59 protein-coding genes, 1 tRNA gene and 1 pseudogene (1 of these 61 only partly in view) are annotated in these 54492 nt (G+C 71.4%); 17 read left to right on the forward strand and 44 right to left on the reverse strand.

All coding sequences use genetic code 11. The annotated features are described in order from the left end of the window. Positions 1–153 precede the first annotated feature (153 nt). Positions 154–489, forward strand: a complete 336-nt coding sequence (locus tag ACLJQF_RS24365; protein WP_410611863.1) for a hypothetical protein — start codon at positions 154–156, stop codon at positions 487–489. Positions 490–501: 12 nt separating this feature from the next. Here the strand turns inward: ACLJQF_RS24365 and ACLJQF_RS24370 are convergent, their stop codons facing one another. From ACLJQF_RS24370 to ACLJQF_RS24385, 4 genes are all read right to left on the reverse strand, one after another. After that, the gene (locus ACLJQF_RS24370; protein ID WP_410611865.1) at positions 502–1731 is read right to left on the reverse strand and encodes an RNA polymerase sigma factor; all 1230 of its coding nucleotides are present in this window, start codon (positions 1729–1731) and stop codon (positions 502–504) included. Between the two features lie 4 nt (positions 1732–1735). Then, positions 1736–2098 (reverse strand): YciI family protein, encoded by a 363-nt coding sequence (locus ACLJQF_RS24375; RefSeq protein ID WP_410611867.1) that lies wholly within the window; start codon positions 2096–2098, stop codon positions 1736–1738. Positions 2099–2219: 121 nt separating this feature from the next. Beyond that, positions 2220–3533, reverse strand: a complete 1314-nt coding sequence (locus ACLJQF_RS24380; protein WP_410611868.1) for an aldehyde dehydrogenase family protein — start codon at positions 3531–3533, stop codon at positions 2220–2222. A 114-nt stretch (positions 3534–3647) separates the two neighbouring features. Beyond that, positions 3648–4520: a helix-turn-helix transcriptional regulator gene (locus ACLJQF_RS24385; protein ID WP_410611870.1), complete on the reverse strand. Its 873-nt coding sequence runs from the start codon at positions 4518–4520 to the stop codon at positions 3648–3650. 130 nt (positions 4521–4650) lie between these two features. Here ACLJQF_RS24385 and ACLJQF_RS24390 point away from each other — a divergent pair, with 130 nt between their 5' ends. Then, complete coding sequence (locus ACLJQF_RS24390; RefSeq protein WP_410611872.1) at positions 4651–5601, forward strand: NADP-dependent oxidoreductase; 951 nt, start codon at positions 4651–4653, stop codon at positions 5599–5601. Between the two features lie 68 nt (positions 5602–5669). On the opposite strand, the gene ACLJQF_RS24395 is transcribed toward ACLJQF_RS24390, so the two are convergent. Next, the gene (locus tag ACLJQF_RS24395; RefSeq protein WP_410611874.1) at positions 5670–6167 is read right to left on the reverse strand and encodes an SRPBCC family protein; all 498 of its coding nucleotides are present in this window, start codon (positions 6165–6167) and stop codon (positions 5670–5672) included. Between the two features lie 101 nt (positions 6168–6268). On the opposite strand from ACLJQF_RS24395, the gene ACLJQF_RS24400 reads away from it, so the two are divergent. Further along, complete coding sequence (locus ACLJQF_RS24400; RefSeq protein ID WP_410611876.1) at positions 6269–7147, forward strand: helix-turn-helix domain-containing protein; 879 nt, start codon at positions 6269–6271, stop codon at positions 7145–7147. On the opposite strand, the gene ACLJQF_RS24405 is transcribed toward ACLJQF_RS24400, so the two are convergent. Then, positions 7141–8658, reverse strand: a complete 1518-nt coding sequence (locus ACLJQF_RS24405; protein WP_410611878.1) for a right-handed parallel beta-helix repeat-containing protein — start codon at positions 8656–8658, stop codon at positions 7141–7143. The genes ACLJQF_RS24400 and ACLJQF_RS24405 overlap by 7 nt on opposite strands. Positions 8659–8737: 79 nt before the next feature. Further along, a complete protein-coding gene (locus tag ACLJQF_RS24410; RefSeq protein ID WP_410611880.1) occupies positions 8738–9880 on the reverse strand; it encodes an FAD-dependent oxidoreductase in 1143 nt (380 codons plus the stop codon). An 85-nt stretch (positions 9881–9965) separates the two neighbouring features. Between ACLJQF_RS24410 and ACLJQF_RS24415 the strand changes: the two genes are divergently transcribed. Next, positions 9966–10715 (forward strand): TetR/AcrR family transcriptional regulator, encoded by a 750-nt coding sequence (locus ACLJQF_RS24415; protein WP_410611882.1) that lies wholly within the window; start codon positions 9966–9968, stop codon positions 10713–10715. A gap of 32 nt (positions 10716–10747) precedes the next feature. On the opposite strand, the gene ACLJQF_RS24420 is transcribed toward ACLJQF_RS24415, so the two are convergent. After that, positions 10748–11035, reverse strand: coding sequence for a hypothetical protein (locus ACLJQF_RS24420; protein WP_410611883.1), 288 nt, complete (start codon positions 11033–11035; stop codon positions 10748–10750). Positions 11036–11090: 55 nt separating this feature from the next. Beyond that, complete coding sequence (locus tag ACLJQF_RS24425) at positions 11091–11891, reverse strand: hypothetical protein (RefSeq protein ID WP_410611885.1); 801 nt, start codon at positions 11889–11891, stop codon at positions 11091–11093. Between the two features lie 271 nt (positions 11892–12162). Here ACLJQF_RS24425 and ACLJQF_RS24430 point away from each other — a divergent pair, with 271 nt between their 5' ends. Next, positions 12163–12669, forward strand: a complete 507-nt coding sequence (locus ACLJQF_RS24430; protein ID WP_410611887.1) for a hypothetical protein — start codon at positions 12163–12165, stop codon at positions 12667–12669. 100 nt (positions 12670–12769) lie between these two features. Here ACLJQF_RS24430 and ACLJQF_RS24435 read toward each other — a convergent pair whose 3' ends face one another. From ACLJQF_RS24435 to ACLJQF_RS24465, 7 genes are all read right to left on the reverse strand, one after another. Beyond that, positions 12770–13045, reverse strand: coding sequence for an Imm7 family immunity protein (locus ACLJQF_RS24435; RefSeq protein WP_410611889.1), 276 nt, complete (start codon positions 13043–13045; stop codon positions 12770–12772). A gap of 647 nt (positions 13046–13692) precedes the next feature. Next, entirely contained in the window at positions 13693–14703 is a 1011-nt protein-coding gene (locus tag ACLJQF_RS24440; protein ID WP_410611891.1) for a hypothetical protein, read from the reverse strand. A gap of 28 nt (positions 14704–14731) precedes the next feature. Next, positions 14732–15286, reverse strand: a complete 555-nt coding sequence (locus tag ACLJQF_RS24445; protein WP_410611893.1) for an RNA polymerase sigma factor — start codon at positions 15284–15286, stop codon at positions 14732–14734. A 463-nt stretch (positions 15287–15749) separates the two neighbouring features. Next, positions 15750–16496: a GAF domain-containing protein gene (locus ACLJQF_RS24450; RefSeq protein WP_410611895.1), complete on the reverse strand. Its 747-nt coding sequence runs from the start codon at positions 16494–16496 to the stop codon at positions 15750–15752. Positions 16497–16516: 20 nt separating this feature from the next. Continuing rightward, a complete protein-coding gene (locus ACLJQF_RS24455) occupies positions 16517–17260 on the reverse strand; it encodes a GAF domain-containing protein (protein ID WP_410611897.1) in 744 nt (247 codons plus the stop codon). A gap of 162 nt (positions 17261–17422) precedes the next feature. Beyond that, on the reverse strand, positions 17423–17989 hold the full coding sequence (locus ACLJQF_RS24460) for a sigma-70 family RNA polymerase sigma factor (protein WP_410611899.1): 567 nt from the start codon (positions 17987–17989) through the stop codon (positions 17423–17425). A gap of 19 nt (positions 17990–18008) precedes the next feature. Next, positions 18009–18728, reverse strand: coding sequence for a hypothetical protein (locus ACLJQF_RS24465; protein ID WP_410611901.1), 720 nt, complete (start codon positions 18726–18728; stop codon positions 18009–18011). A 236-nt stretch (positions 18729–18964) separates the two neighbouring features. On the opposite strand from ACLJQF_RS24465, the gene ACLJQF_RS24470 reads away from it, so the two are divergent. Then, positions 18965–19303, forward strand: coding sequence for a hypothetical protein (locus ACLJQF_RS24470; protein ID WP_410611903.1), 339 nt, complete (start codon positions 18965–18967; stop codon positions 19301–19303). Positions 19304–19379: 76 nt separating this feature from the next. On the opposite strand, the gene ACLJQF_RS24475 is transcribed toward ACLJQF_RS24470, so the two are convergent. The 3 genes from ACLJQF_RS24475 to ACLJQF_RS24485 form a co-directional block, all read right to left on the reverse strand. After that, a complete protein-coding gene (locus ACLJQF_RS24475) occupies positions 19380–20348 on the reverse strand; it encodes a hypothetical protein (RefSeq protein WP_410611905.1) in 969 nt (322 codons plus the stop codon). A 268-nt stretch (positions 20349–20616) separates the two neighbouring features. Then, on the reverse strand, positions 20617–21396 hold the full coding sequence (locus ACLJQF_RS24480; protein WP_410611907.1) for a GAF domain-containing protein: 780 nt from the start codon (positions 21394–21396) through the stop codon (positions 20617–20619). After that, positions 21393–22142 (reverse strand): GAF and ANTAR domain-containing protein, encoded by a 750-nt coding sequence (locus ACLJQF_RS24485; RefSeq protein ID WP_410611909.1) that lies wholly within the window; start codon positions 22140–22142, stop codon positions 21393–21395. Before ACLJQF_RS24485 ends, ACLJQF_RS24480 begins: the two co-directional genes overlap by 4 nt. A 1087-nt stretch (positions 22143–23229) precedes the next feature. Here ACLJQF_RS24485 and ACLJQF_RS24490 point away from each other — a divergent pair. The 5 genes from ACLJQF_RS24490 (at position 23230) to ACLJQF_RS24510 (ending at position 28274) form a co-directional block, all read left to right on the forward strand. Then, the gene (locus tag ACLJQF_RS24490; RefSeq protein WP_410611911.1) at positions 23230–23901 is read left to right on the forward strand and encodes a BON domain-containing protein; all 672 of its coding nucleotides are present in this window, start codon (positions 23230–23232) and stop codon (positions 23899–23901) included. A gap of 311 nt (positions 23902–24212) precedes the next feature. Further along, entirely contained in the window at positions 24213–25328 is a 1116-nt protein-coding gene (locus tag ACLJQF_RS24495; RefSeq protein WP_410611912.1) for a glycosyltransferase, read from the forward strand. Next, positions 25328–26344 carry a hypothetical protein gene (locus ACLJQF_RS24500; RefSeq protein WP_410611913.1) on the forward strand — a complete coding sequence of 339 codons (1017 nt, stop codon included), beginning with the start codon at positions 25328–25330 and terminating at the stop codon, positions 26342–26344. The genes ACLJQF_RS24495 and ACLJQF_RS24500 overlap by 1 nt, the downstream gene beginning before the upstream one ends. Further along, complete coding sequence (locus tag ACLJQF_RS24505; RefSeq protein WP_410611914.1) at positions 26341–27825, forward strand: glycoside hydrolase family 130 protein; 1485 nt, start codon at positions 26341–26343, stop codon at positions 27823–27825. Before ACLJQF_RS24500 ends, ACLJQF_RS24505 begins: the two co-directional genes overlap by 4 nt. After that, positions 27822–28274, forward strand: coding sequence for an NUDIX domain-containing protein (locus ACLJQF_RS24510; protein WP_410612243.1), 453 nt, complete (start codon positions 27822–27824; stop codon positions 28272–28274). The genes ACLJQF_RS24505 and ACLJQF_RS24510 overlap by 4 nt, the downstream gene beginning before the upstream one ends. A gap of 456 nt (positions 28275–28730) precedes the next feature. Here ACLJQF_RS24510 and ACLJQF_RS24515 read toward each other — a convergent pair. The 3 genes and pseudogenes from ACLJQF_RS24515 to ACLJQF_RS24525 form a co-directional block, all read right to left on the reverse strand. After that, positions 28731–28921: pseudogene (locus ACLJQF_RS24515) on the reverse strand (DUF397 domain-containing protein). A 21-nt stretch (positions 28922–28942) separates the two neighbouring features. Then, positions 28943–29068 carry a hypothetical protein gene (locus tag ACLJQF_RS24520; RefSeq protein ID WP_410611915.1) on the reverse strand — a complete coding sequence of 42 codons (126 nt, stop codon included), beginning with the start codon at positions 29066–29068 and terminating at the stop codon, positions 28943–28945. A 108-nt stretch (positions 29069–29176) separates the two neighbouring features. After that, positions 29177–29249: transfer RNA gene (locus ACLJQF_RS24525), tRNA-Asn, on the reverse strand. A gap of 175 nt (positions 29250–29424) precedes the next feature. Between ACLJQF_RS24525 and ACLJQF_RS24530 the strand changes: the two genes are divergently transcribed. Next, positions 29425–29595, forward strand: a complete 171-nt coding sequence (locus ACLJQF_RS24530; protein ID WP_410611916.1) for a hypothetical protein — start codon at positions 29425–29427, stop codon at positions 29593–29595. On the opposite strand, the gene ACLJQF_RS24535 is transcribed toward ACLJQF_RS24530, so the two are convergent. From ACLJQF_RS24535 to dnaG, 3 genes are read right to left on the reverse strand one after another with little or no spacing between them, the layout of a single operon-like run. Beyond that, positions 29585–30352 carry a trans-aconitate 2-methyltransferase gene (locus ACLJQF_RS24535; protein ID WP_410612244.1) on the reverse strand — a complete coding sequence of 256 codons (768 nt, stop codon included), beginning with the start codon at positions 30350–30352 and terminating at the stop codon, positions 29585–29587. The two genes, ACLJQF_RS24530 and ACLJQF_RS24535, sit on opposite strands and share 11 nt — an antisense overlap. 48 nt (positions 30353–30400) lie before the next feature. Further along, positions 30401–30922 carry a hypothetical protein gene (locus ACLJQF_RS24540; RefSeq protein WP_410611917.1) on the reverse strand — a complete coding sequence of 174 codons (522 nt, stop codon included), beginning with the start codon at positions 30920–30922 and terminating at the stop codon, positions 30401–30403. A 1-nt stretch (position 30923) separates the two neighbouring features. Continuing rightward, the gene (gene dnaG, locus ACLJQF_RS24545; protein ID WP_410611918.1) at positions 30924–32831 is read right to left on the reverse strand and encodes a DNA primase; all 1908 of its coding nucleotides are present in this window, start codon (positions 32829–32831) and stop codon (positions 30924–30926) included. A 41-nt stretch (positions 32832–32872) separates the two neighbouring features. Here dnaG and ACLJQF_RS24550 point away from each other — a divergent pair, with 41 nt between their 5' ends. Continuing rightward, a complete protein-coding gene (locus tag ACLJQF_RS24550) occupies positions 32873–33826 on the forward strand; it encodes a sigma-70 family RNA polymerase sigma factor (protein ID WP_410611919.1) in 954 nt (317 codons plus the stop codon). On the opposite strand, the gene ACLJQF_RS24555 is transcribed toward ACLJQF_RS24550, so the two are convergent. The 3 genes from ACLJQF_RS24555 to ACLJQF_RS24565 all read right to left on the reverse strand — a co-directional run bounded on the left by ACLJQF_RS24555 (position 33798) and on the right by ACLJQF_RS24565 (position 36643). Beyond that, positions 33798–34568 carry a hypothetical protein gene (locus ACLJQF_RS24555; protein ID WP_410611920.1) on the reverse strand — a complete coding sequence of 257 codons (771 nt, stop codon included), beginning with the start codon at positions 34566–34568 and terminating at the stop codon, positions 33798–33800. The genes ACLJQF_RS24550 and ACLJQF_RS24555 overlap by 29 nt on opposite strands. Before the next feature lie 127 nt (positions 34569–34695). Beyond that, complete coding sequence (locus tag ACLJQF_RS24560; RefSeq protein WP_410611921.1) at positions 34696–35262, reverse strand: carboxymuconolactone decarboxylase family protein; 567 nt, start codon at positions 35260–35262, stop codon at positions 34696–34698. A gap of 22 nt (positions 35263–35284) precedes the next feature. Next, positions 35285–36643, reverse strand: a complete 1359-nt coding sequence (locus ACLJQF_RS24565) for an MFS transporter (RefSeq protein WP_410611922.1) — start codon at positions 36641–36643, stop codon at positions 35285–35287. Between the two features lie 24 nt (positions 36644–36667). On the opposite strand from ACLJQF_RS24565, the gene ACLJQF_RS24570 reads away from it, so the two are divergent. After that, complete coding sequence (locus tag ACLJQF_RS24570; RefSeq protein WP_410611923.1) at positions 36668–37117, forward strand: MarR family winged helix-turn-helix transcriptional regulator; 450 nt, start codon at positions 36668–36670, stop codon at positions 37115–37117. On the opposite strand, the gene ACLJQF_RS24575 is transcribed toward ACLJQF_RS24570, so the two are convergent. Further along, positions 37114–37818 carry a carboxymuconolactone decarboxylase family protein gene (locus ACLJQF_RS24575; RefSeq protein WP_410611924.1) on the reverse strand — a complete coding sequence of 235 codons (705 nt, stop codon included), beginning with the start codon at positions 37816–37818 and terminating at the stop codon, positions 37114–37116. The genes ACLJQF_RS24570 and ACLJQF_RS24575 overlap by 4 nt on opposite strands. A gap of 100 nt (positions 37819–37918) precedes the next feature. On the opposite strand from ACLJQF_RS24575, the gene ACLJQF_RS24580 reads away from it, so the two are divergent. After that, a complete protein-coding gene (locus ACLJQF_RS24580; protein WP_410611926.1) occupies positions 37919–38518 on the forward strand; it encodes a TetR/AcrR family transcriptional regulator in 600 nt (199 codons plus the stop codon). A gap of 7 nt (positions 38519–38525) precedes the next feature. Here ACLJQF_RS24580 and ACLJQF_RS24585 read toward each other — a convergent pair whose 3' ends face one another. From ACLJQF_RS24585 to ACLJQF_RS24645, 13 genes are all read right to left on the reverse strand, one after another. Next, on the reverse strand, positions 38526–39056 hold the full coding sequence (locus ACLJQF_RS24585; protein WP_410611927.1) for a DinB family protein: 531 nt from the start codon (positions 39054–39056) through the stop codon (positions 38526–38528). Positions 39057–39061: 5 nt separating this feature from the next. Next, on the reverse strand, positions 39062–40876 hold the full coding sequence (locus tag ACLJQF_RS24590) for a glycosyl transferase (protein ID WP_410611929.1): 1815 nt from the start codon (positions 40874–40876) through the stop codon (positions 39062–39064). After that, positions 40873–41955, reverse strand: a complete 1083-nt coding sequence (locus ACLJQF_RS24595) for a serpin family protein (RefSeq protein WP_410611931.1) — start codon at positions 41953–41955, stop codon at positions 40873–40875. The genes ACLJQF_RS24590 and ACLJQF_RS24595 overlap by 4 nt, the downstream gene beginning before the upstream one ends. 268 nt (positions 41956–42223) lie before the next feature. Next, positions 42224–43498 (reverse strand): deoxyguanosinetriphosphate triphosphohydrolase, encoded by a 1275-nt coding sequence (locus tag ACLJQF_RS24600; RefSeq protein WP_410611933.1) that lies wholly within the window; start codon positions 43496–43498, stop codon positions 42224–42226. A 34-nt stretch (positions 43499–43532) separates the two neighbouring features. Then, on the reverse strand, positions 43533–44186 hold the full coding sequence (locus tag ACLJQF_RS24605; RefSeq protein ID WP_410611935.1) for a YdcF family protein: 654 nt from the start codon (positions 44184–44186) through the stop codon (positions 43533–43535). A gap of 24 nt (positions 44187–44210) precedes the next feature. Beyond that, the gene (locus ACLJQF_RS24610) at positions 44211–44816 is read right to left on the reverse strand and encodes a DNA-binding response regulator (RefSeq protein WP_410611937.1); all 606 of its coding nucleotides are present in this window, start codon (positions 44814–44816) and stop codon (positions 44211–44213) included. Further along, positions 44813–46018, reverse strand: coding sequence for a sensor histidine kinase (locus ACLJQF_RS24615; RefSeq protein WP_410611938.1), 1206 nt, complete (start codon positions 46016–46018; stop codon positions 44813–44815). The genes ACLJQF_RS24610 and ACLJQF_RS24615 overlap by 4 nt, the downstream gene beginning before the upstream one ends. Before the next feature lie 16 nt (positions 46019–46034). Beyond that, complete coding sequence (locus tag ACLJQF_RS24620) at positions 46035–46775, reverse strand: ABC transporter permease (protein WP_410611940.1); 741 nt, start codon at positions 46773–46775, stop codon at positions 46035–46037. Next, a complete protein-coding gene (locus ACLJQF_RS24625) occupies positions 46772–47704 on the reverse strand; it encodes an ABC transporter ATP-binding protein (RefSeq protein WP_410611942.1) in 933 nt (310 codons plus the stop codon). The genes ACLJQF_RS24620 and ACLJQF_RS24625 overlap by 4 nt, the downstream gene beginning before the upstream one ends. Before the next feature lie 150 nt (positions 47705–47854). After that, a complete protein-coding gene (locus ACLJQF_RS24630) occupies positions 47855–49243 on the reverse strand; it encodes a glycine--tRNA ligase (protein ID WP_410611943.1) in 1389 nt (462 codons plus the stop codon). A 90-nt stretch (positions 49244–49333) separates the two neighbouring features. Continuing rightward, entirely contained in the window at positions 49334–49987 is a 654-nt protein-coding gene (locus ACLJQF_RS24635) for a class F sortase (RefSeq protein ID WP_410612245.1), read from the reverse strand. Between the two features lie 80 nt (positions 49988–50067). Further along, positions 50068–50709, reverse strand: a complete 642-nt coding sequence (locus tag ACLJQF_RS24640) for a class F sortase (protein WP_410611944.1) — start codon at positions 50707–50709, stop codon at positions 50068–50070. After that, entirely contained in the window at positions 50710–51798 is a 1089-nt protein-coding gene (locus ACLJQF_RS24645) for a hypothetical protein (RefSeq protein ID WP_410611946.1), read from the reverse strand. Positions 51799–52074: 276 nt separating this feature from the next. Between ACLJQF_RS24645 and ACLJQF_RS24650 the strand changes: the two genes are divergently transcribed. Then, complete coding sequence (locus ACLJQF_RS24650) at positions 52075–52440, forward strand: ArsR/SmtB family transcription factor (protein WP_410612247.1); 366 nt, start codon at positions 52075–52077, stop codon at positions 52438–52440. Next, positions 52440–52865 (forward strand): Fur family transcriptional regulator, encoded by a 426-nt coding sequence (locus tag ACLJQF_RS24655; RefSeq protein ID WP_410611948.1) that lies wholly within the window; start codon positions 52440–52442, stop codon positions 52863–52865. The genes ACLJQF_RS24650 and ACLJQF_RS24655 overlap by 1 nt, the downstream gene beginning before the upstream one ends. Before the next feature lie 254 nt (positions 52866–53119). Here the strand turns inward: ACLJQF_RS24655 and ACLJQF_RS24660 are convergent, their stop codons facing one another. Both ACLJQF_RS24660 and ACLJQF_RS24665 read right to left on the reverse strand, forming a co-directional pair. Then, the gene (locus tag ACLJQF_RS24660; protein ID WP_410611949.1) at positions 53120–53851 is read right to left on the reverse strand and encodes a TIGR03943 family putative permease subunit; all 732 of its coding nucleotides are present in this window, start codon (positions 53849–53851) and stop codon (positions 53120–53122) included. Next, on the reverse strand, positions 53848–54492 hold the 3' portion of the coding sequence (locus ACLJQF_RS24665; RefSeq protein WP_410611951.1) for a permease. It continues 369 nt past the right edge of the window; only the last 645 of its 1014 coding nucleotides appear in the window; the start codon falls outside the window, past its right edge; the stop codon is at positions 53848–53850. Before ACLJQF_RS24665 ends, ACLJQF_RS24660 begins: the two co-directional genes overlap by 4 nt.

The raw sequence follows: 54492 nt of genomic DNA on the forward strand, positions 1-54492 counted from the left end.
CCGGGGCGGGGGGTCGTGAGGGTTTATTCGGGTTCTAACCCGAATTACCACTCACGACCAGCTGCGGCAGACCGGCAGACCGGCGTCCAGGATTGTCCTGGCAGGCCATCTTCGGCCGCACCGAACAAAGATCTCGCCCTGCACTACTTCACGGTGGACGGCATCCGGTTCCGGCCGGCGCCGGCGCGCCGGATCCCGGTCTGGGCGGCGGGCTTCCCCGGCAAGCCCCGCCCGATGCGCCGGGCCGCCCGGCTCGACGGCTACTTCCCGGTGAACCTCGGCTCCGCCGACCGGTTCGCCGAAGCCGTGGCCCAGGTCGAGGCGCTGCGCGACGGAACCGGGCCGTTCGACTACGTCGCCGAGGTCGAGCCCGGCGAAGACAGCTCTGCGTACGCGCGGGCGGGCGCGACCTGGATCTTGACCGGCTTCGAGCCCGAATCGCTGTCCGTCGACCACGTGCGCGGCGTGCTGCGCGACGGCCCCAGCTGAGCGCCCGCGCGGTCAGTCCAGCTCGGCCGCCTTGCGCAGCAGGACCGACCGTTCACGCTCGTTGGCGCACAGCCGGGCCGCCAGCTCCAGTTCGGCGCGCGCCTCCGGCCGCCGGCCCAGCCGGGCCAGCAGCTCGCCGCGCACGGTCGGGACGAGGTGCGAACCGGAGAGCCGATCGGAGACGACCAGGTCGTCCACGATCGCCAGGGCCGGCTCCGGCCCCGAAGCCATGGCCACCGCGACCGCCCGGTTGAGCTCGACCACCGGCGAGGGCGCGACCCGGCCCAGTGCCTCGTAGAGCAGCACGATCCGGTCCCAGTCGGTCGCCTCGACCGAGGGCGCCGCCGCGTGCGTGGCCGCGATCGCGGCCTGCAGGCCGTACGGGCCGAGGCCGCCCGCGGAGGCCTTGGCCAGCGCGGCCAGCCCGCGGTGGATCGCCGAGACGTCCCACCGGCGCCGGTCCTGGTCCTCGAGCAGGACCGGCGAGCCGTCCGGGGCGGTCCGGGCCGGGAAGCGCGCGGCCGTCAGCTCGCACAACGCGAGCAGGCCGTGCACCTCCGGCTCGCCGGGCAGCAGCGCGGCCAGCGTGCGGGCCAGCCGGATCGCCTCGTACGCCACGTCGGGCCGCACCAGCCGGTCCCCCGACGTGGCCGTCGACCCCTCGGTGAAGATCACGTAGAGCACGCTGAGCACGCCGCCCAGCCGCTCCCGGCGTTCGGCGGGCGGCGGCAGCTCGAACGGCACCCCGGCCGCCGCGATCGTCTTCTTGCCGCGGGTGATGCGGGCCTGCACGGTCGGCACGGAGACCAGGAACGCCCGGGCGATCTCCTGGCTGGACAGGCCGGCGACGACCCGCAGGGTCAGCGCCACCCGGGCCTCGGGCGAGAGCACCGGGTGGCAGCTGACGAACATCAGCGCGAGCACGTCGTCGTCGATCCGGTCGGGGTCGATCCGGTCTGGGTCGGGTTCTTGGGTCACCACCTCGCCGGCCGCCAGCACGGCGTACTTGCCCCGGAGAGCGACCCGGCGGCGGATCACGTCGATCGCCCGCCGCCGGGCGGTGGCCATCAGCCAGCCGGCCGGATCGGCCGGCGGGGTGCGCGGCCACGACACCAGAGCCTCCGCCACCGCCTCCTGGGCGGCGTCTTCGGCCAGCCCGAAGTCCCCGGTGAACCGGGTCAGCGCGGCCACGATCCGCGCCGACTCGATCCGCCAGACCGCTTCCACATCGGGGGCGCCCATCGGCTCAGTTCGGGGTCTCGTCGCTACCGGGCACCCGCCGCACCTCGACCTTGGCTCCGGGCGCGGCGGGGACCCGCTTGGCCCACTCGACGGCCTCTTCCTGCGAGGCGACGTCGATCAGGAAGAAGCCCCCGAAGAGTTCCTTGGTTTCCCCGTACGGCCCGTCCGTGACCACCGGCGTCTCCCCGCCGAAGTCGACGACTACGCCCTTGGCGGGATCGTCCAGCCCTTCGGCCGCGACGTAGACGCCGGCCCTGAACAGGTCGTCGATGAACTGGCGGCTGGTGGCCATCATCTCGTCGATGTTCGCCATCATGGCCGCGTTCGACTCGTCGGTGCCCCGCATGATCAGCAGGTACTTCGCCACTTCGGTCTCCTCGTCCGGCGGGCCGCTTCCCGGCCCGTGCGCCCTCAGGTCGAACGGCCGCCGCACGGATCGACACGGCCCCGCGGAAATTTTCCCGGAGCTCACCGGCTCGCCGCGTGGCTCAGGCCGTGAGCGGCTTGTCCAGCACCGCCTTCACGTGGCTGAAGTTGTCGATCGAATAGCGGCCGTGATAGCGCCCCATGCCGCTCTCGCCGACGCCTCCGAAGGGCAGGGCCGGCGCGCCCAGCTGGACGATCGCGGTGCCGAAGACCAGGCCGCCCGACGACGTTTCCGCCTCCAGCCGCGCCTTCGTCTCGGCCGAATCGGTGAACGCGTAGAGCGCGAGCGGCTTGTCGCGTCCGGTGATGAACGCGATCGCGGCGTCGAGGTCCGGCACGTCGATGATCGGCAGGATCGGGCCGAAGATCTCCTGCTGCATCACCGGCGCGTCGGGCTCGACGCCGGTCAGCACGGTCGGCGCGATGAACTTGCCGGCCCGGTCGTGCTGACCGCCGACCGCGGCGTGCCCGGACTCCAGCAGGCCGGCGAGCCGGTCGAAGTGGCGTTCGTTGATGATCCGGCCGTACGCCGGGCTCGTGGCCGGGTCGTCGCCGTACATCGCGCGGATCGTGGTGTCGAGGTGCTTCGCCAGCTCCGCTCCGGTGCCGCCGACGGCGAGCACGTAGTCCGGCGCGACGCAGGTCTGCCCGGCGTTGGCGAACTTCCCGTAGGCGAGCCGCTGCGCGGTGACCGCCAGGTCGGCGCCCGGCTCGACCACCGCCGGGCTCTTGCCGCCCAGCTCCAGCGTCACCGGGGTGAGGTGCTTGGCGGCCGCGGCCATCACGATCCGGCCGACCACCCCGTTGCCGGTGTAGAAGATGTGGTCGAACTTCTGCTCCAGCAGCGCCGTCGTCTCCGGGATGGCACCCTCGACGACCTTGACGCCGTCGAGGTAGTCCGGCACGTGCGCGGCGATCGCCGCGGAAACGCTCGGGGACAGCTCGCTGGGCTTCAGCACGGCGACGTTGCCCGCCGCCAGCGCGCCGACCAGCGGCGCGAGCACGAGCTGCAGCGGGTAGTTCCACGGCCCGACGATCAACACCACGCCCAGCGGGTCGCGCACCACCCGGCCCTCGCCCGGCAGCAGCCGTGACGGCAGTTCGGCGCCCTCCGGCGACAGCCAGGCGCCGAGGTTGTCCAGCGTGTGGTCGATCTCGCCGATCACCAGGTCGAGCTCCGCGCGCTGCGCCTCGACGGCGTTCTTGCGCAGATCCGCGTACAGCGCGCCGAGAAAGGACTCGGCCTGCTCGGTGAGCATCGCCCGGAGGGCGGTCAGCTGGGCGCGGCGCCAGGCCACGGGCCGGGTGACGCCACCGGTGAACAGGGTGCGGAGGTCGCCGACGACGGCGGAAGCGGCGAACGCGCTGGTAGTCATGCCATCGAGCCTAGCCGGGAGGACCGAATGGCCGATGGTGATCTCCTCCGTCCGGGTTAGCTGTCCCGAAAGGACGGTGGACTCCGCGCGGCCGGAAGCGAGCAGGCCGGTGCGTCACGTCGGCCGGACGGGCGGCGCTGTTCTGCTGGGTGCGTCGAGCAGGCCGGTCAGCAGCTGCAGCCGTTCGTGGTCCGGGCCGCCCGGCTCCGCGGTGTAGACGATGAGCACGGGCCCGGGAGCGCCCGGCATCGGGTAGGCGTCCCAGTCCAGGTTCAGCTCGCCGACCAACGGGTGATCGACGCGCATCCGGCCGCGCGTCGTGTCCTCGACGTCGTGGCGGGCCCACAGCGTCGCGAACTCGTCACTGCGCACCGCCAGCTCACCGACCAGTTCGACCGCCCGGGGGTGCCCGGGCTCGGCAGCGACCTGGGCCCGGAGCATTCCGGTCAGCTCGGCGACGGTCGCCGCCCGCTCCGGGCACCCCTGGTCGGCCTCCGGGTGCAGCAGCATCGCCAGCAGGTTCCGCTCGGCCCGGGGCAGCTCGGTGAACGCGCCGAGCAGCGCGCCGGCCAGCGGGTTCCAGGCCAGCAAGTCGAGAAAGCGCCCGACGACCAGGGCGGGCGAGGTCGTCGCGTGCAGCAGCCGCACCGTGGTCGCCGGCACCTCCTCCGGGGGGTATCCGCGGACGGGCGGGGGTGGGGTGCGCGCGGCGGCGGCGAGGCTGTGCAGGTGCCGGGTCTCCTCGGCGGAGAAGGTCAGCGCCCGGGCGATGGCGTCGAGGACCTGATCCGAGGGCCGCACGTCACGGCCCTGCTCCATGCGCTGGTAGTAGTCCGAACTCACCCCGGCCAGCAGGGCCAGTTCTTCGCGGCGCAGCCCGGCGACGCGCCGCCGCGGGCCCGGCTCCAGGCCGACGTCCTGCGGCCGCAGCCGGGTTCGCCGGGTCCGCAGGAAATCGGCGAGCGCACGGCGGGGGTCTTCGGTCATCGCCCCAGTATGCCGGTGCGGTGACCGGCGAGGGTGGGTCTGGTTGTCCCAGGAAAACCCGAACGACCGTGCTGTCGCGAACAGGGCCCAGGATCGGTGTCGTACCAGCCGATCACGAAAGGAACGCGACATGAAGGCCGCGCAGATCATGAGCTTCGGGACGCCGGACGTCCTCCGGGTCACCGAGACCGAGCGCCCCTCCCCCGGCGCCGGCGAGGTCCTGGTGGCGGTCGAGGCGGCCAGCGTGAACGGGCACGACACGATCGTCCGCGCCGGTGGGCTGAAGATGGTGTCGGGCCGCTCCTTCCCGATCGGTGTCGGCCTGGACTTCGCCGGTGTCGTCGTCACGACCGGCGCCGGCGTCGAGGGCTACCGCGCCGGGGACCGGGTGTGGGGCATGGTGCACCCGCGACAGCGGCACGCCACCGCGGCGGCGGCCGAGTACGTCGTGGTTCCCGCCGACCGCATCGGGCTCGCTCCCGAGGGTGTCCCTTCGGTCGAAGCGGCGTCCTTGGTCGTCGCGGGCAGCACCGCGCTGATCGCGTTGCGCGACAGCGTGGGGCTGGGCGACGGTGAGCGCGTCCTGATCCGCGGCGCGGCGGGCGGGGTCGGGACCGCGGCGGTGCAGCTGGCGCACGCGATGGGCGGTCACGTCACCGCGCTGGCCCGCGACAGCCACGCCACGGCCCTGCGTGACCTGGGTGCCGACGAAGTCCTCGATTACCGCACCACCACCTCGGCCGAGCTCGGGCCGTTCGACGTCATCCTCGACACGGTCGGCACCGAGTTGCACTGCTACCGCGGCAAGCTCGCCAAGGGCGGCCGGATGGTCACCATCGGACTGTCGGGTCCCGCGCTGGCCGCGATCGCGGCATCGACCATCCACGGCGCCCGGCGGATCCGCACGTTCAGCGCCAACCCCGGCTCCTCCGTGCTGGACGGCCTGGCCGGCTATGTCGCTTCCGGCGCGCTGCGCCCGGCCGTGCACAGTGTGTACCCCTTGACCGACATCGCCGCCGCGCACCGGGCATTCGAGAGCGGCGGTGTGCTGGGAAAACACCTGCTCGCCATCTCCCACTGACGCAGCTCGGCATCCCGGCCGCCCAACCCCGTCGACCGTCCATTGCGGACAGACGGTTCGAGTCGACGTCAGTCGATCCGGCTGCCTGCCGGGTGTTGTTCGGCGATCCACTGGGCGAGCGCGGTGAGCGTGGTTTCGACGCTGCCTTCCATGTAGCGGCGCAGCGCGTCCAGGTCGGCGCGGGTCCGGCCCAGCACCGGATCGAGGCGCAGGAGCCGCCAGGACTGCTCGACGAGGGTGCCTCGGCCCTGGGGACGGAAAGTCCAGTCCCAGCCGACGATGCCGTCGTCGGCGCCACCGACGACGAAGCCGAACGCCGCCGCGGGGTCGGCGCGCACCACCTGGGAACGCGTGGTCCACTGCTTGCCGTCCCTGCGGTTGGCGCCGCTGAACCAGGCGCCGGCCCACGGGCCTGCGCCTTCGTCGTAGGAGACGCCGTCCGCGGTGGGGCTCCAGCGGCTGATTGCGGAGACGTCGCTGATCAGCTCGTAGACCCGGGTGGGCGTGGCGTCGACCCACGCGCTCCTGGTGAAGGCGAAATCGGTCGCGTCGAAGGTGATGTTCACGGTGTCACTGCACCGCCGGGAGACGGCCGGAGCCAGCCCCGGCGTTGCCTATCCCCGGCTGGGGCAGGCTGAGCGCGCCCGGCCTGGTCGATACTGGGTCCATGACCGGAAAGATGCAGCTCGGAACCTTCCTGCACGCGCGGCGGTCCCAGCTGCATCCCGAGGCCGCCGGGATGCCGACCTACGGCGAACGGCGGCGCGTGCCGGGGCTTCGGCGCGAGGAGCTGGCCCTGCTCGCGGGGGTGAGCGCCTCCTATTACACGCGGCTCGAGCAGGGCCAGTCGCTGAGCGCCTCCGCCGAGGTGCTCGACGCGATCGCCGGGGCGCTGCGGCTGGACGAGTCCGAGCGGCGGCACCTGCACGACCTGGCGCGTGCGGACCGCCGCCGTCCCCGGGACCGGCGGCCGGCCCCGGAGCGGGTGACCGAGGCAGCGAGCCAGCTGCTCGACGTCCTGGCGGACGTGCCCGCGATCGTGCTCGGCCGGCGCACCGACGTGCTGGCCTGGAACCGGCTGGGGCACGCGCTGTTCGCCGGTCACCTGGACTTCGACGCGCCGAAGACGCCGTCGGGGCGCCCGAACATGGCCCGGCTCGTGTTTCTCGACAGCCACACTCGCGAGCTCTACGCCGACTGGCCGAGCAAGGCCCGGGCGGTCGTCGGGAACCTGCGCCTGGTGGCGGGCCGGCATCCGGACGACGCGGCGCTGTACGCGCTGATCGGTGAGCTCAGTTCGAAAAGCACCGAGTTCGCCGCCGGGTGGGCCGATCACCGCGTCAAAGCGTGCGCCGTCGCCGCGTACGAGATGCGGCACCCGCTGGTCGGGACGCTGACGGTCATGCAGCAGACCTTGACCAGCGGACCGGGCCCCGCCGTCGTCGTCGCGACCACCGAGCCGGGTTCCCCGTCCCGGTCCGCGTTGACGCTGCTCGGTCAGGCCATCGACGACTCGGAGCGGAGCCCATTTCCTGCTCCTTACTGACCGGCCTGAAGCGCGGCAACCGGGCAGGTCGGCGCGGTGTTCCAGCGGTTGCCGGTCGAGACGATCGACGGCGGGAAGCCGCCCGGCGCCCGCTGTGAGCACTGCAGCGAGCGGGCGGCACCGCGCGACGCGTTGAGCGCGACCGTGACGCCGCCGAACGGCCCGGGCCGGGAGTCGAGCCGGATCGCCGCGAAGTAGGGACTCGCGCCGGTCACCGTGTTGCCCGTGATCATCGCGTCCTCGATCGGGCCGGTGATGCCCTGCAGCGTGATTCCGGAACCGTCGGGAGCGGCTTCGGTGAACGTGATGTCGTTGTCGCGAATGCCGATCTCGTGCACCGAATCGCCGTAGATCGCGTCCGCGTTGCCGTCCGCGACGATCGTGTTGCCGGTCACCGTGACCTGGGCGGGGATCCCGCCGCTGTGCGGGGTGATCCGGATGCCCGGCCCGGGCACGCCGTGCCGCCGGATGATGTTGCCGGTGATCTTGTCGCGGGTGGCGACGTTCTGCGAGTCGATGACCCCGCCACCGGTCCCGGCCGTGACGTCGAACGTGTTGCCGGCGACGACGACGTCCTCGGTCCGGTAGAGGGCGAGTCCCTTGCCGCTGAAGGTGTTCCCGGTGATCGTCGCGTGCCGGTAGGTCGACAGCGCGGCACTGGAGGTGACCTGTGAATCGGCGAAGGAGTTGCCCTCCAGCCGAAGGCCGTCGTCCCAGTCACCGCCGGTGGCCTCCGCGTCGAAGGCGGTGTCGCCGATCTGCTCGCCGAAGTGGTTTCCCAGTACCGCCAGCGAGAACACGTTGCGCTGCACGCCCACACCCGAACGCGCACAGCTGACGAACGACGCGCCCGAGATCGTCACGCGCTTGACCGCGGTGGCCGGGGTGTTGCCGAGCACCCGGATGCAGTCGCCCTTGCGCGCACCGGGTGCCGACGGGTGGGCGAAGACGACGTCCCGCACCGTGACGTCCGTGACCGGCATCGAACAGGTTCCGTTCGCCGTCGTGCACACGCCGGAGCCGATTGCGATCGCGTGGGTCTGCTCGTCGGTGTCGGTCGTCGCCGAGGTGTCGATCGTGAGCCGTTCCACGGTGACGTCGGCCGCTCCCGGGTCGATCGATAGCACCGAGACCGCGCCTGCCTGCTGGTCCCCGGCCAGTTCGAGCACCGTGCCCGGCCCGGTGCCGCCGAACGTCACGTGCGCTCCGTGCGTGGACAGCGCCGCGACCCGGTCGTAGGACCCCACGGGCGCGCGGGTCACCCGCCACCGCCCGCTGCCGAGGCACACGGTGCCGCCGCCCGCACCGCTCGCCGCGTCGATGGCGGCCTGGATGGGCACCCGGTCGTCCCCGCCGTCGTCCGGGACGGCCCCGAAGGACGCGGGGTCGAAACACCCGCCGGCCCCCGAGCCGGCCCTCGCCCCGGCCGCCTGGACGGCGACCGCAGTCCCGATCGACAACGTGGCGATCGCCATGGTCACCAGCAACACCCGCCGTTTGCTCCGATTCACGCACACTCCCGGTGCTGGAAGGGATTTGTGCCACCGTCGCAGGATCCGTCGACGGTCCGTCGACAGTCCGTCGACGCGCTCAGCGGCAGTGCCGGGCCGGCTGCGGTTTCGCGTCCGGGACGAACGCGGGAAGCGCGTCGAGGCTGTGGCGTACGGCTTCGGCGCCGTACTCGAACATCTGCCGCTCGTAGTCGCCGACCGCGCCGAGGAGGTCCTGGCGGCCCTCGGCGGCGTCGATCAGGCACCGGCGCAGCAAGCCGGCATCGCGCAGTGCCGTGTTCGCGCCGTTGCCGCCGGTCGGCGAGGTGGCGTGGACGGCATCGCCGAGCAAGGTGACCGGACCGGGCGACCAGCGCTGACGTGGCTGGACCACCCGGATGGACAGCAGGGCACTGTTGTCCGGGTCGCCCTGCTCGATCAGCGCCCGCAGGTCCGGATGCCAACCCTCCATCATGGACAGTGCCGCGTCCCGCGGACTACGGGCGTCGAGCGAACCGCCGGGCGGCAGGATCATGGCCCAGCGCACGTAGTCGCGGATATCCGGAAGGGTCACCTCGGGCGCCAGTTGCTCGGCCGCTTCCTTCGGCGGGGTACGGAAACGCATCGCTCCGAGCAGCAGGCTCACCCCGTCACCGGCGATCTTCGAGCCGAAGGCACGAGACAGCCCGGCGAAGCGCTCGGTCAGCGGGGTGCGGCCGATGACGAACCGGACACCGGTGTCGGCCGGGACAGTCTGCGGTGACAGCACCGCGCGGACCGCGGAGTTCACCCCGTCCGCCCCGACGAGCAGATCGGCGGTGGCCGGAGCACCATGGACGAACCGCGCCCGCACCCTGCCGTCGTCCAGCACCTCGTAGCCGCTCAGCGCGGCTCCGGTGTGCACCGAGAGCCCGGTCAGCAGCAGGTGGCGGAGCACGTGCCGGTCGACCACGATTCCGGTCCGGCCGGGGCCGAGCTCGCCGATCCGGTTCAGCTGCGGGTCCAGGATCAGCCGCTCGCCGTAGGCGTCACCGACGATCGCGTCCAGCAGCGGGTGCCACCGCAGCGGCAGGCAACCGCGCAAGGCTTCGAACCCCGCCGGGTTCAGCACGAGCCGGTAACCCTGGAACCGCGCGGTGATCGCCTCGTCGCGCTCGTAGACCTCGGCCTCGATACCGGCCCCACGCAGGCCCTGCGCCAGGCACAGACCCCCCAGACCGGCTCCGGCCACGGAAACTCGCATCCCTACCTCCGTAACGAACTAAGTTCTTCTCAACGATCTAAGTACTACTTGGCGAACTTAGTTCGAGTCAAGCTAAGATGAGGGCATGACGTCCGATCCCCGGCAACGCCGCGCAGCGCGGCACGCCCAGCCCGGCGGAGGTCCCGCAGCGTCCGCACCGGGCAAGAAGCCCATCACGGTCGACCGGATCGCCGACGCCGCCCTCCAGGTCGTGGCCACCGAGGGTTACGACGCGCTGACCATCCGCCGGGTGGCCGCGGTCCTCGGCACCGGGCCGTCGTCGCTGTATGCGCACATCGTCAACAAGGACGACATCGACGATCTGCTCGTCGGCCGGATCTGCGCCGAGATCGTGCTGCCCGAACCGGACCCGGCCAGGTGGCGCGACCAGATTCTCGCGGTGTACGCGCAACTTCGCGACCAGTACCTGAAATACTCGGGGGTGTCCCGCGCTGCGCTGGGCATGGTCCCCACCAACCTCGATGCACTGCGCGTGCGTGAAGGGCTCCTGGCCATCGTGCTCGCCGGCGGAATCGCGCCGCAGACCGCGGCCTGGGTGCTGGATGCGTTGTCGCTCTACGTCAGCGCCTACGCGTTGGAGCAGTCGCTGGTCCGGCAGCGGCGGAAACACCCGGACCACGAATGGGTCCTCAGCAGCGAGGAGCTGCTGAGCCGATTCACCGCGCTGCCGGCCGACACGTTCCCGCAGACCCGGCGTTACGCGGCCGAGCTGATCTCCGGCACCGGCCACGACCGGTTCGAGTTCACCCTCACCCTGTTCATCGACAATCTCACCCGGCTCCGGCCGTCACCGGAGTCCGGCACCGACGGGTGAACGCACGCTCGGTTGCGGCGGACAATGGCTTCTCACCGGTTCTTTGCCCGCTTGTCGTCCGCGGCCATTCGGACGTCTCGGAAGTCCATAACGGCCTCCCGGGAGATTCGGACCAGCCTCACGAGATCACCGTCCGCCAGCAGCAGCACATCCTCGAGAACCTGCGACGGCAGCTCCAGTTCGCGCGGGCCGTAGCAGTCGTGCCACGCCATGTCCGCCAGTTCCAGCAGATCGAGCACTGTCTCGACGTGCGCGGACCAGAATTGCGCCTCGATGAGAGGTTTGCGTTCCTGACGGCGTTGCTGGCTTCCGACAGCCATCGGATCCCTCCCACGGTTCTGCGGCTGATGGGTCTCCCATCATCCGCCTACGGCCTCACTCGGCAGCAAGACTCTGTTGACGGCCGGCCGCGAGCAGGGCGCGGATCTGTCTCAGGGCTGCCGCCTTGGCCTCGAATGAGCGAGTGCCCGTACCCCGGACCTGGATGCCCGACGGCAGATGCGTCACCCAGACATCCGGCGGCTGCTCCGGCCGTCGCGTGCAGTAGAGATCGAGGCGCAGGTCTCCGGGCGGCGGGTCGGGCACATCCAGGCCCTCCGGCACCACGGTCACCCGGGCGGACACCTCGTCCGCCCGGCCATCCGGCAGATCGCCCGGCCCGCCCAGCAGCCCGCCGTCCGCGCCGTACTGCCCGTTCTCGCGCTTGAGCGCTCCCCACGGCCCCCCGGCGCCCTCGCGGGCCGTGATGGCAAACGCCGCCACCGGTCCGGACCTGTCGTCCAGGTCCTGCACGCTCCAGCCGCGCTCCGCCGCGAGATCGCGATAACGGCTCGCCTGCAACGCCACGCATCGCGCGTCGCCCTCGACGAAGACGACCACGTCGAAGGGGTCCCGGGGATCCCGCAGCGCCAGCCGGCCGGCCAGATCGTCCCGCAGCCCGGCGACCTGCGCTGACAACCTTTCCGCTTCGGCCTCCCACCCCAGCTCGACAGCCGCCGCCAGGTCCTCTTCGACCGCCGGCAGCCGGACGGCGACCGAGTGCAGCGGCCCCAGCTCGGCCAGGCAGCGGCGCAACCGGCGGGCCCGAAGATGGTCGCGAAGGACGGCGGTATCGGCCAGGGACGACTCAAGGCCGGCGTACTCGGACAGAACATCCTCGTACACCGGCCCCGTCATAGGTCCATCATGCACCAGGACGGGTCAGGCCGGCACCCGCTCGCGGTCCGGGGCGCGCATCGTCCTGGTCGGGGTCCACGCGGGAACTATTGCCGTTCAAGCACACCTTCCTCGAACACCGCGAGGCCCGTCGAGTTCGGCCGCGGTGAGCCCGTCGACGACACGCCGCATCGCTGCCATGCGAGCGAGCCGCGGCGTCGGGAACCGTCGAAGCAGTCTTCTCAAGACAAACCTGGTTGACTTGGACGTATCGAATTCTAATGTTGTCGACATGTACGAGGTATGGCTGCGCGCTGTCGTGCTCCAGCAGCTCAACCACTGGACGGGCTTCCTGGCTCTGAAGGTGGGCAGCGACGCCGAAGCGCAACGAGAGTTCGACCGCATCCTTGCCGCGATCCCCGATGCAATGGCCGGCTCGGTCCCGGCAGAGATGGTTCAGCAGCACATCGACGATCTGGTCGAGTTGGCCCGACGATGGAGCGAGGATCAGCATTACCCCGGCGAGTTGCCCCCCGGTGAGCAAGACGCGCAAGCCCGCAACCACGTGAAGGATTTACTGCGCGAGGACTGCGATGAGGTTCACCGGCAGGAACTGGCCAACTTCGCGTTTTTCCTCGAAATCAGAGCGCGTGACGCCTTCCGGCTGCTCCGGGATCAGGACCGGGAAAACGCACACTACCTCTATGGCCGGGTCTGCATGGCCTTGGACCTTGGTCACCTGAAGGCCGCCGAGCATGAGTGGACCCGATTGCAGAACTACGTCGCGCGCAGGTCGTGACCTCTGGCCGACGGCCTTGTCCTGGTCCTCGTGCTTGATATTCCGCTGACCGCTCGCCGGCACCGCACGCTCCTGCCGAGCGGACGCATGGTTCTCAAGCTCAACTCGTTTCCGCGTCCTCCAACGTGGGGATCACGGGTGACAAGAGGTGGTCGGCGTGCTCGGTGACCCTCCCCCGGGCCAACCGGAAGACGCGGAAGCTCAGCCTGTGCTCGGGGTGTTCGTCGTCGTGGACGTACAGCAGCCCGTATGAACCGGGGGCGAGCCGGCCGACCTTGGCGACCAGGGTTCGGATTTCGTCGAGGCGAAGGGGTGGTTCGTCGTCGAGCGCTTCGGCGGTCGGGCGAAGCGCTATCCAGCCGTGGTACTCGAACATGACGAGAGTCCAGGAGGCCAGGTGGTCGGGCCGCTGCACGTTTTTGTGCGGCCATCATCCACTCATGGCTCTGACCGAGCGTCGCACCGTCCTCGCCCGCAACGCTGTTCCTCGGGCTTCGGTCGATCGCCGATGCCGGCCAGGTTCCCCCGTCGCACCAAGAGATCGCCGACCTCATCAGCCTGACGAAAGGTGCGGTCAGCCGGCACGTCGACACCGCTCGACGACGAGGATGGCCGGCCGTCAAGACGTCGTCCGCGTCACGTCGCGAGCACGCGCTCACGCTGACCTCCGCAGGCCGGTCCCTCGTGAAGGCCGGGCCGGCCGTGCAACACGAGTACGAGCGCGTGGGTGGCGAGCACCTGACCGACGCCGCCGTGGCCACGACGATCCACACCCTCGAGACGATCTGCGAACTCCTGGAAACCGAGGAGCGGCAACGTCAAGTTTCGGCCGCTGTATCGGCAGGCCATGTGGTTATGCCGAGGATTGGTGCTCCCTGCGCGGCGCGCTCATGCCGCTTCAGGCCCGGCTCGGCTTGGCGCCGGAGTCGGTGACCGAAGCAGTGAGGCGGTCTCCGAGATCGCTCCACGATCCTGGGAGGACCGAGCTGATCTCGGCCCTCCCAGGACAGTTCGGTACAAGGATCAGATCTTGCCCGCGGCCACGTCCGCGATGGTCACGCGGAAGGCCTTGTAGTTGACCACATAGCGCTTGGACGTTTCCGCCGAGGTGATCTCCTCACGGATCGGCAGGCCGTTGCCGGCGTTGATGGCGAGGACGTCCGTACTGCCGCCCAGGATGGCGGGGGGCGCGGTGAGGGTCAGCGCGGCCTGGCCGTCGACGTCGGTCTTGCCGACGATCATGTCCGGGATGGTCGCGTACAGCTTCAGCACGCCCGCGCGGACCTCCGCGTCGGCGGCGTTGGCGAACAGCGCATGCTCGGCGTTGCTCCACAGGTGGTTGTTGATGAGGTTCTCCAGGTCCTTGCCCGTCGGACGCGGTTTGGGGGCCGGAACCGGCTTGCCGATCTTGCGGAGCATCTCCGCGGTCTCCGCTTGGGCCGCCGCCCAGGCCTTGTCGGCCTCGGCGGGGCTCAGGCCGACTCCCAACGCGTTGTTGGACGCGGTGATCATCGCGATCCTGGCCTTGTCCACGTCGCCCTTCGCGGCGAGACGGGCCGCCGCCATCACCTTCCCGTCGTACGGCGTAGCAGGCTCGGCGTGGCCCTTGGCGACGGCGTCCACCAGGGTCTTCGCCGAGTCGCCCGTGAACTGCCGGCCCTTGTCGGTGTAGAGGGTGTAGTTGAGGTCCGGTTTGTCGTCCAGCCCGAACTTCGTGTTGATGATCAGTGACGCGTCTCCTGGCTGCGTGCCGGCCGCCTGGACCGCGGAGGCCAGCTTCACCAGCGGTGCCTCGACCGCCTGCGGGGCCGCGTCGGACGGGCCGGCCGGGACGCTGCCGCTCGACGTACCCAGCACCACAGCCGCCGCGACGGCTGCCGCGCCCACGGCGGCGACGCCGACCTTGGGCCAGGAGAACCAGCGCTTCGGTCGCACGACCGTGGCATCGGGTTCCCCCATCGCCGTCTGCAGTGCCGTACGGGCACGGTCATAGGCCTCGGGGCTGGGGGACGGCACGTCACGCAGATTCTTCATGAGATCCATTTCATCCATGGGCTGTCTTTCACGTTGTCGGGACTTGCAGCAGCGCAACCACTTCGGGGGCTTCACGCAATGCCTTACGCGCCTGGTGCAACAGGCGGCGGGCCGTGCCCGCCGGGATGTCGAGCACTCGCCCGGCCTCGGCGACGGTCAGGTCCTCCCAGGCGACCAGGCCCAGCACTTCCCGCTCTTCCGGTTTGAGCCGAGCCAGTGCCCTGCTCAGCAGGGCCTGCGTGTCCACGCGGGCATCCACCGCCGGCCAGGGATCCCACTCACTCACCACGCCGGTCAGGTCCGACGCCGGCTCCTCGGCCGGTGCCGACCGCCAGTGCCGGCGCAGCCTGTTCAGCGCGACGCCGTACAACCAAGGCCTGGCTTCGGGATACGAACGGTCATAGTGCGCACGGGACTCGTAAGCCGCCACCCACACATCGCCGAGCACGTCCTCGGCGGCCTGCCGCCCCACTCTGCGCGCCAGGTAGTTCCCGAGCGCGGTCTCGTGCCGGCTGATCACTTCCGCGAAGGCATCGGTGTCTCCGCGCAGCGACCTACCGATCAGTTCCGCGTCTGACGACATGAAGCTCCTCGGGTTTCGCTTCGCCCTGACACCCCGTCTTTGCCACCACGCGCCCAAAGCGTTCAGGTTACGTCGCCCCACGACGAACATCGCTGGTCAGGCGACGTGTGAGGTCGAACCAATCACCGGCAGCCGGACGCCGCGAGCCATGGCCGGCCGCAGCGCGATCTGTCATTCACTCTCGGGGGTGGAGAAGGAGCGCCGGCCGCATCCGGCCTCCTGGCACCTCGCGGCAGGAACCAGTTCGCCGCGGACAGCGCCGACGCGTGGCAACGGAGACGGACAGGCCGCGGACAGGCCACTGTGGACTCGGCCCCTCGCCGGCCCCGTGGAGGTGCCGTGACCACTGCAACCCCTGTGATCAGGGACCGCAGGAGAGCTCGGGCCGCTGGTTCTCGAGCCCGGCACTCGGAACCGCACCAAAGGTCCGGAATCTGCCATCCACAACGGGCCGGACGCCCGGTCAGTTCGGGGGGATCGCCGCCGCCGGGGCCAGCACCATCGTGGGTGCGAGCTCGCGGTCGGCCAGGGCGCGGGCCACGTCGCCGAGCCGGAGGTTGTTGCGGCGGGCGTAGCCGCGCAAGGCCGTGAACGCCGCGTCCATGCTCAACTGCCCGCTGACGGCCAGCACGCCCTTGGCCTGCTCGATGATCACCCGGCTGTTCAACGCGGCCTGCAACTGCTCGGACAGGATCTCCCCCTGGCGGAAGGCCCGTTCGTGCAGGATGCCGATCGTCGCGGTGTCGGCCAGCCCCTGCGCCAGCGCCACATCGTCGGCCGACAACTCACCCGGGGAGCGGCCGAAGAGGTTCAACGCCCCGATCGTCTGCCTGCGCAACCGCAGGGGCACCGCGTGCACCGACGCGAACCCGTCCCTGGCCGCCTCGGCCGCGAACCGCGGCCACCGCCCCGCCGCCGCGGCGATGTCGGCCACCAGGACCGGTGTGCTGGTAGTGAAGCACTCGATGCACGGGCCCTCGTCGATGTCGAGCTGGAACAGCTCCAGCAGCCGCGCCTGCTCGGTGGAAGACGCCAGCAACTGCAGGCCGCCCCGCTCGTCGGCCAGCGTCAGCCCGGCCGCCGCGACGTCGAGCAGCTCCACGCACTGCACCACCAGCGTGTGCAGCAGGTCGGCGACGTCGTAGTCGTCGACCAGCGTGTCCGCCAGCGCCACGAACGCCCGGGTCACCTGTCGTTCACGGTCGGCCATGCCCACCATCTCCTGAATCGTCAGCTTTCATGGTCTCCCCGGCGGAACTCCTCGTCCAATCGCAGCCGCCCGGCCACGATGTCGCTCGCAACCTCGAGCAGGAGACGTCCGTGACCGAACGCGTAGGCCCGCAGCCGGGCCAGCGCGGCCGAGGCGGGCAGATCCAGGTGCGCGATCAGCATCCCGGTGGCCTGGTGCACCTCCCGGAACCGCATCCCCGCGCTTTCCATCCACCGCCCGTCCCCGTCGAGCCAGTGGTCATCGCCGGACCGCAACCCCGACAACGCCAGCGCGGCGACGTCGGCCACCTGCAACGCCGTCGACAGCTCGCCGGGCCGCAGCGACCCCGGCGTCGAGCGATAGGTGTCCAGGGTCGCCACCCGCACCGCCCCGATCTGCACCGGGAACGTGAACAACGCGGCCACCGGGTACGCCACGACCTCGGCGGCGAACACCGGCCACCCCGCCGGCGGCCCAGCCGCCAGGTCCGGCACCAGAACCGGGCCGCCAGAGACATACGCCTCGAAACACGGCCCTTCACCAAGGGAAAACTGCAACTCCGCCAACGCCGTGCTCACCGCGTCACTGGCGTAGACGACCTCGCGGTGCCCGGCGTCCACCATCACCGACACCGCCGCGCCGTCCACCGGCAGCAAACGCGTGCACGCCCGGCACACCCGGCCGACGACGTCGACCCCGCTGCCGGTCTCGTCGTCGCTCAGCGCGGCCAGCACGCTCGCGCGCAGGACGTCGACCTCAGCCACCACGCACCCACGACCAGCGTGGCCCACATTCCGGCATCCGGTTCCTTCCGAGTCGGTGTTCGTCATCGCCACACCAACTCGGACATGCCCGGATCCGGATCAGCACCGCTGCCGCGGCTGCGTGCACCGATCGTACCTCCCGCACCGCGCCGGCCCCTGCCATCACGGCACCGGCGCCGCGGCGACGTGCCGGCGCAGCGCGGCCAGCGCCCGATGCTGGCTCACCCGCACCGCACCCGCGCTCGCGACGCCGAGCGCGCCCGCCGTGTCCCGGGCGGACAGGCCGAACCCGACCCGCAGGATCACGACGTCGCGCTGCTGCGGGGCCAGCAGGTCGAGCAGGCCGCGCAGCCGCTGCCGCCGCTCGAGATCCTCGACGTGGCGGAGCGGCCCCGGCCGCCCGCAGGCCACCGGTGCGAACTCCGGGACCGGGACGCTGACGTCGTCACCGTGGCGGCGGCGCGCGTCGACCACCTTGTGCGCGGCGACACCGTAGACGAAGGCCGGGAACTTGCCGGCACCGTACCCGTAGCCCGGCAGCGCCCCCAGCACGCCGAGCAGCACCTCCTGCGCGCAATCTTCCGCGTCGCTGTCGCGGTGGCGCCGATCTCCCAGCCGTGCGCGGCAGTAGCGCAGCACGCCCGGGCGCAGCAGGCTCAGCAGCGCGTCCGTCGCGATGCGATCGCCCGATACCGCCGACGCGAGGAGCGCGCCGTCGACCATTGTCATGATGTCCCTTGCCGCTCGGTCAGCCTCGGGTGGTGAGGTACGGGGCGGGATCGCCGCCGGCCTTCGCGCCGCTGTCGAGCCAGCGCAGGAACCCGGGGCGGTCCCGGCGTTCGATTTCGTCGAGGAAGTCCTGCCGTCGCTGGACGACGAGCTGGTGCGCCGGGTCGTCGGTGGCGATGAACAGGAGGAAGTAGCTGCGCCGCCAAGCCACGCACAGATCTTCGGTCGCCATCTCGGCCACCGGCACGGATGACGCCGGCAGCGTGGCCAAGGCCAGGACATCGTGCGCGTTCGGCCCAGCGGCCGGCCGGTCCCGCAACCCCGGCCGGTCGCGATGCCCGGCTCGCAGCCCGGCAATGGCGAGCAGGATCAGGACGGCCGCGGTCAGACCGCCGCCGAACGCGGCCAGCAGGCCGGTGATCACCAGGTAAGCCGCGATGAATGCCGCCGTCGCGGCAACGCCCGTCGGCACATCGGGCCCGCTCACCCCGACCTGTCGCCCACGCCGAAGCCGCGGAGCACCGACTGCGACGAGAACCCCCGCGCCCGCTCCCACCAGACTCCAGCCGACCAGTGCGGCCGCGGAGGAGTTCATCGCGCCGATCATGGCCAGGACACCGCCCGGGACGGCCAGGAGCATTCCTGCCACGCGTGCCACCGTGCGCCTCGCCGTCCGGTCGGCGCCGAGCCGGCCGGCCCACGCCATGGAAACCACGACCGCCGAGGTCTGGGGCGTCATCTTCACTGTAGACCCGCGGTCGGGACCGCGACGGGTTTCTCCGTCGTGACGGTCTCGAGCGTGACGGTTCAGGTCGCGCTCGCAGCCACCAGCGAGTCTCGCCGGCCGCCTCGCGGGAACCACTCGCCCGGGTGAACCGCTCCGGGCCCTGCCCGTCCTAGGCTGGAAGACCGCGCCCCGGACCCCGGCGACCGATGCCGTGCACCCCGGTGCACCGCGAGCGAAGGCGGGCGCCGGTGGACGGCGAGCAGACCGATCGGCAAGTCGTAGGGCCGACGACGGACAACACGTACCGGGCTTGGCCCACGCGTCACGGCGGTGGTTACCCTCCCGGCTGGCTCGTCCGCTACCGCAGCCGCTCCGGTCGGACCGGGCCGACGTCGTGCTCGGCACCGCTGTGGCGTGAGCACGTCGGCACAGTCGCGGGGCACAGTCTGCGCGACGAGCACACCAGCACCACCTGGGTACCCGTCCGCCCGCAGGGGGCCGCCTCCGATGAGCAGGTGAGCCTGGTGCGGGCCACCGACATCGTCGACGCCCAGCCCCCCGGCTTCGACGAGCGTGCCCGGAGGTGAACCGTCGCCGATGACCGGCGGCTGCCGTCCTCGCCCGGGGCCGACAGAATCCGCTGGTCGTGACGACGCCGGGGGCTCAGCCGGCAGACCTTTCCCAGGCTTCTGCCCGGAACTCCGCGATCCGAGCCAGCAGCTCCCGGCCTTCACGGCTGGGCGGGCCGCTGCGCACCACGGCCTCCAGCGACCGCAGGCGGCCTTTGGCACGCACCGATTGGATCTCCTGCGCGGCATCGATCGCCTCGGTGCCCACCCTCGCGGCTTCCGCTGGATCACGCCGGATGGCGTGCCCGAGGGCGAGCATGATCTGGGTCAGCGAACGGCTCCTGCCCATCTCCGGCCCGTAGGCGGCCACGGCCTCGTCGAGGAACGGGATCGCGCGGACCGCGTGGATCGGGTTCACGGTGTACGCGAGTTCGGCCCGGACCGTTCCGATCATCGCGGAGAGGTCGTTCGCGTCGAAGAACCGGGCCCAGGGCGCCGTCTCCGCGTCGGTGGCGAACTCTTCGGTTGCCTGGCCCAGGTGCCGCAACGCGGCGGACTCGTCCGCACGCATCGCCCAGGCCCACGCCTGGTTGACCGAGAGGATCGCCTGCGCCAGTGCGGAATGTCCGCGCAGCGCCGCGATCTGCCCCTGCCCGAATTCCGCCAAGGCGGCGTCGACCGCGCCCAGGTGCAGGTGCAGGCGACCGCGCCGGTAGCGGACGTTGGCGAGCAGATCGTGGTCACCGGCCTCCGTCGCCAGCTCGACCGCGACATCGAAGGACCGGAGCGCGGACTCGTGGTGGCCGGAGTCGAACTCCGTCCACGCCAGCAGGTTGTGCAGGTCGGCCAGCTCGCGGCAAAGCCGGCGCCGCAGCCGCGGCGGAACGGTTCCCTTGCGCAGCAACAGCGTCCACGAGCCGAGCGCGGCGAGCGGGGCGAAGCAAACCCCGCCGCCGCACCGGTAGTCCAGGGCCCGGAACGCGCGGGTCGTCGCTTCGAGCGCCTCGAGATCGCTCACCTCGACCTGGAACGGCAGCGGTTCGCCGCGGACAGTGGTGATCATCGTGGCCCCCTGCTCACGGCACGGCGCGCACAACGAGGGGAAAGGAAATCATCAGAACGCCTCCGACTCGAGTGGGCGGGCTTCACCACCAGGGTCCGGGGCGGTCCGGCCGCCGTGATCGCACGGCGGTATCCGAAAAGTTCATTTTAGGCGATCCATGGCGCCGGAAAACCCGCCGGACGGGTAACCCTCGCGGAGATTATTTCACACGACCGAGAAGATTTACGTGCATTTGCGAAATTGAGTCAGGAAAACGATCTCGCCGCGTTCATTCGGTTGTGCCTGCGCCGCCGAACAGATCTTGTACGTTCGCCGAACGGGTGACGACCTCGCCGGCCAGTTCGGTCAGCCGGCGGCCCCGCGCCCGCGCGTAACCGCGCAGCAGGCCGAAGGCCACGGCGACGTCGACCCCGAGCCGCTCGGCCACGAAGCCCTTCGCCTGCTCGATGACGATCCGGCTGTTCAACGCCGTCTGCAGCTGCTCGACGAGGATTTCGCGCTGCTGGACCACCCGCGCCTGGAGCAGGCCGATCGTGGCCACGTCGACCATCGCCTTCGCCGCCCGCACCGACTCCTGGTCCGGCTCTCCGGCGGCGCTTTTGAACAGGCAGAGGGCGCCGACGTTTTCGTCACGCAGCCGCATCGGGACGGCGTAGACCGCCGAGTACCCCGCTGTGGCCGCCATTTCCCGAAGCCGGGGCCACGGGGTGTCGCCGGCGGCGAAATCCGGGTGGCTCACCGGCGCCCCGGTGAGCCACGCCTCGCGTCCCGGACCTTCTTCGACCTGGATCTGGAACAGTTCCATGACTTCCGGTGCTTCGTCGGCACTGGCGACGACCTGGAGCCGGCCGTGCGGGTGCGCCAGCAGGACGCCGGCCGCTTCGGCGTCCAGCAGTTCGACACACCGGCCCGCCAGGAGATGCAGGAAGTCGATCAGGTCGAAGTCGCCGGTCAGTGTGTCGGCCAGCTCGACGAGGGTGTCGATCAGCCCGGCCTCACGCATCGCGTCCTTCCACTTGTGCAGTCTAGTGCCACCGGCCCCGGTCATCGGATATCCGGATCGGGGTCGAACCGCGTCCGGCGGGCGACGATGTCGGCCGCGAGTTCCGACAGGCGGCGGCCGTCGGCGAAGGCCCGCGCCCGCAGCCGGGCGAACGCGGTGTCCGGATCGGTGTTCAGCTGCGCGGCCACCATCCCGGTCGCCTGGTGCACTTCGGGACCCACGAGCGGGAACTCGTCCTCCGCCGGTCCGGGGACCCGGCCGCCCGTGGCGATCTGCTCCCCCATCAGCATCGCCAGCACGAGGTCGGCGAAGAGCAGGGCTTCCCGGAAGATCGCCGGTTCGGGCGCGATCGGCGTGCCGTGCAGCAGGGCGAGCACGCCGACCCGCACCACGCCGACGGCCAGCGGGAAACCGAAGCACGCCCGTGCACCCGCCTCGACCGCCAGCGGCGCGAACAGCGGCCACCTGCGCAGCGCCTGGGCTGTGCCGAGGTCGGTGACAACCGCAGGGGACGCCAGCTCGAGCGCATCCTCGATCGGCCCCTCGCCCACGGTCGCTTCGATCTCGGGGATCCGGCGGCCGAGCTCACCGCTTGCACTGCGCAGCTTCGCCACACCCGTCGTGCCGATCACGACCAGGCAAGCCCCCGCGGCCCCGAACCGCTCCGCGGCGGCTTCGCACACGAATTCGACGGACAGTTCCCGGCCACGTTCCCCGGCCAAGGCGGTCACCGTCGCCCACAACCGGCCCAACGGGGAGTTCTCACCCCACTCGTCACGGATAACGGACACCCTGCTCAGCACTTCCCGGCTCGGCGATCGGCGATTCCCCACGACAGGAAGCGCCCGTGCAAGATACCCGAGTGCCGTCGCGCCCCACGCTCCCGCACGGATGCCCTCGCAGGTCCACGGAACAGGCCGAAAGTTCCCCGGTAAATGACCAGCGGCCCTTCTCCCCGGAACGAGCCGTGCACGTGCGACCTTCGCTGCCGGAAAATGAGGGCCCCACATCGGCGTCGAGGAGGAATTCGTCCTCACGGACCCGGTGACCGGCGGGGTGGCGCTCGTGGCACCCCGGGTGCTCGAAACCGCCACCGGGATCCACACCGATCTCACCGCCGAACCGGACAGGCCCGCCATCAGCGCAACGGACGGCCGCCCGTCCATGACGGCTGAGCCCGCCACGAACTTCCACCGTGCACGAATCACCGGCGCGGCAAGCCGGCCCCATCCCGGCCTACCGGACCAGGGTTCCCCCATCCGGGCGAATCTCTTCGGCAGGTGGCGCAAAGCGCCTAAGCTGCCGGACTGCCCCAGACCTCGGCACGTCCGCCGTTTCCACGCACCACGTGGACGGAAACCCGCGTGCGAGGAGAGGCCGATGACGGCGGAGAACCACGGTGCGCCGGCGGGCCAGAGCACTCCCCTCCCACCGCGACGGCAGATCGCGTTCAGCATCGGGAACTGGCAAGTCACGTTCACCGGAACGGATCCACGCTCGCCACGGACCGGCACCCTCGCCGGCCGGCCCGAGTTCGGCCCGCGGGGCAGCCGTGTCCCCGTCATCGCCGACGACAGTCCCGCACTCTCGGTCTCCTGGGTCGACGACCAGGACATCATCGCCGTTGCCGCACCGCCGGCCGACGAACCGCGCAGCCACCGAGGCGCCCGAGTCGGCGGAGACGGAACCGACGGAGAAGGTCGGACTCACCGAAGCCGGATTCACGGCACCTGACCATCCATAAAGGACCAAACAGGCTCCCGACCGGCTGCGCTACCGGCGCGTTCGCCAGGGCCACGTCGCCCGGCCGCCGAACGACCTCGGAAGAGGTGCCGCAGGACTCTAGGCCCGGGCCGCTGGAGAAGGCACGGTCGCGGTATGACACAGACCCAGCACAGGGCGGACCACGAACTCGAGGCCGCGATCATCGACGAGCTGGCCTGGACCCCCAGTGTCGACGCCCGGGAAATCGGCGTGACCGTCACCGACGGTGCGGCGACGCTGTCCGGTAACGTCGGAACCTACCCCGAACTGGAAGAAGCCCTTCGCGCTGCGACCCGCGTCCACGGCGTCACCGTGACCGCGGGCGAGATCGTCGTCCGGCACGCCGACTCGCCGGCGGATGACGACCTCGCCCGGGAAGCCACGATCGTCTTCGACCGCCGCACGGTGGTCGTGCCGAAGGGGTCGGTGCGGGTCGAAGTCACCGACCACGTGATCACGTTGCGCGGCACGGTGGACTGGCAGTTCCAGCGCGAGGCCGCCCGGCACGCGATGGCCACGCTGCCCGGTGTGAGCGGGATCCGGAACCTGATCACGTTGAACGCCGCGACGGTCGTCCCGCCTGCCGAAACCCAGGGCCGGATCAAGGCCGCACTGCGCCGGCACGCGGGAACGGAAGTCCCGCACATCGAAGTCGACGTGACCGGAAGCCACGTCACGCTCTCGGGCACGGTCTCCTCCTCGGCCGAGCGCCGGGCCGCCGAACAAACCGCGTGGTTCGCCACCGGGGTGACCGCGGTCGACAACCAAGTGACGCTCTCGGACTGAGGCGTCACGTCCCAACCGGCACCCGCTGTTCCGGCTCGGCCGGGTCCTCGGGCCCGCGAGCCGGGGCCGAGGCTCGTCATCCCGATCGTCGACGTGCTGCGCCGGCTGCCGTTGCGGATCGTCACCATGCCGATCCAGCTCGCCCAGACCACGCTGCGGAAGGTCGTCGGACGGCACGACGCCCGGTCGTGCCGCTGCCCACGGCGGCGAACGGAGCGGCCGAACCCACCCGCGAGTTCCGAGCACAGTCGTTCCGCCCGCTCCTGGCCGCCGCCCCATCCGGAAGGCTCCGCGTGATCACGTTCGGCTTCTTGAGTACCTATCCGCCCACGCTCTGCGGCCTCGCGTCGTTCACCGCCTCGCTGCGCGCCGCATTGCCGCCGGGCTCCGCGGGCGGGGTGGTCCGGGCGGTCGAGTCGGCGACCACTTCGGACCCCGCAGGCGGCCCCGAAGTAGCCGGGGACCTGGTCGCCGGCTCGCCGGCGAGCGGCCGCGCGGCGGCGACCCTGCTCGACCGGGACGACGTGGCGATCGTCCAGCACGAATACGGCATCTACGGCGGCGCGGACGGCGAAGACGTGCTGCGCGTCCTGAACCTGCTACGGGTGCCGGCGATCGTCGTCCTGCACACCGTCCTCAGCGCACCGACGCCGCACCAGCGCGCGGTCCTCAACGGCGTGGTAGCCGCCGCGGCCGCGGTCGTGGTGATGAGCGAGACCGCGCGCGCCCGGCTCGTCGCCGGCTACGACGTCCCCGCCGGCCGGCTCGTGGTGATCCCGCACGGTGCCCCCGACACCGGTGGCACGGCGGCGGCACCGCACCGCAGCCAGCGCCGCCAGATTCTGACGTGGGGCCTGCTCGGCCCCGGCAAGGGCATCGAATGGGGCATCGAGGCGATGGCCCTGCTGCCCGCCCAGTGGCCGGAGCCGCGCTACCTGGTCGCCGGCCGCACCCATCCGAAAGTGCTGGCGCAGCAGGGGGAAGGCTACCGCCGGTCGTTGCAGCTGCGGACCGAGCGGCTCGGCGTGCGGGACCGGGTCCGGTTCGACGCCCGCTACCTCGCCGCCGCGTCCCTGCGGCGTCTGGTGGCCCAAGCGGAGGTGGTCCTCCTGCCCTACGACTCCCGCGACCAGGTCACCTCCGGCGTCCTCATCGAAGCGGTCACGGCGCGGACGCCGGTCGTGGCGACCCGCTTCCCGCACGCCGTCGAGCTGCTCTCCGGCGGCGCGGGTCTGCTCGTCGAGCACCAGGATCCGGCGGCCATCGCGCACGCGCTCCAACAGATCCTCGTCGACCGGGCCGCGGCGGGCAGGATGGTCGTCGCCGCCGGGATCGCCGCCCGCAGTCTCGGCTGGGCATCGGTGGCCGCGCAGTACAGCCGGCTCGGCGCCGAGCTCGTGTCCGCCCGGCCCCGGGTCATGGCGTGATGCTGGACGACCGTCACCTGCTGCGCATGTCCGACGACGTCGGTCTCTTCGAGCACGCGTGCGGGGCCATCCCGCGTCGCGAGCACGGGTACTGCCTCGACGACGCCGCCCGCGGCCTGGTGGTGCTCAGCCGTGAGCGGGACCTGACCCCACGGCTGTCACGGGTGCAGGAAACGCTCTTCGCCTTCACCGCGCACGCGCACGAAAACGGCCGCTTCCGCAACCGGTTCGGCTACGACCGCGGCTGGCAGGACGCCCCCGGTCTCGGCGACTGGTGGGGTCGCGCACTGTGGGGACTCGGCAGCACGGCCGCGCACGCGGGACGCGCGTGGCTGCGCACCGAAGCCCGGCTGCTGTTCGACGTAGGAGCCCGCCGCCGCTCTCCGGACCGGCGCGCGATGGTGTTCGCCGCGTTGGGCGCCGCCGACGTGCTCACCCGGTTCCCGGCGGACGAGCCGGCGCGGGCGTTGCTCGCCGACGCCGTCACGACGATCGGGCCGATTCCCTCCGGCCGGGACTGGCCGTGGCCCGAGCCCCGGCTGGAATACGCCAACGCCGCGATCGCCGAGGCCCTGATCGCCGCCGGTGCACTGCTGCCCGATCCGGACGTACTCGCCGACGGTCTGCGTACCCTGGACTGGCTGGTGGACCGGCAGACCCGGGAGGGCAGGCTGTCGGTGGTGCCCGCCGGCGGCTGGGCGCCCCACCAGTCGCCGCCCGGATTCGACCAGCAGCCGATCGAGGTGGCCGCGCTCGCCGCGGCCTGCGCCCGGGCTCACGCGGTCACCGGCGGCGCCCGCTGGGCGTCCACTGTGGAGCTGGCCCGCGCCTGGTTCCTGGGCGCCAACGACGCCGGCACGCCGTTGCTGGACCGGGACACCGGTGGCTGCGGCGACGGGCTCCGCGCCGACGGCGTCAACCGCAACCAGGGTGCCGAATCGACGCTGGCGATGCTCGCGACGTTCCAGCTCCCGCGGCTGCGGGCCGGCGCGCTGACCGGCGCCGGTGCGGCATGACCGGCGAAGCCACGGGGCTGGTGACCCGGCAGCACGCAGGGTTCCGGCCCGACCCCGGCCGGGTGGTGACGAAACTGTTCGTGCCCGGCGAGGAGGCACCGGAGACCCGGTCGCGGGCGGGTGCGTTGATCGCGCGTGTCCTTGCCCTGCCGGAAAGTTCGGTCGGTTCCACGCTGGACCGTGTGTTGGCCGGTTTCTCCGGCCGCCACCGGGACCTGCTCGCGGTTCTCGAGCACAACGCGTCGATCATGAGCCACCGGCTCGTCGACCCCCGCTCTCTCGACGCTCGGCGCCGGCTGCTCCTCGGCGCGTACTTCACGCACGAGTACGCGGTCGAGGCGGCTGCGCTCTGCAACCCGTCCCTGGTGGCGCACCCCCGGCAGGACGGGCTACTGGCCGGGCAGGTGCGGGTCGCGCTCAGCCTGCGCGGCATCGGCGAAGGGCACATCTCCTCGATCGGCTTCGCCACCGGCGTCCTGGGACCGGGGACCAGCGCCGAGTGGCACCCCCGGGCGGGACCGGTGGGCACAGGCGAGCGCCAACCGGATTCCTGGAGCCGCTCGTGGCTGCGCGCCGCCCTGAACCACGACGACTGCGACAACGAAATCACCGCCACCGTGACCGCGACCCTCCCCGATCCCTTCGGCCAGAACGACCTCGACCACGCGCTCGCCACACTCGACCCACGCCTGCTCGAACGCGCCGGGGCGGCCGGCACGACCCAGCGCATCCGCGAACTCGCCGCCTCCGGCTACACGGTGAGCTTTCCCGCCGACACCGATCTCGCGCAACGGCTGCTGTGGCCGGTCAGCGCGACCGAAAGCCACGGCATGGAAGACGCCCGCTTCGTCCGCTTCACCGACGACACGGGCGAGATCGGCTATCGGGCCACCTACACCGCGTACAACGGCGCCACCGTGACACCCCGGCTGCTGGAAAGCGCCGACCTGACGTCGTTCAGCGCGTTCGCCCTCACCGGACCGGCGGCCCGCAACAAGGGCATGGCGCTGTTCCCCCGGCCCGTCGGCGGCACCCACCTCGCGTTGTGCCGCGGGGACGGGGAAACGATGAGCCTGGCGACCTCGCCCGACGGCCGTTCATGGTCCGGCGAAGTGCCGCTGCACGGGCCGACGGCGGCCTGGGAGCTGCTGCAGGTCGGCAACTGCGGCTCTCCCCTGGAAACACCGGCGGGCTGGCTGGTGCTCACCCACGGCGTCGGACCGATGCGGACCTACGCCATCGGCGCTCTCCTGCTCGACCTCGCCGACCCGGCCCGGATCGTGGGCGCACTGCCCGAGCCGCTACTCCTGCCGGACGAAGACGAGCGTGAAGGCTACGTACCCAACGTCGTCTACTCCTGCGGCGGGATGATCCACGACGGCACGCTCTGGCTGCCCTACGGCAGCAGCGACGCCCGGGTAGCACTGGCCACCGTACCGGTGGACGCCCTCGTCGCCCGGCTCGAAGAGGTCAACGCATAACCGCGCGCCGGCGATCCAGGCTCGCGGATCGGCGACAACGTCAAGAACGGCAACCACGCCGACGTCTTCGGCGCTCAGGTGGCGGACTGGACGAGGGCGAGTCCCCGTGGGCAGGCGCCCGCCGCGAGATCAAGGAAGAACTCGGGTTCGACCTGCTGCCCGGCCGCCTGCTGGTCGTGGACTGGGTCCAGCCGCAACCGGACGGCCGCCCCGCCCTGACGAACAACCTGCTCGACGGCGGCGTCCTGGGCGAGGACCGGATCGCGTCGCTGCGGCTGGCCGATGGTGAGCTGAAGCGCTCGAAGTTCGCCACCCGCGCCGAGGCCGCGGGGATGCTCCGGCCGCACCTGGCACGCCGCGTTGCGGTGTGCCTCGACGTCGTGGACACCGGCCGGACCGCCTACCTCGAGAACGGGTTTGATCCGCTCGGGCCGGGCGACGTCTCCTAGCCGAGCTGCCAGGCACCTGATCAGCACTTGACCCGGCCGAGGTGTGTGTGGCGGCGGCTGGGGTGGCGACGTCAGTGCGATGCTGGGCCCAGCCCCGAGTCGAAGGCAACTGGGTCACGATCGAAGGACCCGTGCTCGATGCCGCAACCCGGGTTCACGACCGATCAGCGGAGCTCCGCTATACCCATGTCGCCGAGCTGCGGCTGATGCTCGTGGACTTCCCGAATGCCCGTGCGGCAGACGACACGGCTTGGTGAGCGATTAGCTGCTTGATCTGGCCGACCGGCGACGGCTAGGAAGGATGGCGACCGCGGTCCATGTCGGGCGGTCGCGCAGGGTGTGCGCCGTGATCAGCAACTGTCGCAACGAGCCCACCAGCGATATGGAACATGCGTTTGACTGCCGCAACGCAGTGCGGGCAGGCTCCGGCCAGCTCCCGGAACCCGCCCGCTCGGACTACTTCGCGACGGTGGCCAGGAAAGCCGACCATCCGGCATCCGTCAAGACGAAGAACCCGCCACCCGGATCCTTCGAGTCACGGACAGCGGCACCGTCAGCGAGGATCGCCACCTCGACACACTCATTGCCCCCTCGCCGCTGTAGCTACTCTTCCGCCACACCGCCTCCGGCAGTTGCGTCTTCTCCAACGTCCATCTCCAGTCTTCTGATCACCCGGCCGCTCCGATGATCTCCACCAGCAGGTCACGGGATTCGGCCGGCTCCACGGCCGACGTCCGGAGTTCCTCGAAGGCCTCGACGTACGACTGGACCTCGGCCGAAGCGTCGCCGGACACGGAAACCCGCTGACCGGAGTATCTGGTCCATAGATGGCCTGCAGTCCCGTTCAGACCCCACAACGCAGAGAAGCCCAGGCCGTTGGCCTGGGCTTTCTCGTCTGGAAGCTCCCCCGCTTGGACTCGAACCAAGAACCCTCCGGTTAACAGCCGAATGCTCTGCCAGTTGAGCTACAGGGGAATGTTGCTCACTTCCGGTGCCGGTCTCTCCGACCGACGAGAAGAACTTTAGAGCATGCCCCGGAAGCGCCTCGCACCACCCCCCACTTAGCGCAACCGCCCCCGCGGGCCCGGTTTTCCTGGACAATGGACAGTCGGACGACCTAACGACCTAACGACGGAAGGCGTGGACGCGGATGAAGAAGTTCCTGCTGGGGGCAGGCCTGGGGTACATACTGGGCGCCAAGGCAGGCCGGGGGCGGTACGAGCAGCTCGTGCGCACCTACCGCCGGGTCGTCGACCACCCGATGGTCCAAGGCGCCGCCGGTGTTGCGCGCGCCAAGATCGGGGAAAAGCTCAAGCGCTGACACGGGCCACGAAGAACACCCGGCGGAACTCGAACAACGTGACCCCGTCACCCCGCGCCGGGTAGGCGGCAGCCAGGCGGGGCGCCAGCTCCGCGCGGAACCGGGCCCACTCGGCGTCGGGCAGTGTCGCGCGGATCGGGCGCAACGCCGTGCCGGTGATCCACTCCAGCACCGGCTGCGGCCCGGTCAGGGGCTGGACGTACGTCGTCTCCCAGGCGTCGACCTCGCAGCCCGCGTCGGCCAGGAGGTTCGCGTATTCCAGCGGGGTCGACACCGCGTCGTCCTCGCGCAGCACCACCTCGGCCAAGCGAGACGTCCAGTCCGGGGAGGCCGCCAGTTCGCGCGTCAGCACGTGCGAAGGCGCGTTGAAGTTGCCCGGCACCTGCACCGCCAGGGAGGCGCCCGCCGGCAGCGAGGCAGCCCACCGGCGGAGTAACGCAGCGTGGTCCGGGACCCACTGCAGGACGGCGTTCGACACCACGACGTCGGTGTCGGGCGCCGGCTTCCAGTCGCGGACGTCGAGCAATGCCGCGTCGAGACCGCGAGCGCGGGCCGCGGTCACCATTTCGGGTGAACTATCGCTGCACTCCAGGGCGGCATCAGGCCAGCGTTCCCGGAGCGAAACGGTCAGGTTGCCGGGCCCGCAGCCGAGGTCGACGACCCGCCGCGGGGAAGCAGCGCCGATCCGGGAAACCAGGTCGTGGAACGGCCGGGCCCGCAGGTCGGCGTAGTCGAGGTACTTGCCCGGATCCCACACGAGAGCCTCCCGCATAACAGTACGGCTGTACTGAGTACGAGCGTACTGCTACTCGACCGGGTTGACCAGCTTCGCGGCGGCCTGCTCGGCGATGGCGGCCACCAGCTCGACGTTGGTGCCCGGGTCGGGCCGGACCTGCAACACGGTGCCGTCGCGGCCGGGCACCTTGCGCTGCACGAACCACGCTCCCCCGGACCCGATCTCCTGCCGGTGCCGCGACCGGATCGAACCCTCGACGCGCTGGTAGGCCTCGCGCGGCACCTTGCCCGGCGACGCCAGCCGGAACTGCACCGGCGGGAGGTCGGCCAGCACGACCGCCGACCCCGCCGTGCCCGCTTCGACCGACTCGGTCAGCGTGAAGACGCCGTCCGCCCAGGCCGCCTTGCCGACCAGGTGCCAGCCGATGCGGCGCGCCTCGCCATCGGAAGGGATCCACAGGCCCAGCGCCGTCACGACCAGGTGCCCGCCGCCCTCGACGACGGCGCTGTCGACGACGTCCTCGCCCGGCGAAAGCGCACCGGCGAACCCGGCGGGCGTGCGGTCGCCCAGCAACCGGCGCAGGAGATTCATCTCAGCCCCACGCGCCGGCGGCGGCCTGCTCGCCCAGCGACTTCTTGTACTGCTCCAGGGCGACGAGGTCGCCGAACAGCGCGCGGTAGTCATCCGGCGCTTCGACCGGCGACAGCCGCTGCAGCTTGCCCTTGATCTCCGCGATCTGCCGCCCGACGAGCCCCTCCTGCAGCCGGGCGAGGATCGACGAGATGTACCGGGAGTCGACCTCGTCCTTGGCCTGCAACGGTTCCACGGCCAGTTCCGAGAGCACCCGCCGGACCGTCCCTTCCGGACAGTGCGGGGCGGCCGCGTCCAGCAGCGCCGGCCCGGTCAGGCCCGACCCCGCGCCACCCGCCTTGAGCACGGCTTCGTGCACGGCGACGTACACCGGGTGCGTGAAGGCTTCCAGTGGCAGCGCGTCGTACTCCGGCCCGGCGATCGCGGGCTGCTGCAGCGCGGCCTTCAGCGCCTCGCGCTGCACGGCGAACCGCGGGTCCTTCGGGGCCGGGCGCGCGACGTCCTGGGCCGCCGCCGGAGCCTCGGGCGCACCGACGCGCGCGGGCTGGCGCAGCGGCGCTCCGCCGCGCTTGTCCGTCACGCCCGCGCTGCCGCGGACGCGGTTGACCACCTGCGCGACGTCCTGCCAGCCCACCCACCAGGCGAGCTTCGACGCGTAGCCGTCGCGGGCCGCGCGGTCCTTGATCGACGCCACCATCGGCACGGTCTTCTGCAGCGCCGCGACCTGGCCGTCGACCGAGTCGAGGTCGTAGTTCTTGAGGGTGCTGCGGATGACGAACTCGAACAGCGGGGTCCGTCGCGCGACCAGGTCCTTCACCGCGCTGTCGCCCTTGGCCAGCCGCAGCTCGCAGGGGTCCATGCCGTCCGGCGCGACCGCGATGTACGTCTGGCCGGCGAACGTCTGGTCGCCCTCGAACGCCTTCAGCGCCGCCTTCTGGCCCGCTTCGTCGCCGTCGAAGGTGAAGATCACTTCGCCGCGGAAGGCGTCATCGTCCATCATCAGCCGGCGAAGCACCTTCATGTGGTCTTCGCCGAACGCCGTGCCCGACGACGCGACCGCCGTCGGTACGCCCGACGCGTGCATCGCCATCACGTCGGTGTAGCCCTCGACCACGACCACCTGGTGCCGCTTCGCGATCTCGCGCTTGGCCAGGTCGAGGCCGAACATGACCTGGGACTTCTTGTAGATCGGCGACTCGGCGGTGTTCAGGTACTTCGCCGAGATCCGGTCGTCGTCGAACAGCCGCCGCGCGCCGAAGCCGACGACCTCGTTGCCGACGTCGCGAATCGGCCAGACCAGCCGCCGGTGGAAGCGGTCCATCGGGCCGCGCTGGCCCTCCTTGGACAGCCCCGCCGTGAGCAGCTCCTTGACCTCGAAGCCGCGGTTGAGCAGGAACTTCGTCAGCTTGTCCCAGCCGCCGGGTGCGTACCCGCAGCCGAACGTCTTCGCCATGGCGGCGTCGAACCCGCGCTCGGACAGGAAGTCCCGCGCCGGGCGCGCCTCGTCGGTGACCAGCTGCTCGGCGTAGAACTCCTGGGCGGCGCGGTGGGCCTCGATCAGCCGGCTGCGGCTGCCGCGGTCGCGCTGGATCGTCGCGCCGCCGCCCTCGTAGGTGAGCCGGATGCCGACCCGGTCGGCCAGCCGCTCGACGGCTTCCACGAAGGTGATCAGGTCGATCTTCTGGACGAACTTGATGACGTCGCCGCCCTCGCCACAGCCGAAGCAGTGGAAGGTGCCGTGCGTCGGGCGGACGTTGAACGACGGGGTCTTCTCGTTGTGGAACGGGCAGAGGCCCTTCAGGCTGCCCCCACCGGCGCGACGCAGCGCCACGTACTCCCCGACGACCTCGTCGATCCGGTTCCGCTCGCGCACCTCCGCGATGTCGCTCTCCCGAATCCGTCCTGCCACGCCACCCACTCTAGTCTCGCCGTTTGCGGCACACTCGGGGCATGGCCTCCACGCCCACCGCCCAGGACACGCTCGCCACGGAGTTCGCCGCGCACCGCAGTCACCTGATCGGGGTGGCCTACCGGCTGACCGGCACGCGCGCCGACGCCGAGGACGCCGTCCAGGAGTCCTGGTTCCGCCTGGCCGGGCTGGACGACGCCGGCCGCGCGGCGATCCGCGACCTGCGGGGCTGGCTGACCACGGTCGTCGGCCGGATCTGCCTCGACCGGCTCAAGTCGGCCGCCGCACAGCGGGAGAAGTACGTCGGCAACTGGCTGCCGGAGCCGGTCGTCACGCCGTTCGGGCGGCCGGTCAGCGAGGACCCCCTCGACGTCGCGGTCCGCGACGACGGCCTGCGGATGGCCGCGCTGGTCGTCCTCGACAAGCTGACGCCGGAGCAGCGCGTCGCGTTCGTCCTGCACGACGCCTTCTCGGTGCCGTTCGCGGAGATCGCGGACGCCCTCGGCGTCTCGGTCGACGCCGCGCGCCAGTACGCCTCCCGCGGCCGCAAGGCTCTCGCCGACGCCGATCCGGCGCCGCGCGTCCCGCTGGACGACCAGGCGAAGATCCTCGAAATGTTCGTCACCGCGCTGCAGGCCGGGGACGTCCGGGCGATGACCGAGCTGCTCGCCCCGGACGTCGTGCTCATCGGCGACTCGAACGGCAAGGGCCGGACCACCCGCCAGCTCATCGTCGGCCCGGACAAGATCGCCCGGTTCTTCGTGGGCCTCACCAGCAAGTACGCGCCCGGGATGCTCACCGGCGGCACGCCGGTGCTCGTCAACGGCGACCTGGGGGTCTACCTCGCTCCCCAGCCGGGCCAGGACGGTTTCTTCGACCTCGACGAGCACGTGCAGGCGATGACCATCCGCGACGGGAAGATCGTGGCGATCTACGACGTCGTCAACCCGGACAAGCTGGCCCGGATCACGCGTCCCGGCGCTTCGCCGTCGTGATCCCGGCCGCGAGGAGAACCGCGGCGAAGGCCCCGAAGTAGGCCAGGGCCCAGCCCGCGCTCAGCGGCGAATCGGACAGGACGGTGGCGTTGCCGCCGTCCCGGCCCGCGTTCGCTTCCCCGCTGCCGCTGAGGAACTTCGTCACGGCGTTCAGCGGCAGCCACCGGTGGATCGCCTGGCCCGCGTGGGGAATCAGCTGGATGACGTTCTCCGCCATGAGCGGGTAGACGACGAGCAGCGCGACCGCGCCCGCTGTGTAGCGCACGAGCAGGCCGACGCCGACCCCGCAGACGGCCGCCAGCGCGAACACCGGCCCGGTCCCGGCGACGATCCGCCAGTCCGCGGCGCTGTCCAGCGCGAGATCGGCGTCCGGGGCGAGGACCCGGGCCACCACCCAGGCGGCGAACGCGGCGGCTTCGCCGAGCAGGAACGCGTACCCGGCGACGAGCGCGGCCTTGGCCAGCAGCACCGGCGTCCGGCTCGGCACGGCCTGGAAGGTGCCGTGGATCGTGCCGGAGTGGTACTCGCCGGTCACCGCGAGCGCGGCCAGCACCAGCACTGCGACCATGGCGAGCTGGTAGCCGAACTGGGTGCTCGCGACCGTCGGCCGCAGGTGGGATTCGGTGGCCGTGAGCGCGGTGAGCGCGGCCGGGAAGGCCAGCGCGACCAGGGTGAAGATGCCGCACACCCAGGGGGTGGTGATGCTGAAGAGCTTGATCCGTTCACTGGCGACGAGGTGCATGCTTCGCAGCGTGCCGCCGCCGGGCTCCCGGCGAGTCCCCCCGTAGTCGGGTTCCCAGCCTCCGCCCGTGGTCGCCTTGTCGTGAGTGGTAATTAGGGTTCTAACCCTAATTACCACTCACGAGCGGTTACGGGAGCGGGACCCGGCACGCGTCGCCGGAGGTGAACCCCTGGTCGACGATGCCGAGCGCGCTGTTCATCCGGGCGCGGGAGTTCTCCAGCGCGATCTGGTAGGTCAGCTCCAGGACGCCGTCGCGGCCGAACTCGCGCTCGAGCTCGGCGACCTGCTCGTCGGTCACGGTCACCTGGTCACCGGACATCGCGTCGGCGTAGGCGAGCGCCAGCCGCTCCGGCCGACTGAAGGCAGGCGAAGCCGCGTAGTCGTCGATCTTCGTGAGCCGCTCGATGTCGAGGCCGTCGTGCTTCTGCAGCATGGTGCCGAAGTCGATGCACCACGAGCAGCCGATCCGGGTCGCGACCCGGTAGACGGCGAGCTCCCGCACGTTCGCGGGGATCTTCTTCGACGCCCGCTCGGCCAGCAGCTCGTGCACCACGCTCGCCCGGAGCAGGCCGGGGTGGTGCGCGGTGATGGCCACCGGCTCGGGCACCGCGCCGAAGCGGCGGCCGGCGATCCGGTAGACGAGCTTGAGGAAGAGCCCGGCCTCGGACGTCTTCTTGGCGGGGATGCGCGGCATTTCGGTCTCCTTCGTCCGGCGTCTACGGGCTGGACGAGACGGCGCCGGAAGACGTGACAGCCGGCGACGTGAGCCACGCCACCAGCATCGTCACGGCCGCCGCGGCGAACACGACCGTGAGACCGGGTGCGGCGAGCCCGCCCGTCGTGGCCAGCGCGAGCCAGCCGAACACCGCGGCCCCGGCCAGCCCGCCGGCCTGCCGGGCGAAGGTCAGCGACCCCAGCGTGACGCCCAGCAGCGCCCGGTCGGCCCGCGTCTGGCCGAGGACGGTGTAGGCGGACGCGCAGACGGCGAAGGCCGCGCCGATGGCGAACAGGCCCGGGGCCAGCAGCCAGGGTGTGCCGTCGAGGGCGGCGGCGACGGCGATCGCGGCCAGGCCCGCCGTACCGAGCAGGCAGCCGGACCGGCCCCACGCCGTCAGGTCCGGGTGCCGCCGGGCCAGTGCGGCGAAGGACGCCGACAGCACGAGCTGTCCCGCGGTCATGGCGACGAGCAGCAGCCCGGTGGCCGCCGCGCCCGCTCCCGAAGCCGCGACCAGGGCGACGTAGGTGAAGGTGCCGTAGAGCGCGGCGCCCGCCAGGCCGTTGACCACCACCGCGCGCTTGAGGACGGCGTCCGCGAACACTTTCGGCGAGATCAGCGGGCTCGGCGTGCGGCGCTGCCGCCGGACGAACAGGGAGCCTGCCACCACGGTCGTCCCGAGCAGCACCGGCGTCCACAGTGGACTCCTGGCGAGCGCGTCGACCGTGCCGAGCGCGACGACGGCGGCCCCCGCGACGGCCAGGAGCACACTGCCCGGGACGTCGAACTTTTCCTTGGCCTTACGCGGTTTCGCCGGCAGTCCGCGCAGGCCGAGAACCAGGGCGGGCACGCTGAGGGGCAGGTTGACCAGGAAGATCCACCGCCAGCCGGGACCGGCGGCGAGCAGTCCGCCCAGCGGCGGCCCGCCCAGGGTGGCGGCCGCGAAGACGGCGGTCTGCCAGGCCTGGCGGCGCAGCAGCTCGTCGCGGTCGAACAGCTCGCCGAGCGCGCTCATCGCCGTGACGATCAGCCCGCTGCCACCCAGGCCCTGCAGCGCACGGGCGGCGATCAGCGAGCCGAGGCCGGGCGCGGCGGCGCACCACGCGGACGCGGCGGCGAACACGAGGACCGAGCCGGCGAAGGAGATCCGGCGGCCGTACAGATCACCCAGCCTGCCGTGCAGCGGCGTGGCGACGGTCAGGGTCAGCAGGCCGGCGGCGGTGACCGCGACGAGCCCGGTGCGGGCGTGCAGGTCGGCGCCGATCGACGGCAGGGCCGCGGTGAGGACCAGGCCGTCCAGCTGGGCCATGGCCATGCCGAGCAGGAGGCCGGCGTAGGCGAGGTTCCGAGATGCGTGCATAAAGCACACGTTATAACGTGTCTTATGCACACATCAAGCGAGGGTGGCCCGTCGCTGTTCCGCCTGGTCCGCCACTGGGCGCGCCAGTGGGCGCCGGACGTCGTCGAGCGCTTCGCCGCCGACGCCCCGCCGTCGTGGACCGTGCCGAACCTGTTCGTCATCCAGGCGATCGACGGCGCGACCGGCGACGAGGTGACCGTCGCGGACGTGGCGCACCAGCTCGGCATCGACCGCTCGGTGGCCAGCCGGATGGTGGCCGAAGCGGCACGAGAGGGCTTCGTCGAGCGCTCGACGTCGACGCGGGACGCACGACGGGCGGTGCTGACCCTCACCGACGCGGCGAAGGAGTTTCTCGACGCTTCGCGGGCCCACCAGCGTCAGGCGTTCGAAGCGCTGGTGGGCCACTGGCCCGAGCAGGACCGCGAGCGTTTTGCGAGCTACCTGAACCGGCTCGCGGACGAAGTGCTCGGTTAGTCCAGGATCGCGTTCAGCGCTTCCCAGGCGTGCCAGGCCCGGGTGACGCCGAACTGCGCGTTGAAGCGCAGCGCCGCGCGGACGTCCTGCGGCGCCGCACCACCCCGCAGCGCGCGCCCGACGTGCGTGCGAAAAGTGTCGGCCAGGGTCTGGTAGTGGACGTCGACGCTGAGGCTGACCAGGCCGCGCTCGCGTTCGGTGAGCGTGCCCGGCCCGTGGCCGGTGCGCATCCGCGACTGCAGGTCGAAGTAGCCGGCGAAGTGGGGGTCCAGTTCGGCCAGCCGGGCCCGCACCTCCGCCGGCAGTGGGCTGGGTGCCGCGTCCGGCCCGGTCGACACCAGCTCCGGAGCCAGGAGTTCGGCGTCCGGACGCGCGAGGCCGAGCTCCGCCTCGAGTTCGGTGATCCGCTCGATGCCGGCGGTCGCGGCGTGGTAGCCGCAGTCGTAGGAGACGAACCGCAGCAGTTCGCGGATGTCCGCTGTGGACACTCCGGCCGTGAGCCCGGCCCGCACGTGCGCCGTGAAGGCCAGGCCGAGGCTCGCCTGGCAGACGTCGGCCGTGACGCACAGGAATGTCTTCTCGCGGTCGGTCAGCTCGGGGATCGACCGGACGTACCGGGCGGTGGCCCCGACCATCTGGGCGAACACCGGGTCGAGCGCGGCCAGCCGATCGAGGTTCGACGGCGTTTCGGTGGTGGTCAAACTGTGCTCCTCAACTGGATGGACAATCGTAGCGCTACAGCTGTAGTTCGAATCACGCTACACCTGTAGCGCAAAAGATGTCCAGCTACACTGGGCGACGATGGAAGAGACCAGACGCCGCCCGAACGCCCGTGGCAAGGGCGAGCTGCTGCGCGAAGAGATCGTCACGGCCGCCGTCCGGATGCTCGACGAGCTCGCCGACGACGAAGCGCTGTCCCTGCGGGCCGTCGCCCGCGAGGTGTCGATCGCGGCGACGTCGGTCTACCTGCACTTCCCGGACCGGGACGCCCTGGTGCTGGCCGCCATGCAGCGCTGCCACGAGGAGCTGGTCGGCGTCGGCGACGAAGCCGCCGCGGCGGCCCCCGGCCCGGCGGACGCGCTACGCGCCCGGATCCTGGCGCAGGCGGCGTGGGCGCAGGAGCATTCCGGGCTCTACAAGGTGCTCCACGAAAGCAAGGTCCACCGGCGCCACGGGATGCCGTTCAAGGAGATCATGGTCGCCCGCACGATCGAGGCGGTCCAGGCGTGCATGGACGCGGGCACGGCGCCGGCCGGCGACGCCGCGACGGTCGCCATCGACCTGCGGACCGCCGTCAACGGCATGCTGGCCCAGCGGATCAACGAGCCCGACCTGCCCTGGCCGCCCGCGGTCGAGCAGCTGGACCGGTTCCTGGCCAAGCTGGTCGGCCTGCGGCGGTAGGGCCCGGCTACTCCCCCGTGCTGCCGTCGATCGACTCGCGGACCAGGTCGGCGTGGCCGTTGTGGCGGGAGTACTCCTCGACCAGGTGGACCAGGATCCAGCGCAGGGTCGGCGTGTTGCCGTCCCGCAGGGCACGCTGGGCCCGCCGCCCCAGATCGCCGTCCGCCCGTGCTTCCGCCACCGCCGCGCGGGAACGCCCGACCGCGGCCGCCCAGAGTTCGCGCAGTTGCTCCGGCGAGTCGTCCGCGGCGGAATCCCAGTCCCAGTCCGGCGTTGCCGCCCAGTCGACCGCGTCGAACGGAGGCATCCGGTCCCGGCCGTGCAGCACGTAGGAGAACCAGTGGTCCTCCACGTAGGCCAGGTGCTTGAGCAGCCCGCCGAGCGTCATCGTGGCCGGCGGGTGCGTCGCGCGCAGGGCCGCCGCGTCCAGGCCGGCGCACTTCCACGCGAGTGTCTCGCGGTGGAAATCCAGGAAGCCGAGGAGCGTGCTCGCTTCGTCACCGTCGTAGGGCGGCTCGGGCCGGCCCTGTTCGTCCACAGTGGTCACGGTGCCGTCAGCGGCCGGACGTCCCAGATCCACACCCCGCCGACGAACTCCGCGGGCTTGCGCAGCAGTAGCTCCACAGTGGACTTCAGGGCTTCCTGGTTCTGCCGCGGCCCGACCACGAGCACGTCCGCGTTCCAGGCCCTCAGGTCCGCGAGCGCCTGGGTGCGGTCGGCCTCGGTGACCTCCGCCGCCTGGCCGGTGCGCTCGACCTGCGCGAACAGGTCCGACGTCGGCAGCGGGACGGCGCCGTAGCGGCCGCGGCGGTCGTCCGGGGACGTCGGACCGACGAAGTAGCCCTCCGGCATCGGGTAGCCGAGACCGGCGTCGACCTGCCAGTGCAGCGGCTCGGCCTCCCCGGTGCTCGGCAACGGCACCGGCACCAGCGAGCCGCCCGGCGCGATGTACTGGCGCCAGATCCCGTCGGCGAAGAACGGCGGCGAGAGGGGACGCTGGTGCGTCACCAGCTCCGTCGGCGCGATCGGCAGCAGCACGGCCACCACCGCGCCGATCCAGATCATCTTCAGGGGGAACCGTTGCTTGCCGTCGAGGGGTTCCGGTTGCTGGGCCGCCGCGGTCCAGACGCGGTGCGTCGCGATCGCCAGGAGCGCGCCCACCACCGGGATGCAGCCCATCGCGAGCCGGGACTCGAGCAGCGAGTCGAGCAACGGCAGCTGGCCCAGCCACTTCCACGGGCCGGCGATGCCGGTGTCCTCGTGCGCCACCGTGATCTCGATGCCCAGCGACAGCAGGGCCATCACGTACATCGTGATCGCCAGCGCCCGCGAAACGACGTCACGCCACAGCCAGATCGTCAGCACCACCATGAGCACGATCAGCGGCCAGCCGAAGAACGCGTTCTCCTCGGTGCGGTTCATCGAGACGTCCGCGGCCGCCTCGGGCGCGCCGGCGACCGACTGCGTCGCGAAACGGGTGAACGCCGCCGTGTCGTTGCCCGCCGAACCGTGCAGCAGCGAGTGGAAGCTCTGCGGGCCGAAGAACTGCCAGTACAACGGGAACCCGGCGATCAGGAGGGCGACGACCGCGCCGATCCCGACACCCTTGCCCAGCGGGGCCAGCATGCCGCGGACCTCGGCGCGGTGCGGGATCAGGTACGCGACCGCGAACACGATGAAGGTGAGCGCGAAGATGGCAAGCGGCTCTTCGCCCAGCAGGATCTGCCACGCGACAAGCAGCCCGAGCACGATGCCGTTGCGCACCGGGCGTTCGTTGCGCGCGATCTGGATCGTCTTGAGCGCGATGAACGGCAGCACGAACAGCACGACGAAGTTCGGGTGCGCGTTGCCGTGCGAGATCATCGGCGGCGCAAAGCCGCAGAACGCCCCGCCGATCGCGGCCGCCGTCCGGTTCGGCACCAGGTGGCGGGAGAACACCCAGTACCAGCCGGTCGCGGTGCCGGCGAGGCCGGCGGTCAGCACGATCGCCCAGGTCAGCGTCGCGCCGAAGGTCAGGGTGAGGGGCGCCAGCGGGATGTTCAGGCCGAACATCGCCGCGTTCGCCGCCATGTTGACGCCGCGCGGGTAGTTCTGCAGGTCCGTGGTGAACGGGTTCTCGAAGTGCAGGACGGCCTTGGCGACGACCGTCGAGTACCACTCCCACTGGCTCTGGTCGGCGCCGCCGTTCCAGAGGTAGCCGCGCTTGAGGTCGAACCACAGCCCGTTGTAGAGCAGGATCGTGAACAGCAGGAAACCGCCGGTGATCGCGGAGTCCTGCCACGCCCAGCGCTTCGGGCCCTCCGGGAGTTCGGGTGCGGGCGGCACCAGCTCGGGGACGGCTTCGGACTTCAAGCTCACGGTTCGACCACCCTGGCGAGGAAGTAGAGCGCCCCGGTCGCGGCGTGCCGGACCAGCAGCAGGAACGGCCGGTCCACCGTGACGGCGACCGGGTCGTCGATCATCATCGAGGTGAGGCGCATGGTCAGCGCCGTGGCCGCGGCCCCCTCGAAGCCCTGTTCGTCGACGCGCAGCACGGCCTGGTGCAGCACCTCGGACACGGTCAGCCGCGGATCCGGCGAGAGCCCGGTCAGGTCGGCGTCGTCGGTGAACAGCGTGCGCACGCCGAGGCCGCGCAGCACGCCGGTGAGCGAGCTGGGCACGTCAAGCGAAATCTTGGGGAGCGAGAGTTCGACCCGCTTGAAGCGGATCTTGCCGAGCAGGTTCGTCAGGTCGGCCTGGTCGAGCCGGGTTTCCGCGTCGGCGAGGTCGCCGTCGGGCAGCAGCACGACGGCCTGCAGGCCACCAGCCGCGACCAGCTGCACCGCCTGCCAGCCGCCGGCGTGCGCGTAGCCGACGCTCTCGCCGAGCCACATGGTCGGCACGTCACGGGTGCCCGAGGGTGCGTGGAACGGCGCGTCACTGGTGTTGGCTTCGCGGAACGGCAGTTTCCAGGCGGCTTTGAGGTAAAGCGCGTTGACGAGCACGGCCGCGACGTCGGAGTCGATCGAGCCGGGCGGCAGCAGCTGCGGGATCAGCCCGCGCGTGGTGCGCCCGACGTCGTCGTTGATCAGCGCGCGAGCGGACTCCGGTTCCTTTTCGAAGGGCGCGCTCGCGACGGCGGCCCCGGGCCACTCGGCCAGCTCGGCCTTGAAGGAGTCCTCGAGCGGGAGCCGGTCGTCGGCCCACAGGGTGTTGGCGACGGCCAGCTCGGTCTGGTCGTCTTCGACGAGCTGGGCGGCCTCCCGCAGCAGGACGGTCTGCCGATCCGGATCACCGAGGAGGGCGACGAGCTCGTCCCGCGTGCGCCCCCGGGCGGCACGCGCGGCGAGGGTCAGCGCACTGGCCACCGAATACGGCGAAAAGCAGGTGTTCCCGCCCTCGGCACCGAGGGCCGAGTGGACGGCGAGGGCGAACCGGAGGTGGCTGTCCGTGGCCATGCGGGCGAGACTACCGGAACCCCACCCCCACCGGCCGCCCACGCGCAACTCCACCCGAGGATGACAAATCCGGCGAAATTTTCGCGGGACCGGCCGTGCGCCAACAGGCATCACCCGTGATTGGCGGGTCAACTCGCGTGATTGAGCGGTCGACTCGCGTGATTGGCGGGTCGACACGGCGCGGACCGGCCGCCGCCGCGTGTCGACCCTTCAATCACGCGTGTCGACCCTTCAATCACGGGTGATGACCCTCTGATCACGAGCGCGGTCAGCGGTGGAGGCGGGTCACGTGCCAGGAGTACCAGACGTGGGCCTGGGCGTCGGTGAGGGAGGCGACCTGGTCGACCACTACGCGCAGGAGGCCGGCGTCGTCCGCGGCCGCGTTCCAGGCCGGGGCGAACAGCGGGTCGAGGGACTCCGGGGCCCGGCGGGCGAGGGCGTGGACCAGCTCGGCCAGCAGCTCGCGCTGGCCCTCCTGCATCGCCAGCCGCCGCCGGTCGCTCATCACGTACCGCAGGGCCAGCGCCTTCAGCACGGCGACCTCCGCCGCGACCTGTTCCGGGACGCACAGGTTCGCCCGGTACCGCCCCAGCGGCCCCTCGCCGAACTTCTCGCGCGTGCCGGTGACCGCCGCCGTCGTGAAGCGGCCGACCAGCTCGCTCGTCAGCCGCTTGAGCGCGACCTGGGCGCCCGGTGAGCCGTCCGGCTCGGCCGACGCCAAGGCCGCCACCACCGGCAGCGCCAGCAGTTCCGTGGCCGCATCCTCCAAAGTGGACACCGATTGCGCCGAAAAGTGCTTGGCGGCGGCCTCGGCGACGGCCGCGCGCTCGTCCGGGTGGGCGAGCACGCGCAGCTTGATCCGCCCGGCCAGCACGCCGTCCTCGACGTCGTGCACCGAGTACGCGACGTCGTCCGCCCAGTCCATGATCTGCGCTTCCAGGCACCGCTGCTCCGCCGGCGCGCCCGCGCGGAACCACTCGAACACTCCGGCGTCGTCGGCGTACACGCCGTACTTCACCTGCCCCGGCCGGCGCGGCCACGGGTACTTCGTGGTCGCGTCCAGGCACGCGCGGGTCAGGTTCAGCCCCACCGGGTCGCCCTCGGCGGACAGCAGCTTCGGTTCCAGCCGGGTGAGGATGCGCAACGTCTGCGCGTTGCCCTCGAACCCGCCGCACGTCGCGGCCACCTCGTCGAGGGCGCGCTCGCCGTTGTGCCCGAACGGCGGGTGCCCGATGTCGTGCGCCAGCCCCGCGGTGTCCACCAGGTCGGGGTCGGCGCCCAGCTCGTCGGCGATGCCGCGGCCGATCTGGGCGACCTCCAGCGAGTGCGTCAGCCGCGTGCGCGGGACGCCGGTGACCTCGGCGCCCTCCCCCGGCCCGACCACCTGGGTCTTGCCGGCCAGCCGCCGCAGGGCGGCGGAGTGCAGCACCCGGGCCCGGTCGCGGGAGAACGCGCTGCGCCCGTCCGCCCTGGCACCGGGCAGCGCCGCGCCCTTCGCCGGCTCCGGCAGCAGGCGGGCGGTGTCGTGCTCGGTGTAGTCCACCCGATCAGCCTAAACGCGCCCACCCACAAAACACTCAGCCGAGGAAAGTGGCGAACAGATCGTCCGCGGGCGTCTTGGTCAGCCGGTAGTACAGCAACGCCCCCGTCTCGCGGATGATGTACCGCACCTGGGTGACGCGCTCCTGGACGATCGGCCCGCTGTGCGTCGGCGCGGTCCAGGCGTCCAGGCCCAGGTCGTCGGCCATGGTCCGGGCGCGGAAGGAGTGCCACGGGTCGCTGACCAGCACCGCCGTCCGCCAGCCGCGGGCCTCGACCTGCTGGGCGACCGCGCGCAGGCTCCGCAGCGTGTCGCTGCCTTCGCCGACGGCGAGCGTCGCCGACGCCGGCACGCCGCGCCGGGTCAGCCACAGCTGACCGGCTCTGGCCTCGGTGAAGTTGTCCTCGGCCTTCTTGCCGCCCGCGGTGACGATCGTCTTCGCGACGCCCGTGTCGTAGAGCTGCTTGGCCTTCGCCAGCCGGGCGGCGTAGATGTCCGACGGCTTGCCGTTGTACTGGGCCGCGCCCAGCACCACGATGACGTCGGCGGGGGTCCGGTCGTTCTCGCGGGCGACCTGCCACACCCGGAACGCGGTGCCGCCGACGAGCGCCACCAGCAGCAGGACCGTGCCGAGGGCGATCCGGCGCGCCCAGCTCGCGAGCGACGGTTTGGTGCGTTCAGCGGTACCCATCCGGGCCATTCTTTCAGAACCGGCTCAGAGCCAGCCACGCTCCTCGGCGACGCGCACCGCTTCGGCCCGCGTCCGCGCGCCGGTCTTGCCGATCGCCGCGGACAGGTGGTTGCGGACGGTGCCTTCCGAAAGGTGCAGGGCCTTGGCCACGTCGGCCACCGTGCTGCCGTCCTTGGCCTCCCGCAGCACGTCCCGCTCCCGCCCGGTGAGCGGGCTGGCGCCGGTGGCGAGGGATTCGGCGGCCAGTGCCGGATCCACCACGCGCAGTCCACTGTGGACCCGGCGGACGGCTTCGACGAGCTGCTCCGGCGGCGCGTCCTTGACGACGAACCCGGCCGCGCCCGCCGCCATCGCGCGGGCGAGGTAGCCGGGCCGGCCGAACGTCGTGCAGATGATCACCCGGCACGACGGCAGCGCGGCCCGCAGGTCGGCCGCGGCCTCCAGGCCGTCCTTGCCGGGCATCTGGACGTCCAGCAGGGCGACGTCCGGCTTCGTCTCGCGCGCGGCGGCCACCACCTCGTCGCCGGACCCCACCTGCCCGACCACTTCGATGTCGTTCTCGAGGCCCAGCACGGTGGCCAGCGCCCCGCGGACCATGGCCTGGTCGTCGGCCAGCAGCACCCGGATCAAGCGAGTCCTCCCGCGGGTTCGGCGCGCACGACCGGGGTGGCCGGGCTCGGTTCGGGCAGCGCGATCTCCGCCCGCACGGTCAATCCTCCCCCGGACCGGACCGACGTCCGCACCGTGCCCCCGATCGCGGCCAGCCGCTCGGACAACCCGCGCAGGCCGTTGCCCGCGACGACGCCGGTCGCGGTGCCGTCGTCCTCGATCTCCAGCCAGGTGTCGCCCAGCTTCACCGTCACCCGCTTGGCCCCGGAGTGCCGCAGCACGTTCGTCACCGTCTCCCGCAGCACGTAGCCGAAGGTCGGCTGGAACTCCGGCCGGACGTTGTCGACGGCGTGCGGCAGGTCGGCGTCGATCTCCGCCGCCCGCAGCGCCGCGCGAGCGCCGACGAGCTCCGCCGACAGCGACACCTCGCGGTTCGCCGACACGGTCGCGCGGACGTCGGAGAGGGCACTGCGGGTGAGGCTTTCCACCTCGCGGATCTCCTCGACCGCGCGCGGGATGTCACCGGCGCTTTCCAGCACCCGCCGGGCCAGCCCCGCCTTGACGGTGATCGTGGTGAGGCTGTGCCCGAGCAGGTCGTGCAGGTCGCGGGCCAGCCGCTCCCGCTCGTTCGCCACGGCCAGCGTGGCGATCTCCTTGTTGGCCAGTTCCAGGCCCCGGACGGCGCGGATCAGGCTGGACATGAAGAACATCGCCAGCGTGACCGACGCGACCGTGATCAGGTCGCCGTAGTTGTCCGCGAACCGGCCGGTCAGCAGCATGATCCCGGTCGCCAGCACCAGCGCCGCGCCGTCCAGGATGACCACCCACACCGGCGCCACCAGGAAGACCATCGCCGCGGTGGCGTAGAGCATGACGAAGGGGTTGGCTTCGATCACGGCGACAACCGCCAGCCCCGTGAGGAGCATCCCCACGCCGTAGGCGAAGCGGACCGAGCGGCTGCGGTCGAACACCTGCGGGAACAACGCGTACGAGACTGAGTAGCCGTAGACGAGCACCCACAGCGCCACCACGCCGGGCGTCACCCGGTCGACGGCCAGCAGCGACTTCGTCACCGGAATGAGGTAGGGCAGGGTGAACGCGATCGACAGGATCGGCCACCGCAGCTTGTCCGGACCGCCGCCGTTCCGGCCGCGCGGCGGGTCCGCCCACCACGTCTCCCGGTTGCCCAGCCCGAACCGGTGGCTCGCATCGTCCTTGGCCATTTTTCCCCTCCGGCCCTCAGACGCGGGCGCTGTCCTTACGGTAACGCCTGATCACCAGCGCTCCGAGCACGACCGTCCACGCCCCGAGCACGCCCGCCGCCTGGGGCAGCGAGACCACCATGTCACTGGTCACCGCGGGCCGGGCCACCTGCAGCACCCAGTACGTCGGCATGAGCTGGGCGACGTCGTGCATCCAGCCCGGCATCGTCTCGATCGGGATCCACAGCCCGCCCAGGAACCCCATGCCGAGCGTGACGAGCATGTTGATCGGCTGCATCGAGTCCGGCGTGCCGAACTGGCCGAGCAGCAGGCCCAGCAGCACCAGCGGGATGGTGCCGAGCCAGATGCCCGCGAAGATGCGCACCCAGCCGCTCGCGTCGACGTGCACGCCTTCGGCCATTACGGCCAGCAGCGGCACGAGGACCAGCGCGGGCAGCCCCACGAGCATCCCGGAGATTCCCTTGCCCGCCAGGTAACCGGTGCCGGTCAGCGGGGTCAGGCGCAGCTGCCGCTGCCAGCCGACGGCGCGTTCGAGGGCGAGCCGGGCCCCGCTGTTGGTCGCGGCAGCGAAGACGCCGAACGTCATCATGTTGATCATGATCACGGCCGCGATCTCGGCGTGGTGCGGGTCGCTGGCCTTGGTGAAGACGTTGGTCTGCAACAGGAACATCAGCACCGGGAACGCGACGACGAAGATCAGGAACCGCGGCGCCCGGAAGTTCCGGCGGATCTCGGTGAGCAGGTAGGTGGCGTTCATCGCACGGGCTCCGCGGTCTCGTCGGCGGTCAGGGACAGGAAGGCGCCTTCGAGGCCGACGGCGCTGATTTCGACGTCGTGCACGGCCGGCACCGCGGCCTTCAGCGCCCAGAGCGTGGCGTCGGAGTCGGCGCTGGAGATCGCGACGCGGTCGCCGCGCAGCTCGAACTCCTTGACGCCGGGCAGCGCGGCGATGACGGCGTCGGAGACGCCCGGGACGGCCGCGCGCAGGGTGCGGCCGCCGGCCAGCGCGCGGACCTCGGCGACGCTGCCGTCGGCGACGATCCGGCCGCGGCGCATCAGCACCACCCGGTCGGCGAACTCCTCGGCCTCTTCGAGGTAGTGCGTGGCGAACAGGACCGTGCGCCCGGACTCGGTGAAGGAGTACATCGACTGCCAGAACTCACGCCGGGTGCCGACGTCCATCGCCGCCGTCGGCTCGTCGAGGATCAGCAGGTCGGGGTTGCTGACCAGGGCGACCGCGAACCGCACCCGCTGCTTCTGTCCGCCGGAGAGCTTGTTCGCGCGACGGCCGGCCAGCTCCTCGACACCGGCGGCGCGCAGGGCCTCGGCGACCGACATCGGCCGGCGGTGCAGGGCCGCGACCATGCCGACGGTCTCGCCGACGGTCAGGTCGTCCATCAGGGCGCCGCCCTGCAGCATCGCGCCGATCAGGCCGGCGCGGACGGCGGCGATCGGCTTGCGCCCGAACACGCGCACTTCGCCGGCACCGGGGCTGGTCAGGCCGAGGATCATGTCGACGGTGGTGGACTTGCCCGCGCCGTTGGGGCCGAGCAGGGCGACCACTTCGCCCGGGGCGATCGTCAGGTCGACGCCGTCGACCGCGTGGACGTCACCGTAGTTCTTCCGCAGGCCGGTGAGGTGGATCGCGGCCCCCGCCGCCACCGCCTGGGTGTCTGTTTCTCGCATGCCCTCAGGCTGCCGCCCGCGGGGCCCACGTCCCCGGATCGTGCGTCACGACCTGGCCGTGACAGGTGTCAGGGGTGCCGGCGCCCGGAAAGACGTGAAGGCCACCTTCAGGAACTACAAGTTCCTCAAGGTGGCCTTCACGAACAAACGTCAGCAGCCGATGAGGCGGGCCGCCAGGTAGGACTCGAGCTGGTCGATCGCGATGCGCTCCTGCGTCATCGAGTCGCGCTCGCGCACCGTCACGGCCTGGTCTTCGAGCGAGTCGAAGTCGACCGTGACGCAGTACGGCGTGCCGATCTCGTCCTGACGGCGGTAGCGGCGGCCGATCGCCTGCGCGTCGTCGAAGTCGACGTTCCAGTGCTTGCGCAGGGTGGCCGCGACTTCCTTGGCCTTCGGGGTCAGGTCGGCGTTGCGCGAGAGCGGCAGCACCGCGACCTTGAACGGCGAAAGCCGCGGGTCGAGCCGGAGCACCACGCGGATGTCGGTGCCGCCCTTGGCGTTCGGCACCTCTTCCTCGACATAGGAGTCCACCAGGAACGCCATCATCGAGCGGCCGACACCCGCCGCCGGCTCGATGACGAACGGCCGGTACCGCTGACCCGAGGCCTGGTCGAAGAACGACAGGTCCTGGCCCGAGTGGTTCGAGTGCGTCGTCAGGTCGAAGTCGGTGCGGTTGGCGATGCCCTCGAGCTCGCCCCACTCCTGACCCGCGTTGAACGCGAACCGGTACTCGATGTCGACGGTGCGCTTCGCGTAGTGCGAGAGCTTTTCTTTCGGGTGCTCGAAGTGGCGCAGGTTCTCGGCCTTGATGCCGAGGTCCTTGTACCACTCGGTGCGCTGGTCGATCCAGTACTGGTGCCAGGTCTCGTCCTCGCCCGGCTCGACGAAGAACTCCATCTCCATCTGCTCGAACTCGCGCGTCCGGAAGATGAAGTTGCCCGGCGTGATCTCGTTGCGGAAGGACTTGCCGATCTGGCCGATGCCGAACGGCGGCTTCTTCCGCGACGTCGTCTGGACGTTGGAGAAGTTCACGAAGATGCCCTGCGCGGTCTCCGGGCGGAGGTAGTGCAGGCCCTCTTCGGACTCCACCGGGCCGAGGTAGGTCTTCAGCATCATGTTGAAGTCCCGCGGCGGGGTGTACTTGCCGCGCGTGCCGCAGTTCGGGCACGGCACCTCGGACAGGTCGTCCTCGCTGGTCTCCTTGCCGGTGCGCGCCGCGAACTCCTCGGCGAGCTGGTCGGCGCGGAACCGCTTGTGGCACGACAGGCACTCGATCAGCGGGTCGGTGAACACGTTGACGTGCCCCGACGCGACCCAGACCTCACGCGGCAGGATCACCGACGAGTCGAGGCCGACGACGTCGTCGCGGCCCTGGACGACGGTCTTCCACCACTGGCGCTTGATGTTGTCCTTGAGCTCGACCCCGAGCGGCCCGTAGTCCCACGCAGAGCGGGTGCCGCCGTAGATCTCTCCGCTGGCGAAGACGAAACCACGGCGTTTGCACAGGCTGATGATCTTCTCAATGGTGTTCGTGGGCACTCCACGCTCCGAAAAGCTTGCGGGGACGGTTCATCGGACTAGAACGTCCAGGGTATCCGCCGGGGCCCAGCGCTTTTCGCGCAGGTGAGCCTACGGCCGCGTCACCAGCGACGCCGTCACGACGCGGTTGTCCTCGTACCCCTCGCTGCCGCCGACGTACTCGCCGCCACAGGTGACCAGCAGCAGCTTGTGCGGCCCGTCCGGGTTGAACAGCTGCTCGGACCGGCCGGCGAGGTCCGACTTGTGCACGGTCTCGGTGGCCTCGATCCGGTACACCCAGTGGGCGCCCGCGGCGTCGGTCAGCTTGACGTCCTGCCCCTGCTTGACCTGCCAGAGCTCGTTGAACGGGCCCTTCTTGCCCTTCCAGTTCACGTGCCCGGACAGCAGCGCGACGCCGTGGTCGGCCCCCAGCTTCGCCCCCCACCAGGCGGCGTCGTCGAGCCCCTCCGGGATCTTCAGCGCGCCCGCGGCATCGAGGTCCTCCGCGATCAGTTTCGAGGTGCCGCCGCCGGGCAGGGTCAGCTGCGCCGGGTCGCTGCCGGGGCTCTGGGAGGTGGTCTGCGGCGCCGGCTGTTTCGCGCCCGCAACGGGCCCACCGGCGCCGTTCGCCGCGGCAGGTTCATCCTTTGCGGTGAACACGAGCAGGGTCGCGACCAGCGCCGCGACCACGAACGCCCCGGCGACGCCGACGATCCACCAGCGGCCGGAGCCCTTCTTCGGCTCCGCCGGGTTCCGCTCCTGCATGGGCTTGTGCTCCTTCGCTGTCATGGCCAGTGCACGGACAGACATGCTGCGAAGGGCGCGGAAGGTTGCAGCGAACTCGATCAGCCGGTCGGGCGCGTCACCAAGGTGGCCGTGACCAGGCGGTTCTCGTCGTAGCCCTCGGTTCCTCCGACGTAGTCGCCACCACAGGTCACCAGTACCAGCCGGTGCGGGCCGTCCTGCCCGAACCACCGGGCGGCCTGGGACGGCAACGACTCCTTCGGCAGCGTGACGACGTCGTCGACGCGGTAGACCCACCGGCCGCCGCGCGCGTCGACGACGCTGACCCGGTCGCCCTCACGCATGCGCCACAGCTCGTCGAACGGCCCGCGCCTGCCCTCCCAGTTCACGTGGCCCGACAGCAGGGCGGCGCCCTGGGCCGCGCCCAGCTTGGCGCCCCACCAGGCGGCGTCGCCGAGGCCGCGCGGGATGGGTAGCACGCCGGTGTCGGTGAGTTCGGTGCGGACCAGGCGGGCGGTGGCACCGTCGGGCAGCCGGACCGTGCCCGGCCGCTGCTGAGTGGCGGACTCGCTGTCCGCGGGGAGCACCGCCGGGGCCGCGTTCTCGCCCGGCAGCGTGCCGGGCGGGGGTGCCGCCGCCACCGGCGTCGCCGTCGGCGGCAGCCAGGTCAGCACGACGATCCCGGCCGCGAAGGCGGCCACGGCCAGCGCCGCCGAAACGGCGGCCAGCGCGGTGCGCAGCACCTAGCCCGACCCGGTCTTGCGCCGCCTGCCCAGCAGCAGGGCGACCGCGGCGAAGAACACCCCGCCGAAGAGCAGGCCGAGGCCGAGCGGGACGCGGGAGCCGTCACCGTCGGTGGCCGGGGCGGCCGCGCCCAGGTAGCCGGCCGGGACCTGCGTCGGCACGGTGGCCTGCGTCGCGGCCGTGCCGCCCGCGGGGGCGGCGGCCTTCGCGACGAACCCCTTCGGGATCGAGCAGCTGACCCCGCCGAGCACGATGGTCGTCTTCACGTCCTGCAGCGCGGCGCCCTGCGCGTCCTTGACGTGCGTGGTGATCTCGACCCGCCAGCCGGCGGCGGCCGTGTGGTCGCCCCCGCGCCAGCCGTCCTGGCGGATCAGCTGGTCGAAGGCGGCGACGCGGGTCAGCTTGAGGTCGGAGACGGTGGTCGCCTGGTCGGCGTTCGTGACGTCGCCGGGCGGGCCGAGCCGCAGGTTCGCCAGCTGGAGACCGGCGTTGCCGCCGGGCACCGGGACGATCCCGAGGCCGCCGCCGGCCTGGCGCACCCACAGCCGGGCCACGGCCGACGCGGCGGACAGCTTCGCCGGGCCGGTGCAGTCCACCGACGTCTTGGCGCCTTCCAGCACGAGCACGGTGTTGTCGGCCGGCTTGGTACCGCTCTGCCAGGTGTCCCGCAGCGCGTAGTTCGTCTCCGCGACGGCGGTGGGCACGGTGGTGGCCTGCAGCGCGGCGAAGACGTTGTGGTCCCGGCTGGGGACGCCCGGGGGGTACGGGTTCTGTGACGGGCTGTAGCGGCCGAGGTCGATCCGGTAGTGCCCGCCGAAGGTGGCGCGCTCGCCGTCGTCCTTGGGGACCGAGACGCGGTCCGCGCCGAGCTTCGACTGGCCGGGCAGCAGCGGGGATCGTTGCGTTTCGGTGATCAGGGCGCCACCGCGCTGGCCTTCGTCCCCGATCCGCACCGAGGCGATGTTCGCGAACGAGACCGGGCCGGTCTTCTCGTCGACAGCCTGGGTCTGCGCACCGGCGACACCCACGCCGGCCAGCGGAACCACCGCGATCGCCAGTGCGGCTGCCTTCGTCACCAAACGCGTCATGTCTCCCCACTGCTCTGTTCGGGACGGGTCGCCGGCGTCCGGGAAACGGCAGAACGCCCCGCGACAACCTTGCACCGTCGGCCACTACATGCGAAGCCGCAGGGCCAATATCCCACGAACTCACCCGAACGGGGTAATACGACCGGCCGTACCCCGCAGCTCGGCGCCGAGGCGGGGGTCCCGGACGGGGGAACACTAGGATGGTCGGGACCGTTATCGGCAATGACTACGGAATTCATGGTCGCGGGCGGCGCGACGAGCAGCGTGGAGGCGGGAATGGCGACGGTCACCGGGAGTGGCGCCCAGCCGGGGCTCGCGGACTGCAGCCCGGCGTCCGAAACGCCGCCGGCCCACCCCGCGCAGTCGGTGCTGACCGACGCGGGCGACCTGCTGCGTGCGCTGGCGGCCCCGGTCCGGATCGCGATCGTGCTGCAGCTGCGGGCGGCCGACCGGTGCGTGCACGAGCTGGTGGACGCCCTCGACGTCGCCCAGCCGCTGATCAGCCAGCACCTGCGGGTGCTGAAGACGGCCGGGGTGGTCCAGGGCGAGCGCCGTGGCCGCGAGGTCGTCTACCGGCTCGCCGACGACCACCTGGCGCACATCGTGGTCGACGCCGTCGCCCACGTGCAGGAAGGAAAGTGATGGACACCGCCGCTGAGCCTGCCGCACAACGCAGCCAGGCCCCGGTCCCCGGGCGCCGATCCACCCGGCAGCGATCCGCGGTCGTCGAACTGCTGAGCACGATCGACGACTTCCGTTCGGCCCAGGAGCTCCACGACGAGCTGCGCAAACGCGGCGACGGAATCGGCCTGACGACGGTGTACCGCACGCTCCAGTCGCTCTCGGAGGCCGGTGAGATCGACGTCCTGCGCACGGATTCGGGCGAGGCGATCTACCGCCGGTGTTCGGCGCACCACCACCATCACCTGGTGTGCCGCCTGTGCGGCCGCACGGTCGAGGTCGAAGGGCCGGCGGTGGAGCGCTGGGCGGAGAAGATCGCGGCCGAGCACGGCTTTTCGGAGATCTCGCACACCGTGGAGATCACCGGTACCTGCGCGGAGCACTAGTACTACAGGGCTGGATCGCCTTCCTGGCCCGGACCGAAGGGCCTTTCGGGTTCGTGCCGACCGGAGCGGCCAACTCGGCGGCCGGAACGGCCAACACGCTCGAGAACCCGGGCGAGTTGGCCGCTGCGGGTGTCGAGTTGGCCGTTCGGGCGATCCGCTCGCCACCGAACCGGCCTCAGCCCGGCCGCAGGCAACTGTCCCTGTAGTACCAGCGCACCCCACCGGACGACACGCGTACCCAGCCGGACGACAAGTCAGTACTCGTAGGGGTCCTTGGGGGCGGGGACGGATGTCAGCGAGGCCGGCGTGAAGTCCGGCGTGTAGCTGTTGTCCTTCGTGGCCGTGCCCGGCACCACCTGGCCCGTCACCTGGATCCACGCGTCGCTGGCCAGGTGGTCCGCTTCGCCGCCGCGGATGCGGACCGTCACCGGGAACGCGTCCGCCGCGCAGCAGCTGATCACCAGCCGTGCCAGGAGGGTGCTGCCTTCCGTGTGGACCACGAATCCCGTCAGCGAAACCGTGCGCCCGTTCAACGTGCCCGCAGCGTCCCAGCCCGCGCGGGTGACGAACTCGTTCACGGTCAACGACACCGGATTCCCCACCGGCAACGGCGGGAACGCCGCCGCGTTGGCCGCCGCCGCGGTCGAGGGGGCGCGGGCCTCCGTGCGGATCACCGAATCCGCTCCCAGGGCCGGCGGGGCGACCAGGAACACCGCCAGCACCGGCACCAGCAGCAGCCACGCCGGACGCGCCGGGTGCGAGTGGCCGTCGTGGTCCTCGTGGTCTTCGGGGACCGCCGCCCTCCGCGACGCCACCAGGTCGCGGACGATCGCGACCGCGCCCAGCAGCACCATCACCGCGCCGCCCGCGATGATCCACGGCTGCTGCGCCGGTTTGACGTACCGCAGGAAGTCGCCGTTGACCGCGATCTTGACCAGCGCCCCGCCGAGCAGGATCAGCAGGATGTTCTGGGTTTCCCGTTTCACGCGACCCCCACCAGGAATCCGGCCCCGAGTGCGCAGGCCACCGCCACCACGAACGTCACCGGCGCGAACCGCACCGCGAACGACTTCCCGAACGTGCCGACCTGCAACGCGAACAGCTTGACGTCGATCGCCGGTCCGACGACCAGGAACACCAGCTTCGGCAGCATCGGCAACGCCGCCAGCGACGCCGCGACGAACGCGTCCGCCTCACTGCACAGCGCCAGCACCACCGCCAGGACCGCCATCACCACCACGCCCAGCACGAGCTGGTCGCCCAGCACCCCGAACCACTTCGCCGGCACCAGCACGTTCAGCGCCGACGAGATCAACGCTCCCAGCACCAGGAAACCGCCCGCCTCGACCAGGTCCGTCCGGGCGGTCTCGGCGAACACCCGCCACCGCTGCCCGCCCGCCACGTCCGGGAGGCGCCGCAGCGCCCGCGAGGTGATCCACTCCAGCTTGCCCCAGCGGGCCCACAGCCAGCCCATCACCATCGCCGTGGCGAGCGAGCCGGCGAACCGCGCCAGCACCATCTCCGGCTTGCCGGGGAACGCGACGGCGGTCGCCACCAGCACCACCGGGTTCACCGCCGGCGCCGCGAGCAGGAACGTCAGCGCCGCGGCCGGCGCCACGCCCTGTCC

This window comes from Amycolatopsis sp. lyj-109 (assembly GCF_046548995.1).
In the GTDB taxonomy this organism is placed as follows: domain Bacteria; phylum Actinomycetota; class Actinomycetes; order Mycobacteriales; family Pseudonocardiaceae; genus Amycolatopsis.

Bases quoted from the DNA above. Each gene is read 5' to 3' on its own strand.
- ACLJQF_RS24475 (WP_410611905.1), bottom strand. From the start codon at position 20,348: ATGATCACCACTGTCCGCGGCGAACCGCTGCCGTTCCAGGTCGAGGTG.
- ACLJQF_RS24655 (WP_410611948.1), top strand. From the start codon at position 52,440: ATGGACACCGCCGCTGAGCCTGCCGCACAACGCAGCCAGGCCCCGGTC.
- ACLJQF_RS24445 (WP_410611893.1), bottom strand. From the start codon at position 15,286: ATGTCGTCAGACGCGGAACTGATCGGTAGGTCGCTGCGCGGAGACACC.
- ACLJQF_RS24410 (WP_410611880.1), bottom strand. From the start codon at position 9,880: ATGCGAGTTTCCGTGGCCGGAGCCGGTCTGGGGGGTCTGTGCCTGGCG.
- ACLJQF_RS24380 (WP_410611868.1), bottom strand. From the start codon at position 3,533: ATGACTACCAGCGCGTTCGCCGCTTCCGCCGTCGTCGGCGACCTCCGC.
- ACLJQF_RS24530 (WP_410611916.1), top strand. From the start codon at position 29,425: ATGAAGAAGTTCCTGCTGGGGGCAGGCCTGGGGTACATACTGGGCGCC.
- ACLJQF_RS24450 (WP_410611895.1), bottom strand. From the start codon at position 16,496: ATGGCCGACCGTGAACGACAGGTGACCCGGGCGTTCGTGGCGCTGGCG.
- ACLJQF_RS24385 (WP_410611870.1), bottom strand. From the start codon at position 4,520: ATGACCGAAGACCCCCGCCGTGCGCTCGCCGATTTCCTGCGGACCCGG.
- ACLJQF_RS24490 (WP_410611911.1), top strand. From the start codon at position 23,230: ATGACACAGACCCAGCACAGGGCGGACCACGAACTCGAGGCCGCGATC.
- ACLJQF_RS24540 (WP_410611917.1), bottom strand. From the start codon at position 30,922: ATGAATCTCCTGCGCCGGTTGCTGGGCGACCGCACGCCCGCCGGGTTC.
- ACLJQF_RS24615 (WP_410611938.1), bottom strand. From the start codon at position 46,018: ATGGCCAAGGACGATGCGAGCCACCGGTTCGGGCTGGGCAACCGGGAG.
- ACLJQF_RS24650 (WP_410612247.1), top strand. From the start codon at position 52,075: ATGGCGACGGTCACCGGGAGTGGCGCCCAGCCGGGGCTCGCGGACTGC.
- ACLJQF_RS24480 (WP_410611907.1), bottom strand. From the start codon at position 21,396: ATGACCGGGGCCGGTGGCACTAGACTGCACAAGTGGAAGGACGCGATG.
- ACLJQF_RS24370 (WP_410611865.1), bottom strand. From the start codon at position 1,731: ATGGGCGCCCCCGATGTGGAAGCGGTCTGGCGGATCGAGTCGGCGCGG.
- ACLJQF_RS24425 (WP_410611885.1), bottom strand. From the start codon at position 11,891: ATGACGGGGCCGGTGTACGAGGATGTTCTGTCCGAGTACGCCGGCCTT.
- ACLJQF_RS24625 (WP_410611942.1), bottom strand. From the start codon at position 47,704: ATGCGAGAAACAGACACCCAGGCGGTGGCGGCGGGGGCCGCGATCCAC.
- ACLJQF_RS24500 (WP_410611913.1), top strand. From the start codon at position 25,328: ATGCTGGACGACCGTCACCTGCTGCGCATGTCCGACGACGTCGGTCTC.
- ACLJQF_RS24390 (WP_410611872.1), top strand. From the start codon at position 4,651: ATGAAGGCCGCGCAGATCATGAGCTTCGGGACGCCGGACGTCCTCCGG.
- ACLJQF_RS24570 (WP_410611923.1), top strand. From the start codon at position 36,668: ATGCACACATCAAGCGAGGGTGGCCCGTCGCTGTTCCGCCTGGTCCGC.
- ACLJQF_RS24635 (WP_410612245.1), bottom strand. From the start codon at position 49,987: ATGCAGGAGCGGAACCCGGCGGAGCCGAAGAAGGGCTCCGGCCGCTGG.
- ACLJQF_RS24550 (WP_410611919.1), top strand. From the start codon at position 32,873: ATGGCCTCCACGCCCACCGCCCAGGACACGCTCGCCACGGAGTTCGCC.
- ACLJQF_RS24430 (WP_410611887.1), top strand. From the start codon at position 12,163: ATGTACGAGGTATGGCTGCGCGCTGTCGTGCTCCAGCAGCTCAACCAC.
- ACLJQF_RS24460 (WP_410611899.1), bottom strand. From the start codon at position 17,989: ATGACAATGGTCGACGGCGCGCTCCTCGCGTCGGCGGTATCGGGCGAT.
- ACLJQF_RS24620 (WP_410611940.1), bottom strand. From the start codon at position 46,775: ATGAACGCCACCTACCTGCTCACCGAGATCCGCCGGAACTTCCGGGCG.
- ACLJQF_RS24560 (WP_410611921.1), bottom strand. From the start codon at position 35,262: ATGCCGCGCATCCCCGCCAAGAAGACGTCCGAGGCCGGGCTCTTCCTC.
- ACLJQF_RS24605 (WP_410611935.1), bottom strand. From the start codon at position 44,186: ATGGGTACCGCTGAACGCACCAAACCGTCGCTCGCGAGCTGGGCGCGC.
- ACLJQF_RS24465 (WP_410611901.1), bottom strand. From the start codon at position 18,728: ATGACGCCCCAGACCTCGGCGGTCGTGGTTTCCATGGCGTGGGCCGGC.
- ACLJQF_RS24435 (WP_410611889.1), bottom strand. From the start codon at position 13,045: ATGTTCGAGTACCACGGCTGGATAGCGCTTCGCCCGACCGCCGAAGCG.
- ACLJQF_RS24505 (WP_410611914.1), top strand. From the start codon at position 26,341: ATGACCGGCGAAGCCACGGGGCTGGTGACCCGGCAGCACGCAGGGTTC.
- ACLJQF_RS24420 (WP_410611883.1), bottom strand. From the start codon at position 11,035: ATGGCTGTCGGAAGCCAGCAACGCCGTCAGGAACGCAAACCTCTCATC.
- ACLJQF_RS24400 (WP_410611876.1), top strand. From the start codon at position 6,269: ATGACCGGAAAGATGCAGCTCGGAACCTTCCTGCACGCGCGGCGGTCC.
- ACLJQF_RS24555 (WP_410611920.1), bottom strand. From the start codon at position 34,568: ATGCACCTCGTCGCCAGTGAACGGATCAAGCTCTTCAGCATCACCACC.
- ACLJQF_RS24440 (WP_410611891.1), bottom strand. From the start codon at position 14,703: ATGAAGAATCTGCGTGACGTGCCGTCCCCCAGCCCCGAGGCCTATGAC.
- ACLJQF_RS24415 (WP_410611882.1), top strand. From the start codon at position 9,966: ATGACGTCCGATCCCCGGCAACGCCGCGCAGCGCGGCACGCCCAGCCC.
- ACLJQF_RS24595 (WP_410611931.1), bottom strand. From the start codon at position 41,955: ATGGCCACGGACAGCCACCTCCGGTTCGCCCTCGCCGTCCACTCGGCC.
- ACLJQF_RS24565 (WP_410611922.1), bottom strand. From the start codon at position 36,643: ATGCACGCATCTCGGAACCTCGCCTACGCCGGCCTCCTGCTCGGCATG.
- ACLJQF_RS24580 (WP_410611926.1), top strand. From the start codon at position 37,919: ATGGAAGAGACCAGACGCCGCCCGAACGCCCGTGGCAAGGGCGAGCTG.
- ACLJQF_RS24645 (WP_410611946.1), bottom strand. From the start codon at position 51,798: ATGACGCGTTTGGTGACGAAGGCAGCCGCACTGGCGATCGCGGTGGTT.